The 57,671-nt window shown below is 47.4% G+C and carries 57 protein-coding genes and 1 riboswitch (1 of these 58 running past the window's edge); of the genes, 54 read left to right on the plus strand and 3 right to left on the minus strand.

The window, feature by feature from the left end; translation table 11 throughout:
* Nucleotides 1-301 precede the first annotated feature (301 nt).
* Nucleotides 302-739 (plus strand): hypothetical protein, encoded by a 438-nt coding sequence (locus AC4PM4_RS29350; RefSeq protein WP_079697642.1) that lies wholly within the window; start codon nucleotides 302-304, stop codon nucleotides 737-739.
* Nucleotides 740-1,389: 650 nt separating this feature from the next.
* Here AC4PM4_RS29350 and AC4PM4_RS29355 read toward each other — a convergent pair.
* Nucleotides 1,390-1,914, minus strand: coding sequence for a hypothetical protein (locus AC4PM4_RS29355; RefSeq protein WP_063568461.1), 525 nt, complete (start codon nucleotides 1,912-1,914; stop codon nucleotides 1,390-1,392).
* 594 nt (nucleotides 1,915-2,508) lie between these two features.
* Here AC4PM4_RS29355 and AC4PM4_RS29360 point away from each other — a divergent pair.
* From AC4PM4_RS29360 to rsmI, 13 genes are all read left to right on the plus strand, one after another.
* Entirely contained in the window at nucleotides 2,509-2,694 is a 186-nt protein-coding gene (locus AC4PM4_RS29360) for a sigma factor G inhibitor Gin (protein WP_024633689.1), read from the plus strand.
* A gap of 340 nt (nucleotides 2,695-3,034) precedes the next feature.
* Nucleotides 3,035-4,846, plus strand: a complete 1,812-nt coding sequence (locus AC4PM4_RS29365) for an aminotransferase class I/II-fold pyridoxal phosphate-dependent enzyme (protein WP_491615209.1) — start codon at nucleotides 3,035-3,037, stop codon at nucleotides 4,844-4,846.
* A gap of 94 nt (nucleotides 4,847-4,940) precedes the next feature.
* Nucleotides 4,941-5,369: a CidA/LrgA family protein gene (locus tag AC4PM4_RS29370; RefSeq protein WP_090811948.1), complete on the plus strand. Its 429-nt coding sequence runs from the start codon at nucleotides 4,941-4,943 to the stop codon at nucleotides 5,367-5,369.
* Complete coding sequence (locus tag AC4PM4_RS29375; protein WP_063567536.1) at nucleotides 5,339-6,031, plus strand: LrgB family protein; 693 nt, start codon at nucleotides 5,339-5,341, stop codon at nucleotides 6,029-6,031. The genes AC4PM4_RS29370 and AC4PM4_RS29375 overlap by 31 nt, the downstream gene beginning before the upstream one ends.
* A gap of 81 nt (nucleotides 6,032-6,112) precedes the next feature.
* On the plus strand, nucleotides 6,113-6,277 hold the full coding sequence (locus AC4PM4_RS29380) for a hypothetical protein (RefSeq protein WP_491615210.1): 165 nt from the start codon (nucleotides 6,113-6,115) through the stop codon (nucleotides 6,275-6,277).
* A complete protein-coding gene (gene tmk, locus AC4PM4_RS29385; protein ID WP_091001839.1) occupies nucleotides 6,261-6,908 on the plus strand; it encodes a dTMP kinase in 648 nt (215 codons plus the stop codon). Before AC4PM4_RS29380 ends, tmk begins: the two co-directional genes overlap by 17 nt.
* 62 nt (nucleotides 6,909-6,970) lie before the next feature.
* Nucleotides 6,971-7,300: a cyclic di-AMP receptor DarA gene (gene darA / locus AC4PM4_RS29390; RefSeq protein WP_017691391.1), complete on the plus strand. Its 330-nt coding sequence runs from the start codon at nucleotides 6,971-6,973 to the stop codon at nucleotides 7,298-7,300.
* Between the two features lie 263 nt (nucleotides 7,301-7,563).
* A complete protein-coding gene (locus tag AC4PM4_RS29395) occupies nucleotides 7,564-8,007 on the plus strand; it encodes a YaaR family protein (RefSeq protein ID WP_024633694.1) in 444 nt (147 codons plus the stop codon).
* Between the two features lie 9 nt (nucleotides 8,008-8,016).
* The gene (holB, locus tag AC4PM4_RS29400) at nucleotides 8,017-8,988 is read left to right on the plus strand and encodes a DNA polymerase III subunit delta' (RefSeq protein ID WP_063567539.1); all 972 of its coding nucleotides are present in this window, start codon (nucleotides 8,017-8,019) and stop codon (nucleotides 8,986-8,988) included.
* Between the two features lie 117 nt (nucleotides 8,989-9,105).
* Complete coding sequence (locus AC4PM4_RS29405) at nucleotides 9,106-9,906, plus strand: PSP1 domain-containing protein (RefSeq protein WP_024633696.1); 801 nt, start codon at nucleotides 9,106-9,108, stop codon at nucleotides 9,904-9,906.
* Between the two features lie 28 nt (nucleotides 9,907-9,934).
* Nucleotides 9,935-10,303, plus strand: a complete 369-nt coding sequence (yabA, locus tag AC4PM4_RS29410) for a DNA replication initiation control protein YabA (RefSeq protein ID WP_024633697.1) — start codon at nucleotides 9,935-9,937, stop codon at nucleotides 10,301-10,303.
* A gap of 86 nt (nucleotides 10,304-10,389) precedes the next feature.
* Entirely contained in the window at nucleotides 10,390-11,169 is a 780-nt protein-coding gene (locus AC4PM4_RS29415) for a tRNA1(Val) (adenine(37)-N6)-methyltransferase (RefSeq protein WP_491615211.1), read from the plus strand.
* Complete coding sequence (gene rsmI / locus AC4PM4_RS29420) at nucleotides 11,170-12,051, plus strand: 16S rRNA (cytidine(1402)-2'-O)-methyltransferase (protein ID WP_269055094.1); 882 nt, start codon at nucleotides 11,170-11,172, stop codon at nucleotides 12,049-12,051. It abuts the gene before it with no gap.
* 289 nt (nucleotides 12,052-12,340) lie between these two features.
* On the opposite strand, the gene AC4PM4_RS29425 is transcribed toward rsmI, so the two are convergent.
* Complete coding sequence (locus AC4PM4_RS29425) at nucleotides 12,341-12,595, minus strand: AbrB/MazE/SpoVT family DNA-binding domain-containing protein (RefSeq protein ID WP_024633700.1); 255 nt, start codon at nucleotides 12,593-12,595, stop codon at nucleotides 12,341-12,343.
* A 318-nt stretch (nucleotides 12,596-12,913) separates the two neighbouring features.
* On the opposite strand from AC4PM4_RS29425, the gene AC4PM4_RS29430 reads away from it, so the two are divergent.
* From AC4PM4_RS29430 to AC4PM4_RS29490, 13 genes are all read left to right on the plus strand, one after another.
* Nucleotides 12,914-14,194, plus strand: coding sequence for an HD domain-containing protein (locus AC4PM4_RS29430; protein WP_072735822.1), 1,281 nt, complete (start codon nucleotides 12,914-12,916; stop codon nucleotides 14,192-14,194).
* Nucleotides 14,195-14,522: 328 nt separating this feature from the next.
* A complete protein-coding gene (locus AC4PM4_RS29435) occupies nucleotides 14,523-15,293 on the plus strand; it encodes a TatD family hydrolase (RefSeq protein WP_491615213.1) in 771 nt (256 codons plus the stop codon).
* Between the two features lie 241 nt (nucleotides 15,294-15,534).
* Nucleotides 15,535-15,788, plus strand: a riboswitch (cyclic di-AMP (ydaO/yuaA leader).
* Between the two features lie 273 nt (nucleotides 15,789-16,061).
* Nucleotides 16,062-17,246 carry a resuscitation-promoting factor gene (locus AC4PM4_RS29440; RefSeq protein WP_063567543.1) on the plus strand — a complete coding sequence of 395 codons (1,185 nt, stop codon included), beginning with the start codon at nucleotides 16,062-16,064 and terminating at the stop codon, nucleotides 17,244-17,246.
* A 156-nt stretch (nucleotides 17,247-17,402) separates the two neighbouring features.
* Nucleotides 17,403-17,948, plus strand: a complete 546-nt coding sequence (rnmV, locus tag AC4PM4_RS29445) for a ribonuclease M5 (RefSeq protein WP_024633704.1) — start codon at nucleotides 17,403-17,405, stop codon at nucleotides 17,946-17,948.
* Nucleotides 17,949-17,952: 4 nt separating this feature from the next.
* A complete protein-coding gene (gene rsmA / locus AC4PM4_RS29450) occupies nucleotides 17,953-18,855 on the plus strand; it encodes a 16S rRNA (adenine(1518)-N(6)/adenine(1519)-N(6))-dimethyltransferase RsmA (RefSeq protein WP_063567544.1) in 903 nt (300 codons plus the stop codon).
* A 59-nt stretch (nucleotides 18,856-18,914) separates the two neighbouring features.
* A complete protein-coding gene (gene yabG / locus AC4PM4_RS29455) occupies nucleotides 18,915-19,811 on the plus strand; it encodes a sporulation peptidase YabG (protein WP_063567545.1) in 897 nt (298 codons plus the stop codon).
* A gap of 153 nt (nucleotides 19,812-19,964) precedes the next feature.
* Nucleotides 19,965-20,240 (plus strand): biofilm formation stimulator Veg, encoded by a 276-nt coding sequence (veg, locus tag AC4PM4_RS29460; RefSeq protein WP_053778931.1) that lies wholly within the window; start codon nucleotides 19,965-19,967, stop codon nucleotides 20,238-20,240.
* A 223-nt stretch (nucleotides 20,241-20,463) separates the two neighbouring features.
* Complete coding sequence (locus AC4PM4_RS29465) at nucleotides 20,464-20,640, plus strand: small, acid-soluble spore protein, alpha/beta type (RefSeq protein WP_053778930.1); 177 nt, start codon at nucleotides 20,464-20,466, stop codon at nucleotides 20,638-20,640.
* Between the two features lie 149 nt (nucleotides 20,641-20,789).
* Nucleotides 20,790-21,644 carry a 4-(cytidine 5'-diphospho)-2-C-methyl-D-erythritol kinase gene (gene ispE / locus AC4PM4_RS29470; RefSeq protein ID WP_063567568.1) on the plus strand — a complete coding sequence of 285 codons (855 nt, stop codon included), beginning with the start codon at nucleotides 20,790-20,792 and terminating at the stop codon, nucleotides 21,642-21,644.
* 98 nt (nucleotides 21,645-21,742) lie between these two features.
* Nucleotides 21,743-22,570, plus strand: coding sequence for a pur operon repressor (purR, locus tag AC4PM4_RS29475; RefSeq protein ID WP_064641410.1), 828 nt, complete (start codon nucleotides 21,743-21,745; stop codon nucleotides 22,568-22,570).
* A 188-nt stretch (nucleotides 22,571-22,758) separates the two neighbouring features.
* Nucleotides 22,759-23,043 carry a septation regulator SpoVG gene (gene spoVG / locus AC4PM4_RS29480; RefSeq protein WP_017691372.1) on the plus strand — a complete coding sequence of 95 codons (285 nt, stop codon included), beginning with the start codon at nucleotides 22,759-22,761 and terminating at the stop codon, nucleotides 23,041-23,043.
* Between the two features lie 392 nt (nucleotides 23,044-23,435).
* Nucleotides 23,436-24,827, plus strand: coding sequence for a bifunctional UDP-N-acetylglucosamine diphosphorylase/glucosamine-1-phosphate N-acetyltransferase GlmU (glmU, locus tag AC4PM4_RS29485; RefSeq protein ID WP_371121682.1), 1,392 nt, complete (start codon nucleotides 23,436-23,438; stop codon nucleotides 24,825-24,827).
* 101 nt (nucleotides 24,828-24,928) lie between these two features.
* Nucleotides 24,929-25,882, plus strand: a complete 954-nt coding sequence (locus AC4PM4_RS29490; RefSeq protein WP_017691370.1) for a ribose-phosphate diphosphokinase — start codon at nucleotides 24,929-24,931, stop codon at nucleotides 25,880-25,882.
* A 109-nt stretch (nucleotides 25,883-25,991) separates the two neighbouring features.
* Here the strand turns inward: AC4PM4_RS29490 and AC4PM4_RS29495 are convergent, their stop codons facing one another.
* Nucleotides 25,992-26,192 carry a hypothetical protein gene (locus tag AC4PM4_RS29495; RefSeq protein WP_064641977.1) on the minus strand — a complete coding sequence of 67 codons (201 nt, stop codon included), beginning with the start codon at nucleotides 26,190-26,192 and terminating at the stop codon, nucleotides 25,992-25,994.
* Nucleotides 26,193-26,553: 361 nt separating this feature from the next.
* On the opposite strand from AC4PM4_RS29495, the gene pth reads away from it, so the two are divergent.
* The 27 genes from pth to AC4PM4_RS29630 all read left to right on the plus strand — a co-directional run.
* Complete coding sequence (gene pth, locus AC4PM4_RS29500; protein WP_063567548.1) at nucleotides 26,554-27,114, plus strand: aminoacyl-tRNA hydrolase; 561 nt, start codon at nucleotides 26,554-26,556, stop codon at nucleotides 27,112-27,114.
* A 98-nt stretch (nucleotides 27,115-27,212) separates the two neighbouring features.
* The gene (gene fin, locus AC4PM4_RS29505) at nucleotides 27,213-27,443 is read left to right on the plus strand and encodes an anti-sigma-F factor Fin (RefSeq protein WP_024633714.1); all 231 of its coding nucleotides are present in this window, start codon (nucleotides 27,213-27,215) and stop codon (nucleotides 27,441-27,443) included.
* Between the two features lie 278 nt (nucleotides 27,444-27,721).
* Nucleotides 27,722-31,249, plus strand: coding sequence for a transcription-repair coupling factor (gene mfd / locus AC4PM4_RS29510; protein ID WP_063567549.1), 3,528 nt, complete (start codon nucleotides 27,722-27,724; stop codon nucleotides 31,247-31,249).
* Nucleotides 31,233-32,369: a peptidylprolyl isomerase gene (locus AC4PM4_RS29515; protein WP_491615215.1), complete on the plus strand. Its 1,137-nt coding sequence runs from the start codon at nucleotides 31,233-31,235 to the stop codon at nucleotides 32,367-32,369. Before mfd ends, AC4PM4_RS29515 begins: the two co-directional genes overlap by 17 nt.
* 319 nt (nucleotides 32,370-32,688) lie before the next feature.
* Nucleotides 32,689-33,231 (plus strand): stage V sporulation protein T, encoded by a 543-nt coding sequence (gene spoVT, locus AC4PM4_RS29520; RefSeq protein WP_024633717.1) that lies wholly within the window; start codon nucleotides 32,689-32,691, stop codon nucleotides 33,229-33,231.
* 189 nt (nucleotides 33,232-33,420) lie between these two features.
* Nucleotides 33,421-35,121 carry a putative polysaccharide biosynthesis protein gene (locus tag AC4PM4_RS29525; protein ID WP_491615216.1) on the plus strand — a complete coding sequence of 567 codons (1,701 nt, stop codon included), beginning with the start codon at nucleotides 33,421-33,423 and terminating at the stop codon, nucleotides 35,119-35,121.
* Between the two features lie 249 nt (nucleotides 35,122-35,370).
* Nucleotides 35,371-36,864 (plus strand): bifunctional methyltransferase/pyrophosphohydrolase YabN, encoded by a 1,494-nt coding sequence (gene yabN, locus AC4PM4_RS29530; RefSeq protein ID WP_491615218.1) that lies wholly within the window; start codon nucleotides 35,371-35,373, stop codon nucleotides 36,862-36,864.
* Nucleotides 36,865-37,167: 303 nt separating this feature from the next.
* Nucleotides 37,168-37,440 (plus strand): HU family DNA-binding protein, encoded by a 273-nt coding sequence (locus tag AC4PM4_RS29535; protein WP_017691362.1) that lies wholly within the window; start codon nucleotides 37,168-37,170, stop codon nucleotides 37,438-37,440.
* Complete coding sequence (locus AC4PM4_RS29540; RefSeq protein WP_024633720.1) at nucleotides 37,440-37,718, plus strand: RNA-binding S4 domain-containing protein; 279 nt, start codon at nucleotides 37,440-37,442, stop codon at nucleotides 37,716-37,718. Before AC4PM4_RS29535 ends, AC4PM4_RS29540 begins: the two co-directional genes overlap by 1 nt.
* 179 nt (nucleotides 37,719-37,897) lie before the next feature.
* Entirely contained in the window at nucleotides 37,898-38,182 is a 285-nt protein-coding gene (gene yabP / locus AC4PM4_RS29545) for a sporulation protein YabP (RefSeq protein ID WP_053778920.1), read from the plus strand.
* Entirely contained in the window at nucleotides 38,179-38,748 is a 570-nt protein-coding gene (gene yabQ / locus AC4PM4_RS29550) for a spore cortex biosynthesis protein YabQ (RefSeq protein WP_063567553.1), read from the plus strand. Before yabP ends, yabQ begins: the two co-directional genes overlap by 4 nt.
* Nucleotides 38,749-38,760: 12 nt before the next feature.
* Nucleotides 38,761-39,096 carry an FtsB family cell division protein gene (locus AC4PM4_RS29555; protein WP_063567554.1) on the plus strand — a complete coding sequence of 112 codons (336 nt, stop codon included), beginning with the start codon at nucleotides 38,761-38,763 and terminating at the stop codon, nucleotides 39,094-39,096.
* Nucleotides 39,097-39,294: 198 nt separating this feature from the next.
* Nucleotides 39,295-39,828 carry a S1 domain-containing RNA-binding protein gene (locus AC4PM4_RS29560; RefSeq protein ID WP_063567555.1) on the plus strand — a complete coding sequence of 178 codons (534 nt, stop codon included), beginning with the start codon at nucleotides 39,295-39,297 and terminating at the stop codon, nucleotides 39,826-39,828.
* Nucleotides 39,829-40,330: 502 nt separating this feature from the next.
* Nucleotides 40,331-42,838: a stage II sporulation protein E gene (spoIIE, locus tag AC4PM4_RS29565; RefSeq protein ID WP_177031309.1), complete on the plus strand. Its 2,508-nt coding sequence runs from the start codon at nucleotides 40,331-40,333 to the stop codon at nucleotides 42,836-42,838.
* Between the two features lie 85 nt (nucleotides 42,839-42,923).
* Nucleotides 42,924-43,676 (plus strand): vWA domain-containing protein, encoded by a 753-nt coding sequence (locus tag AC4PM4_RS29570; RefSeq protein ID WP_400349375.1) that lies wholly within the window; start codon nucleotides 42,924-42,926, stop codon nucleotides 43,674-43,676.
* Nucleotides 43,660-44,607: a serine/threonine protein kinase gene (locus AC4PM4_RS29575; protein WP_024633727.1), complete on the plus strand. Its 948-nt coding sequence runs from the start codon at nucleotides 43,660-43,662 to the stop codon at nucleotides 44,605-44,607. Before AC4PM4_RS29570 ends, AC4PM4_RS29575 begins: the two co-directional genes overlap by 17 nt.
* Before the next feature lie 44 nt (nucleotides 44,608-44,651).
* The gene (gene tilS, locus AC4PM4_RS29580) at nucleotides 44,652-46,091 is read left to right on the plus strand and encodes a tRNA lysidine(34) synthetase TilS (RefSeq protein WP_400349372.1); all 1,440 of its coding nucleotides are present in this window, start codon (nucleotides 44,652-44,654) and stop codon (nucleotides 46,089-46,091) included.
* Nucleotides 46,092-46,144: 53 nt separating this feature from the next.
* Nucleotides 46,145-46,684, plus strand: a complete 540-nt coding sequence (gene hpt / locus AC4PM4_RS29585; protein ID WP_024633729.1) for a hypoxanthine phosphoribosyltransferase — start codon at nucleotides 46,145-46,147, stop codon at nucleotides 46,682-46,684.
* A 101-nt stretch (nucleotides 46,685-46,785) separates the two neighbouring features.
* Entirely contained in the window at nucleotides 46,786-48,831 is a 2,046-nt protein-coding gene (gene ftsH / locus AC4PM4_RS29590; RefSeq protein ID WP_063567558.1) for an ATP-dependent zinc metalloprotease FtsH, read from the plus strand.
* Between the two features lie 298 nt (nucleotides 48,832-49,129).
* Nucleotides 49,130-50,068 (plus strand): quinolinate synthase NadA, encoded by a 939-nt coding sequence (gene nadA / locus AC4PM4_RS29595; protein WP_024633731.1) that lies wholly within the window; start codon nucleotides 49,130-49,132, stop codon nucleotides 50,066-50,068.
* A gap of 36 nt (nucleotides 50,069-50,104) precedes the next feature.
* Nucleotides 50,105-51,724, plus strand: coding sequence for an L-aspartate oxidase (gene nadB, locus AC4PM4_RS29600; RefSeq protein ID WP_090955697.1), 1,620 nt, complete (start codon nucleotides 50,105-50,107; stop codon nucleotides 51,722-51,724).
* Nucleotides 51,721-52,587: a carboxylating nicotinate-nucleotide diphosphorylase gene (gene nadC, locus AC4PM4_RS29605; protein WP_072735830.1), complete on the plus strand. Its 867-nt coding sequence runs from the start codon at nucleotides 51,721-51,723 to the stop codon at nucleotides 52,585-52,587. The genes nadB and nadC overlap by 4 nt, the downstream gene beginning before the upstream one ends.
* Nucleotides 52,588-52,593: 6 nt before the next feature.
* Nucleotides 52,594-53,364, plus strand: coding sequence for a type III pantothenate kinase (locus tag AC4PM4_RS29610; protein ID WP_072735831.1), 771 nt, complete (start codon nucleotides 52,594-52,596; stop codon nucleotides 53,362-53,364).
* 95 nt (nucleotides 53,365-53,459) lie between these two features.
* Nucleotides 53,460-54,350: an Hsp33 family molecular chaperone HslO gene (gene hslO / locus AC4PM4_RS29615; protein ID WP_072735832.1), complete on the plus strand. Its 891-nt coding sequence runs from the start codon at nucleotides 53,460-53,462 to the stop codon at nucleotides 54,348-54,350.
* Between the two features lie 24 nt (nucleotides 54,351-54,374).
* Nucleotides 54,375-55,325 (plus strand): peptidyl-prolyl cis-trans isomerase, encoded by a 951-nt coding sequence (locus AC4PM4_RS29620; RefSeq protein WP_090811967.1) that lies wholly within the window; start codon nucleotides 54,375-54,377, stop codon nucleotides 55,323-55,325.
* Nucleotides 55,326-55,663: 338 nt separating this feature from the next.
* On the plus strand, nucleotides 55,664-56,602 hold the full coding sequence (gene cysK, locus AC4PM4_RS29625) for a cysteine synthase A (RefSeq protein ID WP_063567563.1): 939 nt from the start codon (nucleotides 55,664-55,666) through the stop codon (nucleotides 56,600-56,602).
* A gap of 141 nt (nucleotides 56,603-56,743) precedes the next feature.
* Nucleotides 56,744-57,671, plus strand: the 5' portion of a protein-coding gene (locus AC4PM4_RS29630) for an anthranilate synthase component I family protein (RefSeq protein ID WP_090811979.1). 644 nt of this gene lie beyond the right edge of the window; the window shows 928 of its 1,572 coding nt (coding positions 1-928); the start codon lies at nucleotides 56,744-56,746; its stop codon lies off the right edge, out of view.

Consider the following 57,671-nt stretch of genomic DNA (forward strand, 5'->3'; position numbering starts at 1 on the left):
GCCGCCAAGCAAAGAACCACTGCCGATGTTATTCGGTGGTGGTTTTTATTTGTTTATAAGCAAAAATGCAGGAATAGCTAGTGGTGGATGGATTGAATTCTTGCTTTGGAAGCCGATATAAATAGAGGGTGGATTGTCTTTCAAAAGAGGGCAAATGAATGACTTAAAAAAGTCTTGAAATGAAGGTAACATTTTTGTTACGGAAAACGCATTCGAAACCAGTATAATAGGACTATGTTAAATATGCTAAAAGTACCTGACCACAGAGCTGGAATGTGCAGCTGTGAAAAGGAGGGTGTGTGTGATAAGTTGGCGAAGACTAGTTCTTCATTCGTTTCTCTTGCTTGGCCTGATAGGTGTGCTTGTAGGATGCGGTGAAGCAGGATCTGCATGGACTTCTTATGAAGGAGCGGTAAACGAGAAGGGTTTCCCGGTTCCTAAAGTGGCGAATAAATCTGACCAGTCTGAAAACAATTCGGATATGGATTATGTTCGATATACGCTATCTGGTATTAGTGAGAGCACTAGTATTCCTGAGGTGTATCTAGACGAGATTAAGAGCTGGGGATGGACAGAAAAGCAAGCCAAGAGTACTTCCAATGACTCAAGTTCCCTACGTGTATTTGCTAAAGAAGGGCATACTGTACATCTAGCTGTACATGATGGTTTCTTCACGGTGATGGTTCCGAAAAGTGAAGCTGCCCAGACGACAGTAAAATCACTTGATGATGATGACTGAATGAGTTGTGTTTTGATGTAATGGTTCGACAATTAACGGTGTAATGGTCCGTATGATAGTAAAGCTCCCGATCTCTGATCGGGGGCTTTTTGTATTTATTTTTGTCTGTCATGAATCATATTAGATGAGCAATGGATCGTTCGGAGGTTTTCTTTTGGCGGTGACTTAACCAGGAGCTGTAGAGAGGCAGGCTTACAGCACTCACACAGTAGACATGAGGCATAGATAGCAAAGATAGTAGGTGCCTGTAGAGGCTGGTATCAGTCGTCTATAGAGCAAGTAAACATAGAAGAGGGGGAAGATATCGAAAGGAGGTCGATTATGAGCCTACTACGTACTCAATATCAGAAAAGGTATTCAACAAGCTAGGACGTGGCAGAACGGAAATGGATGTACTGCGTTGGGGATAACCGTTTTAACTATACCCATGCTGTGGATAAGGGAAAAAGAGAGGTGAAATAAATAAAGGTTATCCACTGTGGATAACCTTTAAGGTTTGGAAGCATGACGCAGTAATCAAGAAAGAGTGTCATAGGAGTGGTTGCGTCAGTTTGAATAGAAGGTATGGATGAGCTTTAGCGTTTTATGTATTACTGGTTTCAACTATACATTGCGTTAGGCAAGGTTATAGGTAAAGGATAGAAGAACAATTATTGCAGGTAGTAGGAGACATCTTGTTCATTTAATTTGATAAGCCCGTCCTTACGTTCGCGTGAAAGAACAAGTACAACATATAGACGTGGTACAAGAAGCCACAGATGCCAGAAAATCAACGATAGGGTGAAGGACAAGGGTGACCATATTAAACAGACGGTAATGATACATAGCCCAATCCAGCTCATATTGAGGTGGACCCGGACGAACATGCGGTAGCTGAAATGTTGGTCTGGAATATAGCCGAACCAAGGCATTTTGAGGTTCCAGCGCCAACGACGTGCATAGGAGGTACGGACCAGCAGTAATATGGTTCTGGCAATGACATAATGAATCCATAGTGTGATCGGTCCTGCCAGAATAAAGTAGAAGAGGCCGGTCCAGGAGAATGCTAACAGATTAAACAAAAGCATAATGACAGGCAAAGACAGATAGCTAAAGATTACGCTGCGGGCAATGGCCTTTTTTTTCAGAAGCCGGTATTGATAAAAGGTTGCTTTATTCTCCGGTTCGGCGATCATACGATTACAAATCCTCCTTCTGGGATCACGTTCATTTGTAATAGGTATTCGTTTTCATAAATAAGGAAATGGATGACGCAGAGTTACATATATGAACCTTGTATGGACTCCAGATTGATGTACAAGATATGGAAGTAGATTAATCATATACAAGTATACCTTTGAACGACCTGGCTGTCAGGTTCTGATGGTGATGTATTATATATCGGCTGAAAATCCAAGTTTTTTTAAGATTATAGTATATAAGTTTTTCAAAGCTGTAGGAGGAGTAGGTAATCACATGAGAAATACAATGAAGTGCGGGGATGTTTCTTGTAATGACTGTCCATTCATGCTTTTCATATAATAGAAGAAATTGCAGGTCTGCGAGGTTTTAGCTACGTTATAAGGTAAGGAGAATGGGCAACAAATGTAGGCTGTCTGGCTGAAGTACAGAACGAATGGCATTTTTCTTTTGTTTGTTTTCGGTACAGACACCCATAGAGGGGTAGGCGAATATATATATTTTATAGAAAGAAAGCACTATGAAAAGGTTTAAAATAATAGAAACTGTGCAATACTGATAGTAATACGTTAAACAAGGTGGGATGGTTGATGGAAGGACACGCCGAACACACATGCATTATCTGCGAACAGACCAAAAGAGAAGGCATTTTTATTGTATCTGAATTTATATGTGACGCTTGCGAAGCAGAAATGGTTCATACGGATGCACAGGATGCCAAGTACAATTATTTTATCCATCAGATGAAGCAGATTTGGGTGCAAAAGAACGCATAAAGAGCGTTAAATCATATTAGTGAAACATCACATTGATTTGTATCAATGTGCATAGAGGCCCTAGGGGCCTTTTTCTGTTTCTATCAGGGAAATAAGAAGGGGAAAATGGACATGGAAAGGACCCATGGGGTAACTGGATATGATGCTGCTGCATCGGTGGAAACGGTGGTTTGCACGGGGGCTGGACAATTCCTGATATAATGAAAGGAGAAGTGCTTTACCTACACGTTTTGAATACAGCAGATCGTAGGATAGAAACATGCTTGGAGAGGTCTGTTGTATAGAGAGAGCATTGGTACGAACAATATCAAAATTTATGAATGTACAGGATGATTATTCAATGGAGCATAAATCAAATACCGCACCTTTATATGAAGCGTTGCTTGCGTATCGTGATTCAGGGCAGCGTTCTTTTCATGTACCTGGGCACAAGAACGGACAAGTCTATCGGAGGTTACTGGAGCAAGCGGACCAGCAGCAGTTAGATGGGGAAGCCGGTGAAATTCACCGTAATGAGGGTGAGGCAAAAGGAAAACAAAGTTTGGGACGGTCAGTAACTGATGGGGAGGATTGCTTCAGACAAGCTGAGGAAGAGAGGTATGGCAATGAAATTTACGGGCTGACGAATCATGTTGGGAATGGAACTGACGCATCTGCAGCAGATGTTGGACCGGTGAGTGCGTTTCTGGAGATGATGCGGCTGGATGTAACGGAAATCTCGGGGACGGACGATTTGCATCATCCAGAAGGGGTTATATTGGAGGCACAGCAGCTGGCAGCGGATTGTTTTGGAGCAGAGGAGAGCTTCTTTCTTGTCGGAGGCAGTACTTCTGGTAATTTGTCTTTGCTGCTGACCGTATGTAATGAACCTAATAGTCTTGTACTGGTACAGCGTAATGTGCACAAGTCCGTCATTCACGGGTTGATGCTGGCAGGCGCAAGGGCTGTATTCCTGGAGCCATGGGTTGATCCAGCGAGTGGACTTGCGGTGATGCCGTCGCTTGAGACGGTGCAGGCCGCTGTCCAGGCATATCCTGAGGCAAAGGGAGTACTTGTGACTTTGCCCAATTATTACGGCATGGGCGCTGATCTGAAGCCCATTGCTGAGGTGTGCCATGAGGCAGGCATGCCGCTGCTCGTGGATGAAGCGCATGGCGCGCATTATGGGCAGCATCCGGAGCTGCCAGCCTCTGCGCTGTCCTGCGGAGCAGACGGTGTGGTGCAGTCGACCCACAAGATGCTGTCTGCTTTCACCATGGGAGCCATGCTACACGTTCAGGGACCACGGTTAAACCGGTCCCTGCTGCGTCAGCGTCTGGCTATGGTGCAAAGCTCAAGCCCATCGTACCCGGTGATGGCTTCGCTTGATCTGGCGCGCCGCCTGCTGCATACGCAGGGCGCGAATGCCTTCACGGCGGGGCTTGCCGCCGTGGACGCCTTTAAGCGCGGCCTTGCGGAGCTGCCGCGCTTTCAGTTGCTGCAGCAAGAGCCGCCAGCCGGGGCGAAGCCGGCAACTGGCGGTAAGTCCGAGGCCGCCGGTGCACCGGGGCGGCCTGAAGCTCTGCCCGCGGCGGCGTTGCCTTCAGCCGCGGGATACACCGCTCAGGACCCGTTCAAGGCCGTCATCTATGACGGCACAGGGGTGCTGAGCGGTTATGGGCTGCAGCAGCAGCTGGAAGCGCGCGGCTGCGTGCCCGAAATGAGCGACGAACGATACGTCGTCTTGCTCTTTAGCCTGGGTTCGACGCTGCGCGATGCCGAGCACCTGTTGCAGGCTTTACGCCAAATCAGCCTTGAACAGGAGCAGAGCCAATCTCTTGGGGAGCAATCACAGCGTTTTACAAAAGATTCTGCAAATTATATTTCCACGTGGAACAATTTTCAAGAAGGAACTCCTTTTTCGGAGCCTATCCCGTTTACGTTGCAGCCGATTATGGAAGAGGATACAACAGAGGTATCCATTGATAAATGTGTAGGTCTTCGCTCTGCGGAGATGGTCATTCCATATCCGCCCGGCCTACCTCTTGTGTACGCTGGTGAGCGAATAAGTGCGGCCATGATATCACGTATTAAGCTACTGAGAGATGAAGGAGCCAGGTTCCATGGTGTATCTGATACTTCGCTGCAATCATTGAAAATCATCAGGGAATAATTGAGTTTAGAAGACACGCTTTGGATTTATGCAAAATGCTCAAACAAGTTAAGACATCATTGTTGTCTGGACATAAGAAAGAAGGGAACAAACTTTGGATATTCCGCTAAAAAAATATACGGGAATAGTCCTGCAAGTCATACTGATGTACGGGTTTTATTGGATAGGAAACCTGATTCAGGCTGTATTGCATCTGCCGTTAACAGGAAGTATTGTCGGGATGCTGCTTCTATTCATCGTCATTCAACTGGGATGGATCAGAATAAGTTGGGGCGAAGAAGGATCATCCTGGCTTCAATCGAATTTGCAATTATTGTTTATCCCTCCCACGGTGGGCATTATCAATCATTTTGATTTTTTTAGAGCCAATACGCTGCTGCTTGTTCTGGGGTTAATCGTTAGTACATTAATTACTTGTCTGTTGTCTGCGAAAATCAGTGAATGGCTCATGGCGTGGAGATCGACGCATCAAGGCAAGAAGGAGGCGATCTCATGCTCGCATTCATCCTCGGAATCGGAATGATTGCCTTGACCGTGGCTATATATATTCCGGCGACTCATTTATATAGAAGGTTGAAGTGGCCGATCCTTATGCCCGTCTTGACGGCAACGACTGTAATTGTACTGATTCTGATCATTTCCGGTATTAAGCTCGATACGTATATGCTTGGTGGCAAATGGATACAGGAGTTATTGGGGCCGGCTGTAGTTTCCCTGGCATTCCCTTTGGCGAAACACCTTGATGTACTGAAACGGAATATTATCCCGATATTAGGGGGGACCTTGGGTGGAAGCATCGTTGGTATGTCCACAGGGGCCGCCATATCGCTGCTGCTCGGTTATCCGCAAGATATCGTTATCGCATTATTGCCCAAATCCATTACGACACCCGTTGCCATTCAACTGGCTGATCAGGTGGGAGGAAATTCATCCTTCACTTCGTTATTTGTGATGATAGCCGGATTTTCGGGGATATTATTGGGACCCATGATTTTAAAATGGGCCAGAGTAAACAGCAAAAATGCGTATGGGATCGGACTCGGCTCGGCTTCCCACGCATTGGGTATGGCAAGATCCTTTGAGTATGGAGAAAATGCGGTAGCGCTGAGTTCCGTATCCATGATTGTCAGTGCTATTGCCGGCTCTGTCATGCTCCCTCTATGGGTATGGTTGATTTACGGCTGATCAGGCTATGTGCCTTATCGGAAATATTGGAGAATAGCTGACCGTTAACGCGGGATCATGTATAGTATTATAATAAGAAGCTTGTACCAAACTCGAAACAATCTACGGATTGATCATGAACATACACCTCTGGGCGGGCTCATTCATAGTCTGGAGTATGAGAGGATCGAGATTGTAGTTATCGCAGCACAATTAGGAGCAATTATCGATATAGAAAGCAGGGAAGCATATGCAGGGCAGAGGTAAATTCATTACGTTGGAAGGGGGAGAAGGGTCCGGCAAAACAACGATGATCAGTAAGCTAGGTTCTTACTTTGAAGAACAGGGTATACCATATGTAGTTACTCGGGAACCTGGCGGGATTGAAATTGCGGAGAAAATACGTGCCATCATTCTCAATCCTCTTCATACGGCAATGGATGCAAGAACCGAAGCGCTGCTCTATGCAGCTGCACGCAGCCAGCATCTGGCAGAGAAAGTGGAGCCTGCATTGAAGGCAGGGAAGACCGTTATCTGTGACCGATTTGTCGACAGCAGTCTGGCCTATCAAGGATACGCTCGTGGTCTTGGTGTAGAGAATGTTTGGGCCATCAATCGGTTTGCAATAGGTGAACTGATGCCGGATGTCACACTCTATCTGGACATTGAGCCTGAAGCAGGACTCGCCCGCATTGATGCCCACGATGGACGTGAAGTTAACCGCCTGGATCTCGAAAGTCTGGAGTTCCACCGCAAAGTGCGTGAAGGCTATTTTTTGCTGAAGGAACAGTTTCCTGACAGGATCAAGGTCATCGATGCCTCTCAAAAGCAAGAAGAGGTATTGGCAGCAATGATTTTGTCGCTTGAGACAGGGATTTTGAAGGATTTTGACGAGTAATTGTCTAATATATAGACAGGGCATTTCACAAGGTGCTTATTATCTGAAGGAGGTTATGCAGGATGAAACTGATTGTTGCGATTATACAGGATAAAGACAGCAACCGATTATCCAGCGCATTGGTCAAAGCAAATTTTCGGGCTACGAAATTGGCCAGTACCGGTGGATTTTTGAAGGCAGGCAACACGACGTTTATGATCGGTGTCGATGATGGTCAGGTCGAATCCGTAATGAACGTCATTCGCAGCAGCTGTAAGGTTCGTGAACAGCTCGTGACTCCAGTCACTCCGATGAGCGGAACAACCGACTCTTACCTGCCGCTACCTGTCGAAGTTCAAGTAGGTGGAGCTACCGTGTTTGTTCTTCCGGTAGATCGATTCGAACACTTTTAATGATGCAATTCCCAAAAATCCTATTGAGAGTCCTTCTTGTAATCAAGAATTGCGTTCTCTGTCCGGATAAACTTTTCGATCAGGGAAGATCTTATTTCGGACAGAGGTTGACTAACAACGAATAAATCCATGTGGTGATATTTAACTACTATTATATATAGAGTATGATCTAGCACATATATAAGGTCTCCTCCACGCACAGGCGCCGCGCGCACTGTGCTGATGGGCGATTGGCCTACTTAAGGTAGAAAGCAGGCGTTTCCATGAAAATCAATCCTGGATTCCGACCGATGCAGAGTGGACTCAGTTCTTCCGATTCCGGCTCCAAACCGGTTCAATCCAAAAATTTCTCTGATATGATGAATCACCAGGGTGAACGGGCATCACAGGCTGAACTTACCCGCCGATTAAGTGAGATCCAGATGCAGGGTGACCGTTTGTCTCGTTCCATGACCATTCGTGAATTGAAAGCATACAAGCAGCTTGTAAAAAGATTTCTGGAGGAAACGGTCCGTCGTGGTGTGTCTATGAAAGAGACGCGAGGATGGGATCGTCGGGGAAGAGGGAAACGTTACAAGTTAATTGATGAGATTGACTCTGCCTTATTATCTATGGCTGATGAGCTTTTGGAAACAGAGGAAGGCAAGATTACGTTATTACAGCAAGTAGGAGAAATTCGGGGAATGCTTATTAATTTAAGCTTCTGAGGAGGAAGTATGTCCTTTCAACAAATTATGGGTCAGCAGGCAGCCAAGCAGATGTTACAGAGCAGTTTGAGACGTCATGCCATAAGTCATGCCTATTTGTTTAGCGGACCATCCGGCAGTGGACAATTGCAGACGGCGATCACATTTGCTAAAGCAATATTTTGTACAGAGCTTGAAGATGATGCCTGCGGACAGTGTCTTGAATGTCGTAAGGTGGAACATGGAAATCATCCGGATCTAACCATGCTTGCACCGGATGGGAATAACATTAAAATTGATCAAATTCGGGATCTGCAGCGTATCTTTTCGTACCGATCAGAGGCGGGGCATCCCAAAGTATATATTATTGAACAGGCCGAGAAAATGACTGTTCAAGCGGCCAACAGTTTGCTGAAGTTTCTGGAAGAACCTCAGGTGCCCGCGGTAGGCATTTTGATTACGGATAATGGACAGGCGATGTTGCCCACCATTCGTTCACGCTCTCAATTGGTTCCTTTCAGTGCTCTGAATCCGGAAGAGATGCTGCAATCGCTGATTGCGGAAGGGCACCCTGCCAATCTGGCTCGCTCTGCCGTCCATTTAGCGTCAGGACTGGAAGCATGTAGAGAAATTCTCCAGCAGAATTGGTTTGCAGAAATTAGAAACGTAATGTTACAATTAGGGAAGGAGTCCCTGGGTAGAGGAAGTACATCATTGATCTCTGCACAGCAGAAGCTTTTTAAAACCGGACTCTCAGAACACCTGGATACAATGCTTAGCCTGTTCCATTTATGGTTCAGGGATATGCTGTATGTCCAGTATGGTAGGCATGAACATATCGTTTTTATAGATCAGTTGGACATGCTGTCTCAGTTGGCCCATACCCGCAGCACCGAGCAGTGGGTTTCCTACATGGATATGGCCGCAGCATGCAGAAAAAAATTGCGTTTCAATGTCAATGGCCAGCTTTGTCTGGAGCAATTTTTGATCGGTTTGGCATAAGACTGGGAGAGGACAGATTTTGTTCCAATCATATGCAAACGGTTATAACTTCGGAGGGTTCCCTAAGAAGACAGGGCTTCAGACGAAGTGGGATTGGCTTACGAGGGGGTTAATTTTTTGTACAGTGTAGTGGGTGTCCGTTTCAAAAAAGCGGGCAAAATTTATTACTTCGATCCCCTGGACCTTCCCATTGAAAAAGAAAACTGCGTTATCGTGGAGACAGCGCGGGGGGTAGAGTACGGTAAGGTTGTCGTTGGCAAGAAAGAAGTAGGCGAGTCTGATGTGGTATTGCCGCTCAAAAAGGTCATCCGGGTGGCGGGCGAGACAGATGCCCGTGTCGTAGATGAGAACAAGCGTGCAGCAAAAGAAGCATTCGGTACTTGTTTAAATAAAATCAAAGACCACGGCCTGAAAATGAAGCTGGTCGATGTGGAATTTACGTTTGATCGCAATAAAATTATTTTTTATTTTACAGCTGAAGGAAGAGTAGATTTCCGGGAGCTGGTCAAGGATCTGGCAAGCATTTTCCGGACACGGATCGAACTGAGACAGATAGGTGTACGTGATGAAGCAAAGATGCTTGGAGGGATCGGACCTTGCGGCCGAGTATTATGTTGTTCTTCCTGGCTGGGAGACTTTGAGCCGGTATCAATCAAGATGGCTAAAGATCAGAGCCTGTCACTGAATCCGACGAAAATTTCCGGGTTGTGCGGAAGACTCATGTGTTGTCTGAAATTTGAGCATGATAACTATGAAAGTGTGAGAGAAGAATTGCCGGCTGTAGGCAAGTTGGTCGTCACCTCTTTGGGTGAAGGAAAAGTTGTCGGCATCAATGCCGGTAATCGCACAGTCCATGTTCAACTGTTCGACATCAGTAAAGTCAAAGAACTTCCGCTGGATGACGTCGTTATCAAGTAAACCATAAAGGTTGCTTCGGGGTGGAAACTTGGAAAAGAAAAATCTGTTTACGCACATTCATGAAATGGAAACCCAATTGGGTCAGTTGCACAGTGATTTAGGAGAGTTAAAAATGATTGTTAAAGAGCTGCTTGAAGATAATCAGCGGCTTACCATCGAGAATGAGCAGTTACGCAAACTGCTGAAGCGTGAGGCCCCGGCAGATTTGCCCATCGCATCGGCGCTCGCTCCGGTAGCAAGGCCTGCGGGTCCAGCTACTGGTGAAGATGTTGTAGGTGAAGGATATGATAATCTGGCTCGGTTGTATCACGAAGGATTCCATATCTGCAATGTCTATTATGGACATTTGCGGACGGAAGGCGATTGTCTGTTCTGCCTGTCTTTTTTGAATAAATGAAGTGGCCGTAGGGATCCCCTACGGTTTTTTTTTCAAGGTTAAGAACCTTGTCTGAGATATAGAGTACCGGAGGATGAGTGTATCATATGACAGAAATATCAGTAAAATTGCAAGATTCGGAGCGAATCGACGATTTGCTCTCTCATGATTTGAAGATTATTCAAAGTGATGAAGTGTTTAGTTTTTCGATGGATGCCGTATTGTTGGCCCGATTTGCTTCAGTACCGAAACGGGGTCGTGTGCTTGATTTGTGTACAGGCAATGGGGTTGTTCCCATTCTGTTGACCACACGAACGCAGGCGAGTCTGGAAGGCATTGAAATTCAGCCGCGATTGGCAGATATGGCACGTCGCAGCGTTCAACTGAATGCATTGGAAGAATCCATTACGATCCATGAAGGTGATTTGCGTGAACTCGTGAAAGAAACGGGCCATGCTGTATACGATGCTATAACGGTTAACCCTCCGTATATGCCCTTGAATGGAAGTGACCTCAAGATGAACACTCATCAGGCAATGGCACGTCATGAAATCGGGTGCACGCTGGAGGAAGTCATTCAGGCCTGCAATCGACTGGTGCGCAATGGCGGTAAAGTATCCATGGTTCATCGTCCGCAGCGTTTAGGAGAGATCCTCTCTCTGATGCGTGAGTACAAACTTGAACCAAAGCGGATTCGGATGGTACATCCCCGTGCTCATTTGGAAGCCAATATGGTGTTGATTGAAGCGCTTAAGGATGGGAAACCGGAGGTACGCATGCTTCCACCACTGATTGTTTACAATGAAGAAGGGAAATACTGCGAAGAAATCATGGACATATATTACGGTGCGCAGCATGCACAACGAACAACGGAAGGAGGGTTATAGATGACATTGCATATTCAGAAGAGCTACGCGGAGCAGTCGAGTGGTGCCGGTAAACTATATTTGGTAGGAACACCAATCGGTAATCTGGACGATATGACATTTCGAGCAATTAAAACATTGCAGAGCTGCGACATCATTGCAGCGGAGGATACACGACAGACCCGAAAGCTGCTTACCCATTTTGAAATTACACCATCGATGTTGTTCAGTTACCATGAGCATAATAAGGGAGCTAGTGGGCCTGAACTAATACGCTATATAATAGAAGGAAAAAATTTGGCACTCGTCAGTGATGCCGGTCTGCCGGCCATTTCCGACCCTGGTTCCGATCTTGTAAAACTTGCGCTTGAAGCTGGAATTACGGTCATTCCCATCCCTGGAGCCAATGCCGCGTTATCAGCTCTGATCGTATCTGGTTTACCGACGGAGCGTTTCACATTCGGCGGCTTTTTGCCGCGGGAGAAAAAAGACATGCGAAAAGTGATGGAAGCTTTTAATGAGTCCAACGGTACGTTGCTATTTTATGAGTCCCCTCACCGTATTCGTAAAACTTTGGCTTATCTCGAAGAGATTCTGGGTGATCGGTCGATCGTACTGGCACGTGAACTGACGAAACGTCATGAGGAGTTCGCAAGAGGCAGTATCCAAGATTGCATAGAATGGCTTGAGGAACACCCGCCACTTGGGGAATATTGTTTGCTTGTAGAAGGTATCAGGGAAGAAGAGCGTAAGGCGGAGCGGGAAGCCTGGTGGCAACTGCTGTCCTTGGAGGATCATGTGAGCCATTATGAGAATGAAGGACTTAGTCGTAAAGATGCGATGAAGAAAACGGCAACGGATCGAGGTTTGACGAAACGAGATGTATATAACGCTTTAATTTAATAACGAATCAACAAAAATATGCTGGAATAGGGAACATAAACTTAAAGGGACCTTAGATCCAACCTTAATGGAATATGAAACAAGCAGAGCGGAGAAAAAATATATTACGAACGTCACCGCTCTTCTTTTTGGAGTTGAACAGACTCGTAGCTCGATTTTTTGGGTAATGAAAACCAATAATAAAGCAAAAAAATACCTTCCAACGGTGGGGTTCACACCGGGAAGGCGATCAAGGAATATAAAAAGGTTAGAAATAACAATTTAATAAGACCATTATACCTGATATTTCTTATTTTGTCACAGGTGCAGGGATTTCGGAAATACATTCGTTACAAACAATTTTACCTTTGAAATAAGTAACGTTCTCTGCATTGCCACAGAAGATACAAGCTGGTTCGTATTTTTTCAACATGATGCGCTCGCCGTCAACATAGATCTCAAGAGCATCTTTTTCACCAATACCGAGCGTACGGCGCAATTCGATTGGAATAACTACCCGTCCCAGTTCATCCACTTTTCTTACAATACCTGTTGATTTCATCATTATAATCAGTGCTCCTCTCAGCTAACGATCATTGTCATTATTCGACATTATTTTATGTTTTATGATACTCATCATACCAACGATTCCCAAAACAGTCAACCTTAAAATTAGCTTAAAATAAAGGCTGTTTTTGATAAGATTACGAGTGGTAAGGGATTGGAAGCCATTTTTCGTATTTAAACATCAATGTCATCTTTGTCGATTTGGAAAACGACAAAACTACCTTATTCGACAAGATTCGTCAAAGCATGTCGAATCCTTGGTGGTATTATACTGAAAAGCGACAAATACAAACGATATTTAAAGGAGTGAATAGACATGGAACAGCGTTTAACGGAAGAAAAGGTGTTTAAAGATCCGGTACATAATTATATCCATGTGCAAGATCCGATTATATGGCAGTTGATCAACACGCCCGAGTTTCAACGTTTACGCCGAATCCGTCAATTGGGAACATCGTTTCTTACTTTCCATGGTGCAGAGCACAGCCGCTTCTCACATTCCTTGGGCGTCTACGAAATTACACGTAAGATTATTTCCCAATTCGAAAGAAGTCACTATTCAGATTGGCCAAAGGAGGAAAAAACAGTAGCCCTTTGTGCAGCATTGCTCCATGATCTTGGACATGGGCCATTCTCTCACTCTATAGAAGAAGCTTTCGATATGAATCATGAGGATTGGACTTGTCGGATCATTACAGGTGATACCGAAGTAGGGGCGATCTTAAGACGGTATGCTCCTGATTTTCCCGAGAAAGTGGCTTCTGTTATTCAAAAAACGTATGAGCAACCTATTGTTGTTAATTTGGTTACCAGTCCGCTCGATGCGGACCGCATGGATTACTTGCTTCGGGATGCCTACTTTACAGGTGTAAACTATGGGACGATTGACCTTGACCGTATCTTGCGTATGCTGCGTCCATATCACGGACGAATTGTGGTCAAGGAGTCGGGCATGCACGCCGTGGAGGATTACTTGATGTCCAGGTACCAGATGTACTGGCAAATTTACTTTCATCCGGTTACCCGAAGTTCGGAAATTATATTGCGGCAAATATTTAAGCGGGCAAAAAGTCTCATACAGCAAGGTTTTCAATTCCGCTTCATGATTGATCCACTACCCCAGTTATTCGCTGGAGATCTATCGGTGGATGAATATTTACAACTGGACGAAGCTTTGATTCAGACGGCATTTATGCAGTGGCGCAAAGAGGACGATGCTGTTCTGAGTGAGTTATGCGAACGATTTATAGATCGCAAATTATATAAGTATGTAGAGATTGAACAGATCGACGTAAACATGATTGAAGAGATTCGGGAAGCCTTCACTGTAGCCGGTCTCAATCCCGAGTATGATCTTGAAATTGATTTTCCAACGGATAATCCGTATGATGTGTTTCGTCCGGATGAATCCACGGACAAGCAGATTCTGCTGCTTGATCGGCAAGACAAGTTACATGAGTTGTCAGAGGTGTCCGACATTGTCCGTTCAATCAGTGGTCTTCATCGTGGAAAGCATCATTTGTATTATCCGCAAAATAAGGTGGATGCGATTGTTCATGAATTACCGTCCCATATACGCCCCTATTTCTCCCATTAAATGATGCGCAATGCTGTTCAAGAATCATGATGTAAAAAAGCTTTCGAAAAGAGCTATTTTTCATGATACAGTAATCTGCTTTAATGGAGAGTACATGTAGATCGACATAATTTTGTAATCAAAGTAATTAGAATACAACCCGATTGCCTAAAAATGAGCACATATAGATATGAAGGAACTTGTTCGTTCTACATGTTGTGCTCAACAAACAATGAAAGAAATATAAAAAAAACATGATCCAATTTAGTAATAGTTATGTTCTGGTTAAGACTGCAGGATGGATTAAATAGAGATAGTCGTTTATTCGACAAGAAGGGAGAAATACAGCATGATGTTGTTCGACACACATACACACCTGGATGCACCACAATTCGACGAGGACCGCGAGGAAATGATTCAGCGTGCTGTGGATGCAGGCGTTGGTCGCATGATTAATGTGGGCTTTAACCGGGAGACCATTCCAACCACGATGAAGCTGGCTGAAACCTATGAATTTATATATGCTGCCGTAGGCTGGCACCCAGTGGATGCAATCACAATGCAAGAGGGTGATCTGGAATGGATTGCATCTTTATGCAAGCATGAAAAAGTGGTAGCCATCGGCGAAATTGGTCTAGACTACTACTGGGACACTTCCCCGAAAGAGGTTCAACATCGCGTATTACGACAACAGATTGGTCTTGCCCGTGAGTTGAATATGCCGATTGTCATTCACAACCGGGATGCGCATGAGGATATTGTAAAGATTTTGCGTGAAGAGAAAGCTGGAGAAGTAGGCGGTGTCATGCATTCCTTCTCTGGCAGCTGGGAAACGGCGAAAATGTGTCTGGATTTAGGCTTTCATCTTTCCTTCGGAGGGCCAATCACGTTCAAAAATGCGAAGCAGCCTAAAGAGGTACTTGAGAAGGTTCCTATGGACCGATTTTTCATCGAAACGGACGCTCCTTATTTGACACCGCACCCTTATCGTGGAAAACGAAATGAGACAGCGCATGTACGTCTGGTTGCAGAAGCAGCTGCGGAAATTAAAGGCATTTCGATAGAGGAAATTGCAGCAATAACGACCAAAAATGCCATGGAACGATTTGGGATTCGTTAAAAGATCGAGCAAAACGGGTGAAAAAGTGAGTTAGGCGGAGTTAATTTGCTTTTTGATCCAAATAAATCAAGAATATTACAATATTTTAACCAAATATTTAGAAAAACGTACTTGAACAACGCTTTACAACATGCATAGAAACAGGATATCATCTTTTCAGTGAATTGTTGTGCGGAAAATTGGACAGATGTTCGGGGGATGAACAAAGGGACACTTTCCGATGAAACAACATTACTTTCATGAATCAGTCTCGCTGAGTCTCCGTTAACGGAGAGCGGGGGAACCAATAGGGCTTAAACATCGGTGATTGCAGCCGATGCGCAACATGCGCTGACCCAAAAGCAGCGTATGAATCTGCGAAGCCGTATTTGATTTCTTCTTTGGGTCTCGGGGTGAATTCAAGGGCGTCCGCCATGAGCGGATGACCGGAGATAGGGCGGCTCTCTTTCGCCCGAACCCGACAGCTAACCTCGCAAGCGGAAAAAGAGAGGCAACCTCGTGCATGAATTTCCGATATTCAGAATCATTCGGAAGCCACGAAAGAGTTCCTCTTAAACTCTTTCTTTGGCTTTTTTGTTTTTGAATAAAAGAAATACTGTCATCATACGGTAAGTATTCAGGAGGATGACATCATGTTGCGAAGATTGATTCATGGTGCAGAACCGGATTATGTTGGTCCGATCTGTGTTCTGTAGAAAATTTGGTATAGTCGCGTCAAAGACATCATGCATTACTTTAGACGGCGAGGCTATGAAGGAGGACGGAGAAGTGGGCACATTCCAACCAGAAGAGACCCATGAGTCACGATCATCCAGTAAGTCTTTCGCGTTGCGGTGGAAGCATGAGAACTTGCGTCAAATGGCATTGATCGCGATTTTCTCAATTGCGCTTACAATCATGATCTTGTTAGTCGTTTACGGTCAGGCCGGGAAACAAATTTCACTGGTTATTGATGGCAAAGCTCAAGCGGTAGAGACTCGTACAGGAATGCTTCAGGAAATGCTGGAGGAGCAGTCAATCACAGTCAGCCCTCACGATCAGGTATCCATGCCCTTGAATGGGGCGATCACAGATGGAGACCGCATCGTTATTGAGCGGGCCGTTCCAGTTAATATTACGGCAGACGGGGACACCAAGACTCTGTATACAACCGATTCATCGGTAAAAGATGCGATTAAAAAATCAGGTATTCAAATTGCAAGTGAAGACAAAGTATATCCGGCGCTTGGAACCACTATTGAAGCGGATATGAAAATCCGTGTAGTGCGGGTAACAAAGCGTACGGTGGAAGTGGAACATCCGATTGCTTATAAAGTGATCAAAACGGCTGACCCTAGCTTGTACAAAGGCGACAATCGTGTCGTTGTGAGCGGTAAAGAAGGCACACTTGTACAGCATATTGAAAAAGTGTTTCAGGATGGAGAATTGGTCTCCAAAAAAATGGTGGGTAAATCGGTCGCAACGAATCGCGTCGATAAAGTGATTGCCATTGGTACCAAAGCCAAACCTGTTGTGAAAGAGCCAGTGATTCAGACGGTATCGGCGCAGACTTCCACGACAAAAACAGCAACAACCACGAACTCGAAGAAAACCGCTGCCTCGGGCAGCAAAGTAATTACCGTCTCAGGCAGTTCTTTTAAATATTCAAAAGTCTTGAAAAATGTATCCATGACGGCATACTCTTCTGAAGAGCCTGGTATCGGCACAAAAACAGCTTCAGGTACTCGGGTAACTGAGGGACGTACCATTGCGGTTGATCCCAAAATCATTCCGATTGGCTGGTGGGTGTATATCGAGGGCCTTGGCTTCCGTCGTGCGGAAGACACAGGTGGTGCCATTAAAGGCAACAAAATTGATGTGTATTATGATAGTGTGAAGCATGCCCTGAACTTCGGACGGAAGAAAGGCAAGACGGTATATGTGATTGGTCCGGTGAAGCCGGAAGCGAACTAAAATCGTTTTACTTTGAAATGGGAATGCTATAAAATATAAGCATGAATGATTCATGCGGAATATGCGGCGGAGGGGTCTGAATTCAGTCTCCCCCGCCGTTTGGCAGAGAAGAGGGATATTCCTCTTCTTTTTGCGTTAGAAAGGAAGAAATGGAACATGATAAAAGAAGTGATCGTGGTAGAAGGCCGTGACGATACCGTAGCCATTCGACGTGCGGTTCAGGCAGATACGATCGAGACTGGTGGGTCCGCCATCAACCAGCGCATTCTAAAGCGGATCGCACTTGCTCAAGAGAGACGTGGTGTCATCGTACTGACAGACCCGGATCATGCTGGTGAACGTATTCGTAAAATCATCGCCAATAAAGTACCTGGTTGCAAGCATGCTTTCATTCCGGAGGCAGATGCTACGCGCAAAGGCGACATCGGAGTGGAGAACGCTTCACCGGAGGCGATTCGTCATGCATTAGCACGTGTACACACGTCATATGAAGGCGCACCCAGTCTGATTGATTGGGAGGATCTGATTGCGGCGGGACTGATTGTGCACCCACAGGCTGCTGCACGTCGTATGGAGATGGGCAATCTGCTGGGCATAGGTTATTGCAATGGCAAGCAGTTCCACAAGCGGTTGAGTGTATTCCAGATTACCCGGGAAGAGTTCTCCGAAGCATTATCGCAAATTGAACGTGAAGGATTGTGAGCGTATGAAAGGCATGGAAGAAACCGTAGAAATTGCAACACCCAAACGAACCAAAGAAATCATTCAAAGACACGGATTTTCATTCAAGAAGAGCTTAGGTCAGAACTTTCTGATCGATCAAAATATATTGAACAAAATTGTAAATGCAGCTGATTTGGACGAGTCCAAGGGCGCACTTGAGATCGGACCAGGGATTGGCGCGCTCACAGAACGTCTGGCTCGGGTAGCCGGTCCTGTAACGGCTGTAGAGATTGATCAGCGATTGATCCCGATTCTGGGTGAAGTGATGCAGCCTTATCCAAACGTTCGTGTGCATCACGGGGATGTGCTGAAGCTGGATCTAGCTGAGTTGTTCCATACCGATTTTGGAACGGTAGATAAAGTGAGTGTTGTAGCCAATCTGCCTTATTATGTAACGACGCCAATCATGATGAAGCTGCTCGAAGAGAAGCTGCCTGTAGACAGCATTGTGGTCATGATCCAGAAGGAAGTGGCTGAACGCATGGCTGCTGCACCAGGATCAAAGGACTATGGCAGTTTGAGCATTGCGGTTCAGTACTACAGTATGCCGGAATTGGTCTGTATTGTTCCGCCCACGGTCTTTATTCCGCAGCCTAATGTGGAATCGGCTGTAATTAAGTTAAAGGTGCGTGAACAACCACCGGTTGAAGTTCCCGACGAGGCACATTACTTCGAAGTGGTACAGGCTTCCTTTGCGCAGCGTAGAAAAACCATCTCCAATAATCTGAAAGCCCGTTTCTTCACGAAGGAGAACAGAGAACAGGCTGATCAGTTGCTGGAGCAGGCCGGTATTCAGCCTTCAAGACGGGGAGAAACATTGAGCCTGCAGGAGTATGCGACACTCAGTACCGTAATGTGGGAAGCTGGGGTACGATCAGCTCTGTAAAATTCGGATGAACCAATCCGGGTTTCTGCCCATACGATGGGGTAGAGGTGATTATGTTGATGAATATCGGAGACTTGGTCGTTCGAAAGTCATACGGTGGAGATGTGACTTTCCGGTTGGAAGGCCTCCAGTCGGACGGTGCCATCATTAAAGGGACCGAGTTCCGGCTGTTAGCCGATTCCCCTGTGGACGATTTGATACAGGTTCCTTATGAACCGCAGAGTGCTAAGACGAGGCAGGCCCATGTGAAGGCACATCAGACGCTCTCACGCCTGCAGCAAAATCGAATGGAACAGGCCGAGCGCAATCGTGAAGGTCTGGTTCAGGAATGGTCTGTTCAACAAGACCCGGCTTATTTCGAGATGCCTGGCAAAGTGCTGCACTTGGATGGCGATCCTAATTATCTAAAAAAAAGCATGAACCTTTATGAGCAGCTTCGTGTTCCCGCAGAGGGTCAATATGTACACGAGTCTGCCATGGCGGACACTTTATATCGTCTGCTGCCCAAAGTGCGTCCGGATATCGTTGTCATTACTGGCCATGACGGGGTACTCAAGACCCGTCAGCCCTATGACTTATATAGTCTGGGAAGCTACAAGAATTCGCAGAACTTTGTATCCGCTATTCAGGTGGCTAGGCAATATGAACGTCATCTCGATGCACTCACGATTGTAGCTGGCGCGTGTCAGTCCCACTTTGAGGCCTTGCTGCGGGCTGGAGCGAACTTTGCCAGTTCACCAGGACGAATTCTCATCCATGCCCTGGACCCGGTCTATGTGGCAGCTAAGGCAGCCTTCACGTCGGTGCGGGAAACGGTGAACATGAATGACATTTTGCATAACACGATTAGTGGTAGCCAGGGTGTGGGTGGCGTAGAGACACGGGGAAGTTATCGGGTAGGTCTGCCCGGATTGAACGATCTATCCACGTTAAAAGTGAATCCATCAGCCGTCTAATGATGGCAGAAGAAAGTCCCATTTAGGGGCTTTTTTTGTTTGCAAAAAAATTCATTGACAACAACTTTTTGATACTGATATAATAATTAGTTTTGATTTGACAATGACTGTAAAATCCGGTATAATGGACAAGAAAAGAGGTGGTCGTCGACAATGGCTAAAAATACGCTATTGGATATCAAACGCAATCTCGATGCACATATCGGTCAGAAAATTATGCTGCGGGCTAATGGTGGCCGCCGTAAGACCATTGAGCGTACGGGTGTATTGGAAGAAACGTACCCTTCTGTTTTTATTGTTAAGCTTGATGAGGAGCAAGAAACTTTCAAGCGAGTATCCTACAGTTATGCTGATATACTTACGGAATCGGTGGAAGTCATGGTATTTGATCCAGGCAGCCAGACGCATAGCTCCTACATGGAGACGTAAGTATCGATTTACGGCGATTCTGCCCCCTTGGGCAGGTCGCTTTTTTTATTTTTGCAATAATCCCGCTCGATTCATCGGAGATGCATAGTTGATCAGGAATGAGTCTGGGGAAGAAGCGGCATACTATTTGGACAGGTTCAAGGCATTTTTCTTGGCCTGGAGGCAAATAGTCCCGGATACAAATGGACTTATCATGAATGAACTATTTCGAGGAGGATGATCCATGAGCCGGAGAAGAAGAAGTGTAATGTCGGATGAACTCAAGAATGAACTGGCAAAAGACCTAGGATTCTATGATACCGTCCAGCAGGAAGGTTGGGGCGGGATCAAAGCGAAGGATGCGGGCAATATGGTGAAACGGGCCATTCAACTTGCGGAAGAAGCGGCACGCAAATCGTAATCCGGTTCAATCGGTTTGGAGAGCGGGGCAATCCGGCAGGAATGACCTCGCTTTTTCCCCATGGATGCGGAATAGAAATGACTTGACAGCCCCATTTTGATATAATATGTTAAGTTGTCTTAGGGAAAAGGTGAGGACGGGTGAACGCCTTGAAAATTTACGAAAAAGCGCCTGCTAAAATCAATTTGATGCTAGACGTTTTACATAAAAGAAGAGATGGATTTCACGAAGTTGAGATGATCATGACGATGGTGGATCTTGCCGATCGACTGGAAATGTCTGAGCTGCCTCGTGACACGATCTTTATCTCTAGTCAGGCGGGATATATCCCCCTGGATGAGAAGAACTTGGCTTTTCAGGCAGCCAGGCTTATCAAAGAGCGTTACGACGTGAAAACCGGAGTTCATATTCATCTGGACAAAAAAATACCGGTGGCCGCCGGACTTGCTGGTGGCAGCAGTGATGCAGCAGCAACGCTGCGTGGATTGAATCGCCTCTGGCGTCTCAACATTCCGGATCAAGAGCTGCAGGAACTTGGAGCAGAACTGGGCTCGGATGTGCCTTTCTGCATTACAGGCGGAACAGCACTCGCCACAGGCCGTGGGGAGAAGCTGACACCGATGCCGAATCCCCCGCAATGTTGGGTGATCTTGGCCAAGCCGCCGATTAATGTGTCAACAGCCGATGTCTATGGGCGTTTCCGTAGCGACAAGATTGTTCGTCATCCGAGTGCTGCCAAAATGGAGCAGGCCATTCGCAACCAATCCTTTGCCGAAGTGTGCGGGCAGATGGGGAATGTGCTTGAGGACGTAACGTTGAAGCTGTATCCGGAAGTTCAGCATCTGAAGGATGCCATGATTCGACTTGGAGCAGACGGAGTATTAATGTCAGGCAGCGGTCCAACTGTGTTTGGACTGGTCTCTAAGGAGTCCAAGGTTGCTCGGATATACAATGGACTACGAGGCTTCTGTAAAGAAGTATATGCCGTACGTATGCTAACTTAAAATTCGCTTTTATAATGTACAAACACGTATAAAGGTGGTATATTTTTAAATAATTATTCGGATTTGGATGTTTTCCGTGATCGTGAGGATGGATCTCTGTGAAGAAATTAAAACGAAGCGCAAGGCTGGTTGAAATGACGCAGTACTTATTGTCTAGACCGCATACGGTTATTCCGTTGACTACATTTGCCGAACGCTATGGAGCTGCGAAGTCGTCGATCAGTGAAGATTTGGCGATTATCAAGGAAGTGTTCGAAGAAGGTGGTTCGGGAGAACTGCATACACTGGCTGGAGCAGCCGGGGGAGTAAAGTGGATTCCAAAGGTGTCCAGAGAACTGGCACTGGCTTTTGCAGAACGACTTTCTACCCAGCTCGCGCAGCCGGACCGGATACTCCCTGGTGAATATCTGTACATGTCCGACCTGCTTGGACAGCCCGCATTGATGAATGAAGCCGGCAAGATTTTTGCAACTGCCTTTGGCAATATGAATATTGATGTGGTGATGACGGTCGAAACCAAAGGGATTCCACTTGCTTATGCGACCGGAGCCCAGCTCAACCTGCCTGTAGTGCTCGTGCGCAGGGACCATCAGGCTACGGAAGGATCGGCCGTAAGTATCAATTATGTATCCGGGTCCCATAAAAGCCTACATACCATGTCCCTATCTCGCAGGGCAATGCGTGAGCACTCCAGAGTGCTCATTGTAGATGATTTTATGAAAGCTGGGGGAACTGTCCAAGGGATGATCGACCTATTGGCCGAGTTTAATGCCACGGTAGCCGGGGTAGGCGTATTAGTAGAATCTGGATCGGTTGATTCGGAGGAACGATTGCTGACGGATTATATATCTCTGGCGAAGCTGACGGCGGTTGATGCAAAGAGCAGACACATTTCCGTCAAGCCTGGCAACTATTTTGACCTGTAGAATCATGACGAATTACATGTCGGGAAAGGTTCTTTTCCATCGACCTGGCACTAACATTGTCGAATTGTGTATTAAATAAAAAAATTCCTGAAATTAGGACATTTTTGTGGTTATAAAAAGAAGGAGTTCGTATGTGCTGTGTGGAATTATACACCAAGTTCTGATGGAAAAAGGTGGTGAACACACACATGCAAATTACGGATGTCAGACTCCGCCGTGTTAACTCTGAGGGGAGAATGAAGGCTATCGCATCCATTACCATCGATAACGAATTCGTCGTTCATGACATTCGCGTCATCGATGGCAATAACGGAATGTTTGTTGCTATGCCGAGCAAGCGGACTCCTGACGGAGAATTCCGTGATATCGCCCACCCGATCTCTTCCGGTACTCGCGAGAAGATTCAAGCAGCTGTTTTGACTGAGTATGATCGCGCAGCAACTGAGGAAGAAGTCATTGAAGAAGGTGCCTGAGAACATTATTGGGGTTCGAAGGAAAAGAGAGCCATGTCTTATGGCTCTCTTTTCTTTTTGACCGGAATAAGATATATTCAGTATTGAGTTTATTCACAGAAGAGCATTTTCGCAGCTTAAATGCTGCAAAATGTTGAAAGAACAAAAAGCGCAGCGTGCGCTTGGTAACAGGGCGGCATCTAGGAATCATGGGAATCGGTTAAGCTCGCAAGTACACGGCGTATACATATAGGTCACGATTTGTTGGTGTCCGCGTTGTTACGCGTGATTACAGAGACAGCAGGCGATGAACAAGACCGGCGCAGGGCCGGCTGAACGTTACTCATCGGATATATACAGGTAAGGTCAGACGATGGGTTTTTCAGAACAGGAGGTCGTAAATTTTGAAAAGAATGGCAATCGTTCTTGCAGCAGGGCAAGGCAAACGGATGAAATCGAAATTGTACAAGGTACTGCATCCCGTATGCGGTAAACCGATGGTGGGTCACGTGCTGGATGCAGCTCTTCGCGCAGGCGTTGAACGCAGTGTCGTTGTGGTCGGTCACGGTGCCGAAGCGGTGCAGTCATTTTTGGGTTCCAGAGCAGAGTACGTGCTTCAGGCTGAACAATTGGGAACAGGACATGCGGTGAAGCAGGTTAAATCTCTGCTCGGCAGTGAAGCAGGGTCAACCATCGTTGTCTGTGGAGATACACCACTTGTGACCAGCGAGACGCTGGAAGGACTGATGAAACTCCATGAGAGCCGCGGAGCAGCAGCAACGGTACTCACAGCTGAACTGGACAATCCCAAAGGGTACGGCCGCGTTATTCGCGGAGAAGATGGTTCTGTACAGCGCATTGTGGAACAGAAGGATTGCACGGAGCAGGAAGATGCTGTGAACGAGATCAACACAGGTACGTACTGCTTCGATAATGCTAAGTTGTTCGCTGCGCTGGAGAAAGTGACGAACCAGAATGCTCAGGGAGAATACTATCTCACTGACGTGGTTGGCATTTTCCGTAATGATGGAGAAGTGGTGGAAGCCTACATGTCAGATGACATCGCGGAATCCATCGGAGTTAATGATCGACTTGCTCTTTCACAAGCAGAAGCGTTCATGCGTGAACGTTTGGCGGTAAAACATATGTTGAACGGTGTTACAATCATCGATCCGGCATCGACATATATCGGGGCGGATGTTACCATTGGATCAGATACAGTATTGTATCCGGGTACCATACTCAAAGGTACAACTACCATTGGTGAAGCATGCCATATTGGTCCTCAGGCAGATGTGGAAGACAGTATCATTCAGGATGGGGTTACAATCAAGCATTCTGTACTGTCACAGGCCGAGGTTGGATCAGAAGCAACTGTAGGTCCATTTGCTTATTTGCGTCCAGGTACCAAACTGGGCCGTAAAGTAAAAATTGGTGACTTTGTTGAAGTGAAAAATGCTACAATTGATGAAGGCTCCAAAGTATCTCATCTCAGTTATATTGGGGATGCTAAAGTAGGGAAAAATGTAAATGTTGGATGCGGGGCAATAACGGTGAATTATGATGGATATAATAAAGCTGTAACGACGATTGAAGACGATGCGTTCGTAGGCAGCAATGTCAATCTGATTGCACCTGTCACGGTAGGAAAAGGCGCATATGTTGTTGCGGGCTCTACCGTTACCCATTCAGTTCCCGACAATGATCTCGCGATTGCCCGCCCACGCCAGGAGAACAAACCTGGATATGCGGAGAAAATCCGTGGTCGTGCCAAAGCCAAGAAACAAAATGCCAAACCCGAATAAGGGGTATTGATATTAAGAATTGCCTCCCGAACATCGGGGGGTGCCGACATGTCGCAGACGCTTATAGATTCCAATGAACCAGCACGGAGGGTTTTTATTTTATGACTTATTTTGATTCGAAATTAAAAATATTTACTTGCAATTCTAACCCCAAGCTTGCCCATCAAATTGCTGATTATATCGGAATTCCTATGGGTGAATCTCACACAACTAGCTTTAGTGATGGTGAGATCCAAGTGAAACTCTCTGAGAGTGTTCGGGGCTGTCACGTTTATATCGTGCAGTCTACTTGCTTGCCGGTTAATGACAACCTGATGGAAATGCTCGTTATGATTGATGCACTTAAACGGGCATCTGCCAAGACGATTAACGTCGTTATTCCGTACTATGGCTATGCTAGACAGGACCGTAAGGCCCGTTCGCGTGACCCGATTACAGCCAAACTGGTTGCCAATCTGATCGAAAAAGCGGGTGCAACCCGTGTAATCGCGATGGACTTGCATGCAATGCAGATTCAAGGATTCTTCGATATTCCGGTTGATCATCTGCTCGGCGTGCCGATTTTGGCTCAATATTTCCGCTCGAAACAGATCGAAAATCCGGTTGTTGTATCGCCTGACCACGGCGGCGTAGTACGCGCTCGGAAACTGGCGGACTTCCTGAATGCACCTCTCGCAATTATCGACAAACGTCGTCCAGAGCCGAACGTCAGCGAAGTGATGAACATTATCGGTAACATCGAAGGTAAAACAGCAATTCTGATCGATGACATCATTGATACGGCGGGAACGATTGTATTGGGAGCGAATGCTCTGATGGAAGGCGGCGTGAAGGAAGTATACGCTTGCTGTACTCACCCAGTATTGTCCGGACCTGCGATGGAACGCTTGGAGAATGCACCACTGAAGGAAGTTATCGTAACGGATACCATTCCGATTACGCATGCTAACCCGACAAGCAAACTTAAAGTGTTGTCTGTAGCACCTTTGCTCGGAGAAGCCATTATCCGGGTTCATGAGGAATTGTCAATCAGCAAGCTGTTTGAAATTGAATAAGGATGTCTGCATAAAGTAGTAGAGGGGTTACGTTTTCCGGATCAATGGAAAATGTAACCCCTGTCGGCGTTCCGTTATATTGGAAGTGAAGCAGTTGCCTGCCGGATTTCTAGTATCCGGGGCGGGAGATAAAACGGAACCGGCGCCGATGAAAAAGAGTGTCGGCAATTTCGACAAATTGATTATCGAAACGTGTGATTAGTCCGATCTCAATATGGGTGTCGCGGTCATATACCTGTACAGGTATATGATATTCCAGATGATAGATAAAATCGCTATGTTGAGTCAGTTGTCCGTTGTCTTCGCGCAAAACCCGCTCACCTTCCTGGGTTGATGAATAAAAGCTGTAAAAATAATATAAGTTGAACTGACGTTTACACCAAAACGGGAGTGCAGAACCAATCTGAAGAAGCGGAGCGTGCGCCTGAAAGCTTTCTGCAAGAATGCTACTTCGGAAGCATAGGCTATCACCGGATTTTTCCCTTGGATCAAGGGAAAAAAGAAAATCTGGGGATAAGAGCGATCGAAAGATGGTACTGCTATCGGAGTGATTAGGTGTAATTATCGTTCAAATTATATAACCAATTCGAATCTCACTTTGTTGATATTATATGAAATATAACATTCGAAGTCTATGCTTCACCTTAGGCTGATCCGAAGGAGGGAACAAGATGAAGTGGATTGTCGGCCTCGGAAATCCAGGCCCAAACTACGCTAAAACCCGTCATAATATCGGCTTTATGGCACTTGATCGACTTGCAGAGCGTCATAATATCTCCATAACGCAGAGCAAATGCAAGGCGCTGATTGGAGAAGGTGTAATTGGAGGCGTCAAAACGGTGCTGATTAAACCAATGACGTTTATGAACCTTTCCGGTGAGTCGGTAAGGGCGTATATGGATTTTTATAAAGTTAGTCTGGAAGACCTGATTGTCGTCTATGACGACATGGACACAGAAACAGGCAAAGTCAGATTGCGTTACCAGGGCAGTGCAGGTGGTCACAATGGAATCAAATCCATTATCCAGCATACCGGTACACAGCAGTTTAACCGGGTACGGATGGGAATATCCCGACCAGAACCGGGACATGCCATTGTAGACTACGTACTGTCGAAGTTTATGAAAAACGAAAAGGAAGCGCTCGATCAAACGATCGAACAGACCTGTGATGCATTGGAGTATAGTCTGGATCATACGTTTGAGCAGACGATGGCCAAGTTCAACGGATGAACCGCTGCAAGTGACACTGGAAAAATGATCAAGATTCGGGTTCGATTCGGTCTTAATGGGCATACTGGACGTATAAACCATGTTCAGGAGGCATAAACATGTCAGTGAATTATGTGTGTAGGCATTGCCGTACTTTTATTGGACGAATCGATTCTGCCCGGATAACGGAAGCGCAATTGGGCTTTCATTTCTTGACCCCCGACGAGCGGAGGGATATAATAGCGTATAATTCCGGTGGCGATATAACCGTTCGGATTACATGTGATTATTGCAAAGAAGCTCTGGAGTTCAATCCTGAGCTGAGCCTGCTTGCGAGTCCGCTTCAATAATTAACTCGCCCGCAGCAAGAACTTATGACAGATGATGGCGGCTGCGGAATATCGCTCCACCTTTATAGCCTTGGCAGCCTGCTGAGGCTTCTTTTCAGTTGGGATGAAACCAGACTATATCCAAATTAGCCCCCAGCCACATCAAACGGATGTGGCAAAGTAGCGATTAATCCTTTATGATGAAACAGGACAAAAAGGAATTTGTATCCAATTTTTAATGTGGTGAACCTGCGCGCATGCGTGAGATACTCAAGTAAGTTATAAGAGAGGTGCCCCTTTTGTTACAAGCACTTATACAGGCTTTTTCCAAAGATCCGGACTTCGGGTCCATTACGGCCGGGATTACATCCGGCATGAAAGAGCAATTGGTTTCGGGCTTATCCGGTTCGGCGCGTCAGATTATGCTGGCTGCTCTACATCAGGAAATGAACAGACCCCTGCTCGTTGTGACACACAATATGTTTTCCGCTCAAAAAATCGCAGAAGATTTACAGGAAGCGCTTTCACCTGATCAGGTGTTGCTCTATCCTGCCAACGAACTTGTTGCCGCTGAAGCTGCTGTTTCCAGTCCGGAAACATTGGGTCAGCGTATTGACGTGTTGGTCCGTTGCGCCCAGGGATTTAGGGGCGTTGTTGTTATCCCGTTTTCCGGGGTACGGCGCTATGTTCCACTTCCAGAAGTGATGGCTAATGCTCAGATTACAATTAAACAAGGCAATACGCTCGAGTTGGATGCATTCCTGCTGGAGATGGTGAAGCTCGGATATGAACGTGTAGAGCGTGTAGAATCACGCGGCGAGATGAGCGTGCGTGGAGGAATTATTGATTTCTATCCAGTCACATCGTCCATTGCGTATCGTGTGGAATTATTCGACGATGAGATCGATTCCATTCGTACATTTGATCCTGCAGATCAGCGTTCCATTGAACGAATTGACGAAGTAACGGTTCTGCCGTGCAAAGAGTTAATTGCAGATCGTGAACGTATGGAGAAGGCTGCGGATGCGGCCGTTATTTTGCTTGACCAACAGTTGGAGAAAATGACGGACCGGCAGGCAAAGCTGCGTCTGCGAGAAGAAATTCATCGCGAGATCGAACTTCTGCGGGAGCATGTGTATTTCTCCGAAATGTATAAATATATTTCACCGCTCTATCCGGAAAACAAGACGATCTACGACTACATGCCAGAAGATACGTTGCTTGTACTCGACGAGCCAGCAAGGCTCGCGGAGACGTCGAAACAGCTTGACCGAGATGAGTCGGAGTGGAATCTGCATTTGATGCAAAACGGGAAGACCCTTCCAGACCTGCATCTGTCGGCCGATGGGGATGATCTGATATATGAACGTCCATTCCAGACGCTGTTTATGTCCATCTTTTTGCGTCAAGTTCCTCATACCCAGCCGCAGAATATCCTCAACTTTATCAGCCGTGGAATGCAGGACTTCCATGGTCAGATGAACGTGCTCAAAGCAGAGATGGAGCGCTGGCAGAAAGCCGGAGTTCAGGTGCTCATGCTGGCTAACGGTGAGGAAAGACTAGATCGCATGCGTCGGGTACTCATGGACTATGATATCCCTGAGCCGGAGATGCTTATTGGCAACTTGCAAACGGGTTTTGAAATGCCTTCTATTCATCTGGCTGTCGTCACCGAAGGCGAGATGTTCTCACAGAAGCAGCGCAAAGTACGCAAACCGATTCGCAATGTGGACAATGCTGAACGAATTAAATCCTATAGTGAGCTGAAAGTGGGCGATTATGTCGTTCACCAGAATCACGGGATTGGTAAGTATCTCGGGATCGGCACACTTGAGGTTGGCGGTATTCACAAGGACTACATGCATATTCTCTATGCAGGTGGAGACAAACTGTCTGTACCGATTGAGCAGATTGATCTAATTCAGAAATATGTCGGTTCGGAAGAGAAAGAGCCGAAAATATATAAGCTGGGCGGCAATGAGTGGACACGGGTTAAAAATAAAGTCCGCACATCTGTACAGGATATTGCTGATGATCTAATCAAGCTTTATGCGGAACGTCAGACGTCAAAAGGTTTTGGCTTCGACAAAGACTCTGCGGAACAGCAGGAGTTCGAGGATATGTTCCCTTATGATGAGACACGTGATCAGGTGCGTGCCATCGAAGAAATCAAGAAGGATATGGAACAAAATCGTCCGATGGACCGTTTATTGTGTGGGGATGTCGGTTACGGCAAAACCGAGGTCGCTATCCGTGCTGCATTTAAAGCTGCCATTGAGGGGAAACAGGTTGCTGTATTAGTCCCTACAACCATTTTGGCGCAGCAGCATTATGAAACGTTCCGTGAGCGTTTCTCCGGTTATCCATTCAACATTCATGTACTTAGCCGATTCCGTTCACGTAAAGAACAGAACGAGACGGCCAAAGGCATTAAGGCAGGCACCGTCGATATCGTCATCGGTACCCATCGGTTGTTGTCACAGGATCTAGTCTTCAAGGATCTTGGCCTGTTAATTGTAGATGAAGAGCAGCGCTTCGGTGTAACGCACAAGGAAAAACTGAAAAAGCTGAAAACAAACGTGGACGTGCTGACACTGACAGCAACGCCGATTCCGCGTACCCTTCACATGTCCATGCTGGGCGTTCGGGATCTGTCGGTTATTGAGACTCCGCCAGAAAACCGTTTTCCGGTACAGACGTATGTCGTTGAACACAGTCAGGCACTTGTTCGTGAAGCGATTGAACGTGAATTGGCTCGTGGCGGTCAGGTCTACTACTTGTATAACCGTGTTCAGGGAATTCAGGAGATGGCTGCGGAAATTTCCGAATTGGTGCCTGAGGCCAAGGTTGGTGTGGGACATGGCCAGATGTCGGAAACGGAGCTAGAGAAGACTATTTTGGACTTCCTGGATGGTGAGTACGACGTACTCGTCAGCACTAGCATCATCGAGACCGGGGTAGATATTCCTAACGTAAATACTCTGATCGTGCATGACGCGGACAAAATGGGGCTCTCCCAGCTGTACCAGCTTCGTGGACGGGTGGGACGTTCCAACCGGATCGCGTATGCCTATTTCACGTACCAACGGGACAAAGTGCTGACCGAAGTTGCTGAGAAACGTCTGCAATCGATTAAGGAATTCACCGAACTGGGTTCGGGATTCAAGATCGCGATGCGTGATTTGTCGATCCGCGGCGCGGGTAATCTGCTCGGAGCTGAACAGCACGGCTTTATTGCGTCTGTCGGATTCGATCTATATTCTCAGATGCTGGCAGAGGAAATTAACAAACGCAAAGTTACGATGCTCGGCGAAGAGCCGGTGCCATCCGATCAGTGGAACACAACACTGGATCTCAGTATCGATGCGTACTTGCCGTCTGATTATATTTATGACAGTATTCAGAAGATTGAAATTTATAAAAAAGTGGCGGTTATTGCCTCCTTCGACGATGCAATGGAACTGGAAGACGAATTGGTTGACCGATTCGGAGATCTGCCGGAAGCCGTGATCAATCTGCTGGCGGTGGCCAGAATGAAAGTCTATGGCAAGATCTACGGTATTGAATCAATCTCCCAACGCGGAGATGATCTTACAGTGAAGTTCTACGAAGGCCGAGAACATGCATTTGAGCTCTCAAAAATCGCACACATTGGAAATCAGTTCGAAAGACGTGTACAATTTGAACAAGGACCCCATATGCTTATTCATGTCAAGGGCAAAGGGCTTGGGGACAAGCAACTGATGGAGCTGGTAGAGAAATTTCTGGAGTCCATGAAAAGTGCTTTTAAATCAAAGGGGGAACTAAAGGATGTTAGCAAAGTATAAAAAAGTAGGGAAAGTACTGTCTGTGAGTATGGTAGCAGTACTGTCCTTATCACTGCTTGCTGCTTGTGGCAAGAAGGAAGAAGCGAAAACAGAACCGAAGGATACAAGTGCTGTAGTCGCTACGTATGATGGCGGTACAATTACAGCCAATGAATTCGACATGGAGCAACGGGTCATGAAATTCCTCTATCCGGAATATGCACAAATGATGGATATGGATGATTTCAAGGAGTACCTGGTAAAACAGGAAGTTGCTTATGAATATTTGAGTGGAAAAGCAAGTGATGCAGCCAAAACCGAGGGTGCCAAAACAGCGACAGAGCAATTCGACAAAATGAAAGCTTCTGTTCAAGCTGACCAATGGACTGAGATGCTGAAAGCTCAGAATCTGACAGACCAGAACATTAAGGATTACATGACTCGCATCATGACGGTAATTAAGGATAAAGAAACGGGCGTTACTGAAGATGCGATTAAAGCTGAATTTGAGAAAAATAAAGATCAGTTCACAACGGCGTCTGTTCGTCATGTACTGATTGGATTTACCGATTCTAAGACTAAAAAAGAGCGTAAAAAAGAAGACGCACTCAAAATCGCAAAAGAAGTGAAAGCCAAACTTGAGGGCGGAGCCGACTTTGCAGAAGTGGTAAAAGAATACTCTGACGATACCAATTCTGTTGCAGATGGTGGACTTTTCAAAGACGCACCAGTAGCTAATTGGGTTGATACATTCAAAGAAGCAACTAAAACGCTACCGCTTAACAAAATCAGTGATCCTGTAGAATCTGAATATGGTTATCACATTATTAAAGTGGAATCCCGTACTGAGGCGGACTACACCAAATTAACGGCTGAACAAAAGGAAAGTTTGAAGAGCCAATTGGCAGCTGCTGAGATCGATACATTCATGACCAGCGAACTGGACAAAATCGTAAAAGAAGTAAAACTGCCGAAAACAGACAAGGCTGAAGAAGGTACGACTGAAGGCACAACCGGTACAGGAACTGGTACTGAGGGTGAAAAAACCGATGCGGGTACCGATACCAAAACGGATCAAGGAACAACTGGAACCGACAAGGATACAACAACAGGTGAAGGTACAGATACAAGCGGTAAGTAAGATAGCGAGTGCACACATTCAGCAAATACGTTTGTCTGGGTGATACACTGAACGCTTCTAATATGGACAACCATACAGAAAAGCAAGGGGGGGACTTAAGGCCTCCCTCTTGCTTTTCCTTGTATCTGTGGAGCAAAGTGGGTACATGGTCTCCTTCTGTGGAAGTTTACACAACTATATTCTCCAAAGTATGTATAAGGAAATGGGAACAGATGAATACTATGGTCAAGATATCACACTAAACGTTCTGGGACTTTCCTCTACCCATTAAGGAACAGTAGTTGAAAAATCTTCTCGAGAAAGTGGGGCAACATGTGAAATGAAAGCTACTGGTATTGTCCGCCGTATAGATGACCTCGGTCGAGTGGTCATTCCGAAAGAAATCCGCCGTACGTTACGTATCCGTGAAGGCGATCCACTTGAGATTTTTGTGGACCGCGATGGAGAGGTTATTCTTAAAAAATACTCGCCGATTGGCGAACTTGGTGATTTTGCCAAAGAATATGCAGAATCGCTGTATGAAAGTACAGGCCATGTAACGATGATCTCTGATCGTGATACGATTATTACCGTGGCAGGTGGCTCCAAGAAAGAGTATCTGGACAAGCAGGTAGGTCCTTTGCTGGAGAGTTGTATGGAAAACCGGAAGACGATTTTGGAGACCAACAATGGTTCTTATGAGCTTAGCAAAGATCATGACGAGACGTTATCGTCTTTTGTTATTGCCCCGATCATTTCAGGTGGTGACCCCATCGGAACGGTTATCCTTTTCAACAAGGATGAATCGGTGAAGATGTCTCAGATGGAAATTAAAATGTCCGAGACAGCTGCCGGGTTCCTTGGCAAACAGATGGAGCAATAAATAGCAGATCAACTCCTGGTGCCCAGAGGGCAACCAGGAGTTTTTGCATTTTAGGGAAGATGTAGACCGTGTGGATGATGTCCTGAAGGGTAGGATGCCTTGAGGGGTTAGTCTGTGCGCCTTGGGACAGGTATAATAGCTAGGTATACTTTGAAGGAATGAATGCACGGACATACGCAGGAGGGACATATGAAACAGTTGTCTACAGGCTCAAGATTGCTTCAGGGCGCATTTGTGCTTGGGCTTGCCGCCATTATATCCAAAATCATTGGTGCTTTTCAGAAGATTCCGCTACAGAATCTGGGGGGAGACGGTGTTTTTGGCATCTACAATACGGTGTACCCGTTCTATATGCTCATCATTACCCTTGCTGCTGCAGGGCTGCCTGTGGCTGTATCCAAATTCGTAGCCGAGCAGAATGCTCTTGGTCGACCGGAGGAGGGCAGACGGGTTATACGTTTGTCCTCGATGCTGCTCGGTGGAATTGGACTGGCACTGGCTTTGTTGATGTATATAGGTGCAGCGCTTATTGGAGATCTGATTGGAAATGGAAGTGTCGTACCGTCCATTCGTACAGCTTCAATGGCATTGTTGTTTGTACCGGTGATGACAGGCTTGCGCGGATATTTCCAGGGGTTGCAGCAAATGGTGCCTACGGCGGTATCCCAGGTGGTAGAGCAAACTGTTCGGGTCACGGTGATGATTGTTCTGTTGTTGTGGCTCATGGGACGGGACGCTTCATTGGAGACCATTGCAGCTGGAGCCATGATTGGTTCAGTGGCAGGAGGGTTTGCCGGGTTAGTTACGATGCTTGGATATGTGTACCATCATCGACGGAAAAATGGGGAAAGGCTCGCTGTTATGAAAAGTACTGAGACAGCTGAGCAAATGGAGAAAACCAAAGAACACCGAAGCGGGGGGAGCAGCCTTCTGTCTGAGGAGCGGCGATCCAACGGTGAGTGGATGCGGACGCTACTGATCTATGCCATTCCGGTTTGTCTCGGATCACTGGCTGTGCCATTGATGAATTTGGTGGATACCTTTACGGTACCCCGACTGCTAAGACGAGAAGGGTTGGATGAGCTCCAATCCATGGTGTCCTTCGGGATTTACAACCGGGGCTTGCCGCTGGTTCAGTTGGTGACGATGCTTGCCACGTCGCTGTCTGTGCTCTTTATTCCGGCGATGGCCGAAGCCCGGCTGAAAGGCGGGCCAGAAGCCGTGAGGCAGCAAGCAGGCCTTGCGCTGCGCTGGTTCTGGTTGATCGGCCTGGCGGCATCCGCAGGTCTAGCGGTGCTGGCAGAGCCGATTAACCGCATGCTGTACGGCGATGCCGCAGGCACCGAAGCTCTGCGGTACATGGCGCTGACGGCTGCGGGCAGCACCGTCAGCATTATCGCGGCGGCGCTGCTGCAAGGCCTCGGCGCCGTGCGCGCACCCGCGTTCAGCATGCTGGCCGCCGCAGGCGTCAAGGCGCTGCTGAACGTCTTGCTTGTGCCGGCGCTGGGCATCAGCGGCGCGGCCCTGGCAGGCGCAGTCGCCTACATGCTGGCGGCTGGCCTGAATGTGGCGCTGCTGGCGCGACTTGTCGCCATGCGCCCGGCCCCGGGCGCCGTTCTGGCGAAGCCGGCGCTGGTGATCGCCGCCATGAGCCTGGCGGCGGCAGGCACGGCCTGGGCCGCCGAAGCAGTGCTCGGCGGCATCGGTATCGCGGCCGATCGTAGGCTGGCCGCGATGGGCGTGAGCCTGCTAGGCATAGCCGCAGGCTCGGCCGTGTTCTTGCTGGCCGCGGCCCGGACGAGGCTGCTGAGCGCCGCAGAGCTGGCGGCCGTGCCCAAGCTGGGGCCGCTGCTGGCGAAGCTGCTGCGCAGACTGCGTGTGCTGCGCTAACCCTCGCGTTGCGCTGCTACAGTTAGCGCTACGTCAGCCATTCAACCCGGCTCCCACATTAAAGCGGAGCAAAAGTGATTGAATGAGTCACACCGTGTCATATGCAAATGCAATTATAGGATAACGTCTAATTCTGGTATAATACGTTTAATTATAGAGCCCTGTTCTGTACTATGTATGACCCATCCAAGATTGGTTGACCAAGGATGGGGAGTCGGAACGGGATAGTTCGGATGGAGGCTTATAAAGATGAGTGCAACTTTGACAGTAGTCGGTCTTGGATCTGGAGATGCAGATCAGCTAACGGTAGGAATCATCAAAAAAATGAAACATGCAGCGACGCTGTATGTACGCACACTGGATCATCCCGTATTGAATGATCTCAAGCAGGAAGGGTTGGAGATGACATCCTTCGATGCCATCTATGAGGCGAAGGATTCTTTTCCGGAAGTGTACGACGAAATTGCAGATCGACTGATTGTGGCCGCACGCAAGGGTGAGCCGGGTACCGAGATCGTTTATGCCGTGCCAGGGCATCCCATGGTCGCTGAAGCGAGCGTACGCCTGTTGAAGGAGCGCTGCCCAGAAATGGGCATTTCGCTGCGCGTTATGGGTGGGGAAAGCTTTCTGGATGAAGCGTTTATTCGTCTTGGATTCGATCCGATTGAAGGTTTTCAGCTTCTCGATGCCAGCAGTCTGAATACGGAACTGGTGCAGCCACAGCTTCATACCTTGATTGGACAAGTATATGATGTGTTTACCGCTTCCGACGTAAAACTGTGCCTGATGGACGTTTACCCTGACGATTATCCGGTATTTGTCGGACATGCCTTGGGTGTACAGGGACAGGAGATCATACACAAGGTGCCGCTGCATGATCTGGATCGGATTGAAGGGTACGGTAATCTCTCATTGATATATGTGCCCAAGAATACGGATGACGCGCTTCGTCGGCGCTCCTTCGCACGACTGCATGAAATCGTGAATATCCTTCGCAGTCCAGGTGGCTGTCCATGGGATCAGGAGCAGACCCACCAGTCGATTCGTAAAAACCTGATTGAGGAAACCTATGAAGTCATTGATACGATTGATGAAGATGACCCTGATCACATGAAGGAAGAGCTGGGCGACCTCCTGTTGCAGATTTTGCTGCACTCCCAGATGGAAGAAGAGGTTGGCACATTTAACGTGTACGACGTTATCGAAGGGTTGAACGACAAGCTAATTTTCCGTCATCCGCACGTATTCGGTGAACAACAGGCAGAGAATGCGAATGAAGCGTTGCAAAACTGGGAACAGATGAAGGCAGAGGAGAAAAAGCGCAAGGGACAGGATCTACAGCAGACTTCTGTGCTAGACGGTATTCCCCGCGACTTGCCTGCCTTGATGAAAGGGTACAAATTACAGAAAAAAGCGGCTAAAGTTGGCTTCGATTGGGATGACGTGGAAGGTGTCTTTGCCAAGATTGAGGAAGAGCTGGCAGAGCTAAAAGAAGCAGTGCAGCATAACCAGTCTGCGGAAGAACGGAAGCTGGAACTGGGCGATTTACTGTTTGCAGCTGCCAATGTAGCGAGATTTATTGATACCGATCCAGAGGAGGCGCTTGCCGCCACCAATCGGAAATTCATTCAGCGTTTCCAGTATATTGAGGAGCGTCTGCGTGAACAGGGAAGAACTCCATCAGACAGCAATGTCGATGAAATGGAGCAATACTGGCAGGCAGCGAAGAAGGCTGGATTGTAAAGGGTTCTGGCATTTTGGGCGCTGATCCGATATCATTAGTTGCATCATGCGTATCGTGTCGTCGAAGCATCTCGGGTGCGGTTGCACGAGAAACCGTGTGATTAATGCAGAGGCGTTTCGGGTACTGGACTTAGACTGTTCTTGGGCAGGACCGACAAAAAGTGAAAAAAGTCGAAGACCGAGGCAGGATTTCAGATGCCAAGCCAGAATACATGTGTAGTAACCTTGCGCGGAGCCAACAGCAGCAGATCTGTTGTCACGGATTCGCAGATACTTTTTTTTCAATTTGGGAGGCTTTTAAAAATGAACAAAACAGATCTGATTAACAACATTTCCACCAAAAGCGGTTTGACTAAAAAAGACGTTGAGTCCGTATTGAACGGCTTTTTGGGAGAAATTACAGATGCACTTGCCAGCGGAGACAAAGTACAACTGATCGGCTTTGGCACTTTTGAGACCCGCAAACGTTCCGGTCGTACCGGACGTAACCCGCAAACAGGGAATGAAATCGTGATTCCTGAGTCCACCGTTCCTGCGTTTAAAGCAGGCAACAAACTTAAAGAAGCCGTAAAATAATGCGTCTTGATAAATTCCTGAAGGTCTCCCGGCTGATCAAACGCCGCACCGTAGCCAAGGACGTTTCCGAACAGGGACGTGTGCTGGTGAACGGACGTGAAGCGAAGCCAAGCGCCGCTGTCAAAGTGGGCGATGAGCTTACGGTTCAGTTCGGTCAAAAGCTGGTCACCGTGAAGGTGGAACGTCTTGCCGAGAGTACCAAGAAGGATGAGGCGAGCAGCCTCTACACCTTGGTTAAGGAAGAGCCGATCGCCAAGGATAACGGTCTGAACTGGTAACAGGGATGCCTGATATACTTTTATACACATTCATTGCAAAATGAAAAGAAACGCCTTTCCCGTATAGGGAAGGGCGTTTTTGTGTTCAACCGTTATCCGGACATTTGCTTTCATCCAACCTTGGTTCTATTCTGCACTTCTGATCCATAAGCTAGGGTTAAGAAGGAGGGGTACATGCCATGGTTGAGCAAAGTAAGACGAAACAGCATCATCTGAGCATGCAGAATCGGAAACTGCTGGATCTGACGGGTGTCTCCAATGTGGAGAGCTTCGACAGTGAGGAATTTTTGCTGCAAACTGAACTTGGGCATCTGACCATCCGGGGGCACAATTTACATATCAAAAACCTGAGCCTGGAGGACGGTTTGTTATCCATCGAGGGCACTGTCAGTTCTCTTCAATATCTGGACCCCGGTTCTCAGTCCAAAAACGGTAAAGGCCTGTTCGGCAAGATGTTCCGATGAGTCCGGATACTCAATGGATCACATTGATGTGGATGCTGATGTCGGGAGCCGTGATGGGGATGGCCTACGACAGTTACCGGGTACTGTCCGGTCAGCTACGGTTCCCGAGATGGAGCGTCCACACGCTAGATCTGTTGTATTGGGTCGCTTCCGCGCTGTTCGTCTTCCGGATGCTGTACGCCGGAAACCACGGACAGCTGCGGTTTTATGTCTTTTTGGGGCTGATTATAGGGGTTTGCTTCTATTTTTGGCTTTTAAGTGTTACAACCCAGCGTTTTGTGGTAATGTTAATTAAACTCGCAAGAACGCTGATTCATTGGTGTGGACATATCCTTAACATCCTGATCGTTATGCCCGCTAAAGGACTTTACAAGCTAGTGCGTGTATTATTTGGTTTCGTACTCGCCATACTGTTATTCCTGGGTAAGCTGGTGCTGCAATGTTTGGTACCTTTCGGCAAGTTGTTCCGCTGGATGTTTAGGCCAATCCTGAAACATTGGGTTACGCCACACTTCCTGATCCGTGCGGGTTCAAGTATCGCAGCGATGTGGAAACGCTGGTTTTAAGGAGGTCCGATAATGGGTAAAACACCTATGAACAAATCAAAAGCTCCAGCAGGCCAAGGAAAATCTGCAGGTGCCAAAAGGCGTCTCATGCTATGGATGACCTTTATGGTTGTGTTTATCATTTGGGCAGGATATACGTTCCTTGTGCAGACTGCGCAAATTTCGGACAAGAGTTCTCATCTGGCTGCCCAGCAATCTTCAAAGGAAGAGACGTTGAAGAAGCTGGATCAATTGAAGTACGAAGTCAGTCGGTTGAAGGATCCCGAATACATAGGACAGCTGGCTCGGAAAAAAGGATACTATCTGCCTGAGGAAACACCAATTCAGGTTGAAGAGTCAGGGAACTGATGTAATTTGGCTCATTATCGAGCAAGGATTGTTATCTATGTGTCTGAAGCCGTTATACCGGAAAAAATAGGCTACCTTAAGGGGTAGTGCTCAGTTGACCTTGGTTTGCGGCATAAGGTATAATTAAATTAGCACAGCATTGATTTTGGCATTCAAAAAATCGGGTTGTATATTTTTAAGGGAGGATCATTTTATTCTATGGCAATTGAAGTGGGCACCAAGTTAGAGGGCAAGGTGACAGGCATCACGCATTTTGGAGCATTTGTGGATCTGTCAGGAGGTGTCACGGGTCTCGTTCACATCTCGGAAATCGCCGACAATTATGTCAAAGATGTCAACGACCACCTGAAGCTTAATGACCTTGTTACCGTTAAGGTCATCAACGTTGACAAGGATGGCAAGATTGGGCTTTCCATTAAGCAAGCTGTTGACAAACCGGTTGAGCAACAAACACAGTCCAGACCCCCAAGAGCTCCTAGACCGGAACGCAGTGGAGGAGATCGCGAACGATTCAGCGGTGGAGGCCCAAGTGGTGGCCAAGGCCGTGGAGGCGGTGGCGGTGGTGGTGGTTTTAACCGTGACCGCGGAGGCCGTTCTTTCAAGCCCGCAGCAGGCAAACCTTCATTTGAGGATAAAATGTCACGCTTCCTGAAAGATAGCGAAGAACGAATCTCTTCGCTGAAGAAGAACACAGAAGGCAAACGTGGTGGCCGTGGAGCCAAACGCGTGTAATCTGGTTCAACCTGATTTAAAATATAAGAAAAACCGTTAGCCTTGGGGCTGACGGTTTTTTTGCGTTTGTTTTTAATTTTGGAGTTTAACCGTTCAGATATAGACAATTAACTGGATTCATAGCCGTTTTTGTAAAGTGAAGCTCCATATCCCCAGTTTTTCTGCACAAGAAAAAAAGTACATAAGAACATTTGTCGCCTACCATTTTTTACCGACAGGTTTCCGTGGCATTCCACAGGTATCCTGCTCAAATCGTGGCGATGACGAAGCGCGTCCGGTTCAAAATCAGACAAGTGCCTTGTCGGCAAGGGTTGTGGCAAATGGATGAAACCACAATAAGGCCGGGGGTTCCGCACCACCGCGCCGCGTCTGTTTCTTTTGTCGTAAAGTTTTTGGACCCTACCCACCAATTGTGACAAACTACGTCTTCTATTCTATCTATAATCAGAACCATCGAGAACGAAACACGAAAATTAAATTAATCGAATGGGGTGCCTTGAGGATGATGGAAAAGTGGAATGTCATTCAATTTCCGGGAATGAAAGCTGGTAAAGGAGGTACAGAAGCTCGGGAGGAGCTGTCGGTACGTCTCAAACAGTGGATTAGCTCCCGCAAGGCCGTCCAGATCGTTGCTGCACGTAAATGGGTGCTGCTTCTTACCTTTATGGGATTTTTGCTAGGTAAGGCCATGATTCTGAATGAATTATCACCCTTTGCGATTGCTTACTTTGCGGTTATCGCCTTCATGCGCAGGGATTACATTATTCCGGTAGGAGCTGCGTTGCTGGCAGGAAGTCTCTTCGCCCCGTTTCCGGTACCTCTAATTGTTGCTTCGGAGCTCGCTATCTTCTATCTGTTGTTCAGAGGACTGGAGTCTTATGACCGCGCTGAATTATCTTATGCGCCAACGATGGTGTTTACGACTACTTTTATGGTCAAGTTATTCGCCGTCGTTATTGGGCCGTCTTTCAGCTGGTACGCCATGCTAATGCTCACGATGGATTCCGTACTCAGCTTTGTGCTTACCTTAGTTTTCATACAGGCCATACCGATCTTCACGTATCGCAAAAAAAAATTCAACTTAAAGAACGAGGAGATCCTCTGTCTGATCATCTTGCTGGCTTCCGTAATGACGGGGGCGGTGGGCTGGACGATCCAGTCCCTGTCTGTAGAGCATATGCTCTCTCGTTATCTCATTCTAATCTTCGCGCTGGTGGGCGGAGCCCCCCTCGGAGCATCGGTTGGGGTCATTACTGGTCTCATTCTGAGTTTGGCCGATATGTCGGCGGTATATCAGATGAGTCTGCTTGCTTTTGCTGGCATGCTGGCGGGTATGCTCCGGGAAGGAAAACGTGCGGCGGTTGCTCTGGGCATGCTGCTCGGTTCCTCTATTCTATCCATATACCTGGGTGGACCGGGAGATGTCATGAACTCCTTATGGGAGACATGCGCAGCCATTGTTCTGTTTATGTTAACGCCAAAAAGTATGCTGACGGCCATCTCCAAATATGTTCCTGGCACTCAGGATCACACGAAATCGCAACATGAATATGCGAAGAGAATTCGGGATGTCACCGCAGAACGGGTTACCCGCTTCTCTCAGGTATTCCGTCAGTTGTCACGCAGCTTCGATCAGATGTCCGGCGCGGGGGAGCCGGTACAGAACGAAGGCGGGATGGAACACTTCATGAATGCCGTAGCCGAAGGCACATGTTCGGGTTGCTTTAAGAAGGATCAATGTTGGGATGCGAAGTTTATTCAAACCTATAAATACATGACGGACGTGATGAGTTCCATTGAAGCCAACCCGGAGATGTCAGGCAAGCAGATTCCGGTGGAATGGAACAGGGTATGTGCGAAACCGGAGGACGTACTTGAAGTGATGCGTGCCCAGTATGGTCTGCATCAACATAACATGCAATGGAAACGTCAGATTATAGATAGTCGACAGCTGGTTGCAGAGCAATTATCAGGGGTATCCCAGGTGATGGAGGACCTGGCGAAAGAAATTCAACGGGAAAGTGAGGAGATGGTACAACAGGAGGAGCAGATTCGGGATGCGCTTGAGTCGTTGGGTCTGTCCATACATTCTATTGAAATCATTAATCTGGAAGCGGGGAATGTGGAAATAGAGATTGTTCATGCCTATACACGCGGATTTGACGAGTGCCGGAAAATGATCGCTCCGCTGATTTCGGATGTACTGGACGAGCATATTGCCGTCTTGAATGAGACCATGCTCGATCCTCGCCAAGGGCTGGCGACAGTCACATTTGGCTCTGCCAAAACGTTTGAGATAACAACCGGTGTTGCTGCTGCCGCCAAAGGGGGAGATGTGATGTCCGGGGACAGTTTCAGCACGGTTGAACTGGGTAATGGGACCTTTGCAGTTGCGCTTAGCGATGGCATGGGCAATGGCGAACGGGCACGCATGGAGAGCAGTGCTGCTCTAAACATACTGGAGCAGTTGTTACAGTCGGGCATGGATGAGAAACTGGCGATCAAATCGGTGAATTCCGTTCTGATGCTGCGTTCTCCTGAAGAAATGTATGCAACAGTGGATATGGCTCTGATCGATGAATATACGGCAGAGACCACGTTTATGAAAATCGGCTCGACTCCAAGTTTTATTAAACGAGGGCAGGAGGTTATTCAGGTTTCGGCAAGCAATCTGCCGATTGGCATTATCAAAGATATTGAGGTGGATCTGGTAACCGTACAGCTTCAGCCAGGGGATGTTTTAATTATGATGACAGATGGTATCTATGATGCACCGGGGTATGCCGTCAATAAAGAACTATGGATGAAGCGGCTCATTCAGGAAATTGATAGTGATGATCCTCAGGAGGTAGCAGACTGTCTGCTTGAAAGTGTTATACGTTATCAGCAACATGAGATCTATGATGATATGACTGTAATTGTAGGCAAAATAGAACATTATCGCCCGGAGTGGGCCACATTGAGAGTACCCGGAATAAGCCGGATGGAGCGTCCGCGCACTGTCAGTTAATTGCATATTCCTCTGTTTGAAGTCTCTTCATTCTGGCAATGCTAGTCATAGAGTTGGAGAGTAACCCAAAACGGAGGGATATCGGATGAAACAAATCTTGTTGATCACCGACGGTTGTTCCAATGTAGGCCCAAGTCCAGTGCTGGCTGCGGCGGAAGCGCGAGAAGAAGGAATTACGGTCAACGTGGTCGGCGTTATTGATTATGGAACCATTGGTGAGTTGGGTAGTCGGGAGATCGAGGATATTGCCAAAGCCGGAGGTGGAATTAGTCAGATCGTAGGCACAAGACAGCTTGCCCATACGATGCAGATGATGACAAGAAAAACGGTGGTTCAGACCATTCAACAGGCGGTTAATAGAGAGTTAACACAAATTCTGGGAGAGCACGAGCCGAAAACGGTAACAGACCTTGAACCGGCAAAACGTGCGCAGGTCGTTGAAGTGATGGATGATATGGCCGAGACAACACCACTTCAGGTCGTGCTTCTCATTGACGTAAGTGCCAGTATGAAGCCGAAGCTTGCTGCGGTGGAGGAAGGGATTCGCGATTTAATGCTTAGCTTGCAGGCACGTATGGGTCAGAGCCATCTTTCCGTCTTTCATTTTCCTGGGCGCCATAGCGGAGAAGAAGCTGTCATGGATATCGACTGGACAGTTGACCCGAGCCGTGTTCGTTCACTATTTGGACGTTTGCAAATGAAGGGAGCGACGCCGACAGGTCCTGCGATTCAAAGGGTGATTGATTTTTACCGTTATGGTACACTGGAGGAACAGCAGGAAATAGAAGGGAACTATCGCATTGAAAGAGAAGGGATGCTCGGTGACAACGTTGTCTGACGCCTCTTTCCCGCCAGGAACAGTCATCACAGGGAAATGGAATCGCAGCCGTTATACGATTCGGAAGCTGCTGGGCAAAGGAGCCAACGGCATCGTTTTTCTTGTCCAGCGGGGTGAGAATGGCAAACATTATGCGCTTAAAATGGGATTTGACCCAGTAGATCTGCAATCGGAAATTAATGTGCTCAAATCTTTTCAATTACAGCGTAATCATGAGGCCCTTCGGCAGAGTGGCATTCCTTCTTATCTGAAAGATGTGGATGACTACGCTATTCGTGGTCGTGATATTCCCTTTTATGTGATGCGTTACGTTCGGGGGGAGTCTTTGCACCACTTCATTCGGCGTCAGGGAACGGACTGGACACTTCTGGTTGGACTCAGACTATTGCAAAAGCTGGCTCAATTGCATCAGGCTGGATGGGTGTTTGGCGATCTCAAACCTCAAAATGTACTGGTATCGGATTATGGGCAGGTAGAACTTATCGACTATGGCGGAGTGACTTCTATCGGCCGGAGCGTCAAGCAGTTCACTGAATGGTATGATCGCGGATTCTGGAATGCAGGCAGTCGAACAGCAGACGGTACCTATGATGTGTTTGCTTTTGCGCTATTATTGATTCATGTACTTGAAGCTGATGCACTCAAAGCGCTAGCTGCAGAGGGATTACCTCAACTGCGAAGTGTAAATCAGCTCACAGCTCTCGTGGAGCGCAGCGAACGTCTCCGCCCTTTTCGAAACTGGACTATTCAGGCATTACGAGGTCAATTTCAGGATGCCGGACACGCGGCTAAGGTCTGGAAAGAGATGATGGCACGCCCTTCTCCTCTTCGTCGCCGTTCCAAGAGTACAACTCCGCGTTGGCTCAAAAATGCATTTGCCGTCTCCGTTATATTACTTATTGGGGTACTCATCTATGCACTGCGATTCTGACCTGTGAGAGTGCATATACATAACGTAAGGAATGAGGAACAGGTATGGAAGCTTTACGCTGGAACAAGCTGGTGAATAACGTGCTGGATGCAGCGGAAGAGCATCAGTTATGGGTTCCCGGGGATCGGATTGTCGTCGCAGTATCGGGCGGACCGGACTCGGTAGCTTTTTTGCATATCATGCATGAGATCAGTACCAGGCATGTCCCGCTGGAATTGATCTGCGCCCATGTACACCATGGTTTTCGGATTGAATCCGATCATGAAGCCGAGATGATGAAGGAACTTGCGCACCGACTTGGCATTGCATTTGAATGGGTGAAGGCCGACGTACCTTCTTATATGAAGCTTACCGGTCAAGGCTCTCAGGAAGCTGCGCGCAACAAGCGATATGAGTTTTTGCATGAAGTGGCTGTCAAATACGATGCGGTGAGCATTGCACTGGCCCATCATGCCGACGATCAGGCAGAGACGGTTATGCTCCATTTGCTGCGAGGAAGTGGTCTTTCCGGACTCGCTGGAATGAAGTTTAAACGGCGAGAAAAAAATGTGGAACTTATTCGTCCATGCCTTCGTATAAACAAGACAGACCTTGTAGAAGCTTGTAATACCCAGGGTTTTCTGTATTTTAATGATGAAAGCAATTCCCTGCGTAAATATCGGCGTAATGCCATTCGCTTGGATGTGCTTCCTTTTTTGGGGCAATATAATGGACAGTTGACGCCGTCTTTGAATCGACTTGCCGAAATTGTAGGTGATGAAGACGATTTCATGGAACAAGGTGCATATGACGCATACAGGTGTCTAGTGCAGGCGAACGGCGGAAGGCAAACCTTTGAGGTGCCTTCCTTTTTGAAGTTACATGTCGCTTTACAACGAAGGTTGATTAAACTAATATTGAATTATCTGCCTTTGGACAGTGATTTTGTCGACTTTACCCGTATTGAGACCATTCGCCGCAAGGTAATTCAGCCTGACGCGACGACCTGGAGCCTGGATATAGGACAGACACTCGCCTGCACCCGGGAGTATGATCTGATCTCTTTCGGCATACGGACTGACGTACAGGATCAATCTTACGAATATCGTCTTGCTCAATGGAGCGGAACTTATGAGCTTTCTCTCGCGGAAATCGACCGGCATGTTCGGATCGTTCCGATGAGTCCCGAGGACTATCATGTACCGGAATCGGCGGATCATGCCGCATTTGATGCGGATCAACTGCTTATGCCGCTGGTTGTGCGTTCAAGGTTACCTGGAGATACCATGAAAGTGATGGGATTAAACGGAAGCAAAAAGGTGAAAAATATTTTCATCGATGAGAAAATTCCCCCATCTGTCCGTTCACGGGTTCCCGTGGTATGTGATGGAGCAGGCAATGTCATCTGGTTACCGGGTGTTCGCCGGTCTAGTGTAGCTCCTGTCAGGGAGGATACTTCCGCAATCCTGTACATGACTGTAGGCGATTCAGCGATTCAGGGGTAGTGGTTATGGTTCAGGTAAGGCTTTCATATGTATAACTTAGGAGGTTCGCACAGTTGCAGAACGACATTCAGGAAGTATTGATCAGTGAAGAAGAAATTCAGAGTAAAATCAAGGAATTAGGCGCAACAATAAGTGCCGAATATGCAAATCGCAATCCTTTGGTCATTTGTGTGCTCAAGGGTGCGTTTATATTTATGGCTGATTTGGTTAAGAACATTACGGTACCTGTTGAGATGGATTTCATGGCAGTATCGAGTTATGGCGCTTCCACCAAATCATCAGGCGTTGTTAAAATCATTAAGGATCTGGATGAATCCGTCGAGGGACGCGAGGTTCTGATTGTAGAGGACATTATTGATAGTGGACTCACGCTCAGTTATCTCATTGAACTCTTGCAGAACCGCGGTGCTGAATCCGTCCGTGTGGTTACGCTATTTGACAAGCCTTCAGGTCGCAAAGTCGAACTTGAAGCTCATTACACCGGCTTTGACATTCCGGACGCATTCATCGTTGGCTATGGTTTGGATTATGCCGAGAAGTACCGGAACCTCCCTTACATCGGGATTCTGAAACCGGAAGTTTACAGCAACTAATGCTTAAGCTAGTTCCAAGCCCATATCTGTTGGTGGCTTCTGTTGAGAAGCCATGTCGGGCTATGTTAAAATAATTAAAGTGTCTCGAGAGGAGGTAGGGGATGAATCGGTTCATCCGGAATTCTGGTTTTTATTTGATTCTTTTTTTAGTTGTGGTGGGGATAGTCCAGTTCGTCAGCAATGGCGGCGAAGCCACCGATAATCCTAGATATGATCAGTTGCGCACGGCAATCAAGGCCAACAACGTCTCTGAATTGACGGTTCAATTCAACGGTCAGACGTACCTCGTGACCGGTCAATACAGAAAGATACCTGACGGGGCCAAATCAGAAAATTTCTCAACGTATATTCCTCCTACGGATGAGGCGATTAGTGAGCTTGTAGCTGCAAGCGAAACGAACAATTTTGAATATCATCAGGAACCTATGAAAGGTGACAGCATCTGGTTGACGTTGCTGACTTCCTTTATTCCTTTGATCATTATGTTCCTGCTGTTCTTCTTCCTGTTTAATCAGGCTCAAGGCGGCGGCGGTAAAGTAATGAACTTTGGTAAAAGCCGTGCTCGTCTCTATAACGAAGAGAAGAAACGGGTTACGTTTGAAGATGTTGCGGGTGCTGACGAAGAGAAACAGGAGCTTGTTGAAGTCGTGGACTTCCTCAAGGACCCTCGTAAATTCGCAGCAGTGGGTGCACGGATTCCTAAAGGCGTATTGCTTGTAGGTCCTCCGGGTACAGGTAAAACTTTGCTCGCTCGTGCTGTTGCCGGTGAAGCGGGTGTACCATTCTTCAGTATTTCCGGTTCTGACTTCGTAGAAATGTTCGTCGGTGTCGGTGCATCTCGTGTACGTGACTTGTTTGAAAATGCGAAGAAAAACGCCCCATGTATCATCTTTATCGATGAGATTGATGCTGTAGGACGTCAGCGTGGTGCTGGTCTTGGTGGTGGTCACGACGAACGTGAACAAACACTCAACCAGTTGCTCGTTGAAATGGATGGATTCGGAGCCAATGAAGGTATTATCATCGTTGCTGCAACGAACCGTGCCGATATTCTGGACCCTGCCTTGCTGCGCCCAGGACGTTTTGACCGTCAAATCACGGTTGATCGCCCTGACGTGAGAGGTCGTGAAGCGGTTCTGAAAGTACACTCACGCAACAAACCACTCACCAAAGATGTGAAGCTGGACATTATTGCGAAGCGTACTACCGGATTCTCCGGTGCAGATTTGGAAAATCTCTTGAATGAAGCGGCATTGCTTGCGGCACGTCGTAATCGCAGAGATATTTCCATGCGTGAGGTAGACGAGGCGATTGACCGTGTTATCGTAGGTACGGAGAAGAAAAGCCGTGTCATCAGTGATCGTGAGAAACGTATCATTGCTTACCACGAAGCAGGTCACACCATTGTAGGTTACTTCCTGGAACATGCCGATATGGTACATAAAGTTACCATTATTCCGCGTGGACGCGCGGGTGGATATGTAATCATGTTGCCAAAAGAAGATCGTATGCTTGTAACCAAGCAGGAGCTGTTGGACAAAATAACGGGACTCCTTGGGGGCCGTGTTGCAGAAGAATTGTTCATTGGTGAAATTGGTACTGGCGCATACAGTGACTTCCAGCAAGCGACAGGTATTGTTCGAAGTATGGTTATGGAGTACGGTATGAGTGAGAAATTGGGTCCTATGCAATTCGGAAGTTCACAGGGACAGGTATTCCTGGGCCGTGATATTGGTCATGAACAGAATTACTCGGATTCCATCGCATATGAGATTGATCAGGAAATGCAACGCTTCATTAACGATTGTTACGAGAAATGTAAGGACTTGCTCGTAAAACATTCGAAAGAGATGCATCTGATCGCACAAACATTGCTCGAAGTGGAGACATTGGAAATGGATCAGATCAAGGAATTGATCGAGACAGGTTCCCTGACTCCAAAAAGTGAGAACAGCAATGATGGAGAAGGCACGCCTAGCGAAAGCGGAGAGGCGATCATCGACAACATCGGTGATGTACGCGTCCGTATCCAAGGCAAAGATGAAACGCCTGAGCCACCAGCCGGAGATATTCCTAACGAAGCTCCGAATCTGGACAAAGGAAACAGCAATGACCCGGATGATGGTGGAACGAAGCCAACGTCTTAATTTATAACAACCATCTGTTTATAGTGGCAGATGAACAAAGAGAGCCTTCGGGCTCTCTTTTTTTATATATTCCTTTAAATTGTATAGATAATGATAACGGGGAGCTATAGGGCGAACCACGTAGGAAATGGGCGGTTATGCCCTTGTTCTGGGGCGTTTTCATTTATTGACAGAGTCGTGAACGTTGTGTACATTAGGTGTTAAACCGCTTGTGATTCGTTTCTCAAGCGAAAATAACGACTTGGATTTGCCATATGAAACAGCGTATAAGGCTGTCCCGATAAGGAGAGGATCACAGGTGGAAGCTCTGGCTTTAGAGCGCAAGGCTGAGATGAACCGGGAGCTGCGCGAGCGGCTGATGGAGTTGAAGAAGGAACGTAATGCCATTATTCTTGCCCATTATTATCAACGTGACGAGGTACAGGAGGTCGCTGATTTCCGGGGAGATTCGTTTTTGCTGGCCCAGAAGGCGGCACAAACCGATGCGGATGTTATCGTTTTCTGCGGGGTTCATTTTATGGGTGAAAGCGCTAAAATTCTTGCCCCTAACAAAACGGTTATCATCCCCGACGAGCGTGCAGGCTGCCCAATGGCAGACATGGTGAACGTTGAAGGCTTACGTAAATTGAAAGCACAGCACCCGAATGCCAAAGTTGTAACGTACATCAATTCTTCAGCTGAGATCAAGGCAGAGACCGACATCTGTTGTACATCGGCCAATGCTGTCAGAGTCATTCAATCTGTTGATTCCGATGAAATCATCTGGGTACCGGATAAAAATCTGGGACATTATGTGCAACAACATACAGACAAGAAAATGATTATCTGGGAAGGTTACTGCAATACCCATGATATGCTGACGGTCAAAGACGTGGTTGAGATGAGAGCGAAGCATCCAAATGCCGAGTTCGTTGTTCACCCGGAATGTCGTCCTGAGGTTGTAGAGATGGGTGACTTCGTAGGTAGCACAACCGCCATTCTGGAATATTGTAAGAATTCGTCCGCTAAAGAATTTATCGTAGGTACCGAGGATGGTACAGGATACCAACTGCGTCTCGATAGCCCGGATAAACAATTCCACTTTGCTACCAAGTTCCTCGTATGCCCGAACATGAAGGTCAACAACTTGAAAAAGCTGGTTAAATGTCTGGAAACGATGAAGCCGCAAATTTACGTACCGCCAGCGGTTGCCGACAAAGCCAGAGAATCACTAGAGCGCATGTTACTGGTGAAGTAGCATGCGCTACTCTTGCTCCAAGACAGGTGAAATAACATGATACCGCAATATTTAGTGGATTTTGATCTGTCCGCGCTGCCGATGGTGGAGACGGATGTGCTGGTTATTGGTTCGGGCATTGCTGGTTTGTTTACTGCGATCAAGGCGAGTGAACAACGCAGTGTGTTGATGATCACGAAGAAGTCGTTACTGGATAGTAACACCCGGTATGCGCAGGGAGGAATCGCTGCGGTTATTGCTGAGGATGATTCACCTGCCTACCATTTGCAGGATACACTTGTTGCAGGAGCGGGATTATGCCGCTCCGAAGCAGTCGAAGCATTGGTGAACGAGGGCCCGGACGGAGTGAAAGAACTGATTCGACTGGGTACTTTGTTTGATCTGGAGAACGGCGAGTTGGCGTTGACGCAGGAAGGTGCGCACAGCCACCGCCGTATTTTGCATGCCAATGGGGATGCAACGGGATATGAGATTGTGCGTGCACTGGCTGCACAGGCGAATGAACATCCGGGGATTGAAGTGTGGGATGAGCATTTTGTCATTGACCTGATTACAGAGCAGGGAGAATGTGTAGGTGCGCTGGTTCAGAAGGCTGACGGCTCACAAGTATTTGTGAAGGCAGAGGCAACCGTACTATGCTCTGGCGGAGCTGGACAATTGTATCGATATACGACTAATCCGGAAGTGGCTACAGCAGATGGTGTGGCGATGGCCTATCGTGCCGGGGCAGTTGTCCGGGACATGGAGTTTATTCAATTTCACCCGACCTCCCTTTGTTATCCGGGAGCACCACGTTTCCTGGTGTCCGAGGCGGTACGTGGCGAAGGAGCCTATTTGCGTAATGTGAAAGGCGAGCGCTTCATGGAACGGTATCATGCACAGCTTGAACTGGCACCACGTGATATCGTCGCGCGGGCAATTGTCAGTGAGATGGAATCGACAAACAGCACCTTTGTATATTTGGATATCACTCATGAACCGGCGGAGATGATTAAGCATCGGTTTCCTACTATTTATGAGACCTGTATGCGATACGGACTGGATATGACCACAGACTGGATTCCGGTTGCTCCTGCTGCACATTACATGATGGGCGGAGTGAAGACGGATCTCAGTGGGGAGAGCAGCATTGGCCGGTTATTTGCCTGCGGTGAGGTATCTTCTACTGGAGTACATGGAGCCAATCGCCTGGCGAGCAACTCTCTGTCTGAAGCAATCGTATTTGGCCGGAGAATCGTGGATCGTATTCAATCCCTTCCTCCGCTTGCTTCACTCCAGACAAATATTCCCACATTAACAACTATTCGCAGGATCATAAAGGAAGAGCAGAAGCCGGTGTCCGAAAGACGCTTGCGTCTGCAAAAAATGATGGTGCGTCAAGTGGGGCTGCGCCGGAATGGCGCTAACCTGCAAGCAGCAATAGAGAAACTGCAACAAGAACTGCAATTTTTTGATCAGAAGTTTACTCACAAAGAAGAGATGGAATATGCCAACCTTTTGACCTGTGCCTGGTTGGTTACCACTGGAGCATTACACCGCGAGGAAAGTCGGGGAGCCCACTACCGTGAGGATTTCCCGCAGCGTGACGATGCCGTATGGCAGAAGCATAGTCTGCAGCAGCGAGAACAAGCGATTGTGGAGGAATTGATGTCATGATACTGAACGGATATAATGAAGGACTCATCGAATCAATCAAAAACTGGCTTCGTGAGGATGTTGGTGCAGGGGATGTCACAACAAATGTGACGATTCCCGCTGGCAGTCAGTCCAAGGCCGTTATACATGCCAAAGACAATGGAATCATTGCAGGAATTACGGTAGCAGAACTCGTGTTTCAGGTAGTGGATCCTGGTCTTGCGTTCACACCAATGGTTAAAGACGGTGATGCAGTTACACATGGTACGATTCTGGCTGAGGTAGAAGGAAGCACACATAGCTTGCTGACAGGAGAGCGTCTGGCTCTTAACCTGCTTCAGCGCATGTCTGGTATCGCTACCCGTACACGTACTTATGTTGACGCGCTGGAAGGCCTTTCTACACGACTGGTCGATACTCGTAAAACAACACCGGGACACCGCTTGCTTGAAAAATATGCAGTGCGGGTTGGTGGCGGAGCAAATCATCGGTTCGGTCTCTATGATGCCGTCATGATTAAGGATAACCACATCAAGGGCGCAGGCGGGATCACTGAAGCGGTACAGCGTGCGCGAGCCGTCATTCCGCATACAATGACCATTGAAGTAGAGACCGAAAACATGGAACAGGTCAGAGAAGCCTTGCAGGCTGGGTCAGATATCATTATGCTGGATAACATGCACCCAGATCGGATGCGTGAGGCCGTCGCTCTTATTCGTGAGCAGGCTCCGCATGTGAAAGTTGAGGCATCGGGCAACGTCTCGCTAAATACCATTCGTGGTATTGCAGAGAGCGGAGTGGATGTAATTTCAGTTGGCAGGTTAACCTACTCTTTTGAGAGCCTGGATATCAGCCTGGATTTAAACGAAAAGAAAGAGGGGTGAACCTCTTTGATTCTTGTGGTAGACGTGGGCAACAGCAATATCGTACTCGGCGTGTATCAAGGCAGGGAGTTGCTCCACCATTTTCGCCTGAGTACATCCCGTCAGTCGACAGTGGATGAATACGGCGTATTGATTTATAATTTATTTCATATGTCGGGGATTTCAACACGCGACATTGAAGGTGTGATCATCTCATCCGTGGTTCCACCACTGGTGAATGTGATTGAAGCCATGTGTGAGAAATACGTAGGCAAAAAACCGCTACTCGTTGGGCCTGGTATTCGAACCGGCCTGAACCTGCGGTATGAGAATCCTCGTGAAGTTGGCGCGGATCGCATTGTTAATGCAGTAGCAGCCGTTGAGAAGTATGGCGGCCCTCTCGTTGTGGTCGATTTTGGTACAGCGACTACATTTGACTGTATTGACGAGAAAGGAAATTATCTGGGTGGGGCTATCGTACCCGGCATCCATATTGCAACCGAAGCACTCTATGAACGAGCGTCCAAGCTACCTCGTATTGAATTGGAGAAGCCCAAGAAAGTCATTGGTCGCAACACCATTCATGCGATGCAGGCCGGCATTATATTTGGTTATGCAGGACAGGTGGACGGCATTGTGGAGCGTATTCGCGAGGAAATGGGTGCCAAGCCTAGAGTCATTGCAACCGGAGGCCTTGCCAAGCTGATTGCAGAAGAAACACGCAGCATCGATGAAGTGGATCCGCTGCTTACGCTTGAAGGGCTGCGTATCGTTTATGAGCGGAACCGGGAAAGGTAAGAACAGAGACGGCAAACAGCGGGCTGAGGTTACAGTCTTATATGTTATGCCGTTTTTTCTATAACTGGCGATTACGCCAAAGGAGGCTGAATGACTTGGAAAACAACAACAAACAAGACCGGTTAATTCGCGGTACAGCAATGAACGGACGGGTTAGGGCCTTTGCTGTTCAAACGACGGAACTGGTTGAGGAATTGCGCAGAAGACATGATACGTTTCCCACGGCTACAGCAGCTATGGGGCGTACGGTTACAGCAGCATCCATTATGGGGGCTATGCTTAAGGGAGAAGAGAAGCTGACAATTCAAGTCAAAGGCGACGGCCCCATTGGACAGATTGTTGCCGATGCTAATGCGAAGGGTGAAGTTCGTGGCTATGTAAGCAATCCGCATGTACATCTGCCGAGCAACAGTATGGGCAAACTGGACGTTGCTGGCGCAGTCGGAACAGAGGGATTCGTGAACGTAACGAAGGATTTGGGGCTGAAAGAGCCTTATCGCGGCAGTGTGCCGATTATTTCAGGGGAACTTGGCGAAGACTTTACGTACTATTTTGCCAAATCGGAGCAGACGCCTTCTGCTGTAGGCGTTGGTGTACTAGTGGATACCGATAATTCGGTTATTGTAGCCGGTGGATTCATTGTACAGTTGCTTCCAGGTTTGATGGATGATGAGATTACGGTGATTGAAAATGCCATTGGTACAATGCCGCCAGTGACGTCTCTGTTGGCTGAGGGGCTTGAACTGGAAGCACTGCTTCGTCGCGTACTGCCTGATGTACAGGTCATGGACGAAATGGATATTCATTTCCACTGTGAGTGTTCACGTGAGCGGGTAGAGAAAACGTTGATCAGTCTGGGTCAATCCGAAATGGAACAATTGATTGAGGAAGAAGGCCAGGCTGAAGTGGTCTGCCAATTCTGCAATGAGGCTTACGATTTCAACAAGGAACAACTTGAAACCATCCTAGAGCAAGCCAAGAACTGATTTTATGCGGGGACGGGACGCGGAATGACAAGACAGGAAAAAGGGTTATGGGCGGCTGTAATTGTCTTGACGCTTGGAATGCTGGTGATGGGTTCGGTTATGGTTGTGCAAGGCTTACGAAATGGACGTGAAGGAGCAGATTCGCCTCAGGATACCAATCAAGAAGAGGGAAATGCGGTAGCAACGATCAATGGGGAGGTCATCACCGACAAGGAATGGACCGAGGCATTGAAACGGCGCTATGGCAGTGAATTGCTGCTCCAGATGCTCAATCGTAAAGCTGTATATGCAGAAGCGCTCGATCGTAATCTGACGGTGACTCCCAAAGAAATTGCGAAGGAACTTGCCGCGGCCATGGATGGATATGATTCGGAGAAGGCATATTTTGACGAGATGCAGTCCCAACTGGGTTTATCCAGGCAAGATCTTGAGTTGGAGGCAGGATACCGACTTCTGCTTGAGAAAATCGCGACGAGCGGTATACAGATCAAGGATGCAGATATTGAGCATTATTGGAACGAACACCATGAAGACTATGTTTCCCCAGAAAAATATGATCTGTCTATCATTGTATTGAAGGAAGAGGAACAGGCTGAATCAGTCCTGGATGCGCTCGACAAGGGAGCAGACTTTGAAGAAACCGCGCGTAATGAATCGACGGACACTTACTCCCGTGATGCGGGTGGTCGTCTGGGATGGGTTGAGCAGAACGATCCGTTTCAGTCCGAAGCGATCCTCAAACTTGCAGCTCAACTGGACGTTGGCGATATTGCAGGGCCGGTGAAGGTGGAAGAAGGATACGCCATCATTAAAATGAATGACAAACAACAGCGTCAGGTGCAACCTGCAGAAGAGGTTCGCGAAGAAATTCGGATGCAGCTTGCTCTCAGCCAGGCTGATCCCCTGCCCCAGGTGGAGGAAAGGCTGCGGAGCAAGTATGAAGCTGTCATCATCGCTGAAATTCCGGCATCCTGATTATCCTGCAAACGAATGTCCTACTGCATCTTGATAAAAATACTCTGTCTACGGCCTTAGGGCCCAGGGCGGAGTATTTTTTTGAGTACTCATATTGACAATAGGGTGTAACGTTGATAAGATAAAAATAATCAAAAACCTACTCATTTACTCGGAATAAAACCATTTATATGAACAAAGAAATCTTCGAAAACCCAGGTTCTGTCCGATTTATTGCAGACGGAATGAACTCAGGCGGATTTCCGAAGTTCTTCTATAACATCTAGAGGCTGCTCGGCCACACATGTATATGGCAACAGGACTTAAGTAGTATTCATCCCACTAAGGAGGGCATTCATATGGCTAAAGTAGTTAATAACGTAACAGAACTTATCGGAGGTACTCCGCTTGTTCGTCTGAACCGTATCGTACCTGAAGGCAGTGCTGAAGTATTCGTGAAACTGGAATACCAGAATCCAGGTTCAAGCGTCAAAGACCGTATCGCGATTAGCATCGTGGAAGAAGCGGAAAAAGAAGGCAAGCTGAAACCGGGTGATACCATTATCGAAGCAACAAGTGGTAACACAGGAATTGGACTGGCTATGGTGGCTGCAGCCAAAGGCTATAAGTCTGTTATTGTTATGCCGGAAACGATGAGCATGGAGCGTCGTAACCTGCTTCGCGCCTATGGAGCTGAGCTTGTGCTCACACCGGGAGCCGAAGGTATGAATGGTGCAGTTAAAAAAGCTGAGGAATTGCTTAAGGAAAATCCATCTTATTTCATGGCTGAGCAATTTAAAAATAAAGCCAACGTGAAGATCCACCGTGAAACGACTGGCCCTGAGATTGTTGAAGCTATTCAATCTGTAGGCGGTACATTGGATGCTTTCGTTGCAGGAATCGGGACAGGCGGAACGATTACAGGTACAGGTGAAGTATTGAAGGAATCATACCCTGGGATTAAAATCGTTGCCGTTGAACCAGCAGCTTCGCCAATCTTGGCAGGTGGCAAACCGGGTCCTCACAAAATTCAAGGGATCGGTGCTAACTTTATTCCTGAGATTCTTGATCAGGAAATCTATGACGAGATCATTCACATCGAGAATGATGATGCGTTCGAGACGGCTCGTCAGGTAGCGAAGGAAGAAGGTATTCTATCCGGTATTTCTTCCGGTGCAGCCATCCGCGCAGGTCTGCAAGTGGCTAAACAGTTGGGTGCAGGCAAACGCGTTGTCGTGATCGTGCCAAGTAACGGCGAACGTTACCTCAGTACACCACTTTACAACTTCGAAGCTTAAGCCTAACAAGTGATGAAACAAATCCTCCTTGCCCGCATGCCGGGTGTGGAGGATTTTTTGCTGAATGCTTTTAAAAGCAGCGGCGCTTTAGTATACTATCAGACAATAGAACTAGTGACAGATGGAGGGCGGCAAACCGCAATGACACACCTGATGACAACATACGCCGACTGGACAGAGTGGGCCGGAAAAGGTTGGACCATGATGCCGTATATGATTAAGTCGGATAAGGGACCGTATCATGGCGGTTTACCGTTAACGTGGGAAGCAGCCTGGCAGCAGGCGTCACCCTATGCAATGGTGTTGGAGAATGGTAAAGGCGGAAGGTATACCTTTCTGGGATTAAACCCGGTATCCGTTATCTCCGGCAAGGGCAACGAAGCTGTTATTCATGATCTTATTCAAGGAGGTACCCGAACGGACGGTGGTAAACCACTTGAAGTATTAAAAAGGTGGGCTGCGCCATACAAGGCACCAAAGGTGAGCGGGGCTCCAGACTTTGGTGGTGGATGTGCAGGCTATCTAAGCTATGACGTAGCCAGATCCCTGGAAAAGCTGCCAACCTTGGCAGAAGACAACCCGGCACTTCCGGATTATTGGTGGATGCGTTTTGAAGAAATATGGGCGTATGATCATGAACAGCAGGCGCTGTTCTGCATGGTTCATCTGACTGTACAGCCGGATCAGGATGAAGCTCAGCTTCGCAAGCTGTACGCAGAAGCAGAAGAGCGAGCAGCAGCCATGCAGCAGCGATGGCTGCATATTCTGGGCTTTGCCCAGGCGGAAGAGCAGCAGCAGGCATTGGAGCATCGCCATAGCCACATTCATCTCACTGCGCAATCAGCGGATTCGGAGCGGGAAACGGAAGGATGGCACACCTCCTTTCCTCAAGAGGACTTTGAGCAGGCGGTACGTACAGTGCAGGAATATATCCGGCAGGGGGATGTGTTTCAAGTGAATCTGTCCTTGCGGCAGGAAAAACGTCTCAAGTCCAGTGCAGAGCACATCTATGAATGGCTTCGTCTAGTAAATCCCTCTCCCTACATGGGATTGCTGCGTAGTCCGGATT

Source organism: Paenibacillus sp. MDV22-iso6, from assembly GCF_058408365.1.

What these genes read in the sequence shown, in the direction of transcription:
- AC4PM4_RS29355 (WP_063568461.1), bottom strand. Translation starts at nt 1,914, where the DNA reads ATGATCGCCGAACCGGAGAATAAAGCAACCTTTTATCAATACCGGCTT.
- AC4PM4_RS29360 (WP_024633689.1), top strand. Translation starts at nt 2,509, where the DNA reads ATGGAAGGACACGCCGAACACACATGCATTATCTGCGAACAGACCAAA.
- AC4PM4_RS29365 (WP_491615209.1), top strand. Translation starts at nt 3,035, where the DNA reads ATGGAGCATAAATCAAATACCGCACCTTTATATGAAGCGTTGCTTGCG.
- AC4PM4_RS29375 (WP_063567536.1), top strand. Translation starts at nt 5,339, where the DNA reads ATGCTCGCATTCATCCTCGGAATCGGAATGATTGCCTTGACCGTGGCT.
- tmk (WP_091001839.1), top strand. Translation starts at nt 6,261, where the DNA reads ATGCAGGGCAGAGGTAAATTCATTACGTTGGAAGGGGGAGAAGGGTCC.
- darA (WP_017691391.1), top strand. Translation starts at nt 6,971, where the DNA reads ATGAAACTGATTGTTGCGATTATACAGGATAAAGACAGCAACCGATTA.
- AC4PM4_RS29395 (WP_024633694.1), top strand. Translation starts at nt 7,564, where the DNA reads ATGAAAATCAATCCTGGATTCCGACCGATGCAGAGTGGACTCAGTTCT.
- holB (WP_063567539.1), top strand. Translation starts at nt 8,017, where the DNA reads ATGTCCTTTCAACAAATTATGGGTCAGCAGGCAGCCAAGCAGATGTTA.
- AC4PM4_RS29415 (WP_491615211.1), top strand. Translation starts at nt 10,390, where the DNA reads ATGACAGAAATATCAGTAAAATTGCAAGATTCGGAGCGAATCGACGAT.
- rsmI (WP_269055094.1), top strand. Translation starts at nt 11,170, where the DNA reads ATGACATTGCATATTCAGAAGAGCTACGCGGAGCAGTCGAGTGGTGCC.
- AC4PM4_RS29425 (WP_024633700.1), bottom strand. Translation starts at nt 12,595, where the DNA reads ATGATGAAATCAACAGGTATTGTAAGAAAAGTGGATGAACTGGGACGG.
- AC4PM4_RS29430 (WP_072735822.1), top strand. Translation starts at nt 12,914, where the DNA reads ATGGAACAGCGTTTAACGGAAGAAAAGGTGTTTAAAGATCCGGTACAT.
- AC4PM4_RS29435 (WP_491615213.1), top strand. Translation starts at nt 14,523, where the DNA reads ATGATGTTGTTCGACACACATACACACCTGGATGCACCACAATTCGAC.
- rnmV (WP_024633704.1), top strand. Translation starts at nt 17,403, where the DNA reads ATGATAAAAGAAGTGATCGTGGTAGAAGGCCGTGACGATACCGTAGCC.
- rsmA (WP_063567544.1), top strand. Translation starts at nt 17,953, where the DNA reads ATGAAAGGCATGGAAGAAACCGTAGAAATTGCAACACCCAAACGAACC.
- yabG (WP_063567545.1), top strand. Translation starts at nt 18,915, where the DNA reads ATGAATATCGGAGACTTGGTCGTTCGAAAGTCATACGGTGGAGATGTG.
- veg (WP_053778931.1), top strand. Translation starts at nt 19,965, where the DNA reads ATGGCTAAAAATACGCTATTGGATATCAAACGCAATCTCGATGCACAT.
- AC4PM4_RS29465 (WP_053778930.1), top strand. Translation starts at nt 20,464, where the DNA reads ATGAGCCGGAGAAGAAGAAGTGTAATGTCGGATGAACTCAAGAATGAA.
- spoVG (WP_017691372.1), top strand. Translation starts at nt 22,759, where the DNA reads ATGCAAATTACGGATGTCAGACTCCGCCGTGTTAACTCTGAGGGGAGA.
- glmU (WP_371121682.1), top strand. Translation starts at nt 23,436, where the DNA reads ATGGCAATCGTTCTTGCAGCAGGGCAAGGCAAACGGATGAAATCGAAA.
- AC4PM4_RS29490 (WP_017691370.1), top strand. Translation starts at nt 24,929, where the DNA reads ATGACTTATTTTGATTCGAAATTAAAAATATTTACTTGCAATTCTAAC.
- pth (WP_063567548.1), top strand. Translation starts at nt 26,554, where the DNA reads ATGAAGTGGATTGTCGGCCTCGGAAATCCAGGCCCAAACTACGCTAAA.
- fin (WP_024633714.1), top strand. Translation starts at nt 27,213, where the DNA reads ATGTCAGTGAATTATGTGTGTAGGCATTGCCGTACTTTTATTGGACGA.
- AC4PM4_RS29515 (WP_491615215.1), top strand. Translation starts at nt 31,233, where the DNA reads ATGTTAGCAAAGTATAAAAAAGTAGGGAAAGTACTGTCTGTGAGTATG.
- spoVT (WP_024633717.1), top strand. Translation starts at nt 32,689, where the DNA reads ATGAAAGCTACTGGTATTGTCCGCCGTATAGATGACCTCGGTCGAGTG.
- AC4PM4_RS29525 (WP_491615216.1), top strand. Translation starts at nt 33,421, where the DNA reads ATGAAACAGTTGTCTACAGGCTCAAGATTGCTTCAGGGCGCATTTGTG.
- yabN (WP_491615218.1), top strand. Translation starts at nt 35,371, where the DNA reads ATGAGTGCAACTTTGACAGTAGTCGGTCTTGGATCTGGAGATGCAGAT.
- AC4PM4_RS29535 (WP_017691362.1), top strand. Translation starts at nt 37,168, where the DNA reads ATGAACAAAACAGATCTGATTAACAACATTTCCACCAAAAGCGGTTTG.
- AC4PM4_RS29540 (WP_024633720.1), top strand. Translation starts at nt 37,440, where the DNA reads ATGCGTCTTGATAAATTCCTGAAGGTCTCCCGGCTGATCAAACGCCGC.
- yabP (WP_053778920.1), top strand. Translation starts at nt 37,898, where the DNA reads ATGGTTGAGCAAAGTAAGACGAAACAGCATCATCTGAGCATGCAGAAT.
- yabQ (WP_063567553.1), top strand. Translation starts at nt 38,179, where the DNA reads ATGAGTCCGGATACTCAATGGATCACATTGATGTGGATGCTGATGTCG.
- AC4PM4_RS29555 (WP_063567554.1), top strand. Translation starts at nt 38,761, where the DNA reads ATGGGTAAAACACCTATGAACAAATCAAAAGCTCCAGCAGGCCAAGGA.
- AC4PM4_RS29560 (WP_063567555.1), top strand. Translation starts at nt 39,295, where the DNA reads ATGGCAATTGAAGTGGGCACCAAGTTAGAGGGCAAGGTGACAGGCATC.
- spoIIE (WP_177031309.1), top strand. Translation starts at nt 40,331, where the DNA reads ATGATGGAAAAGTGGAATGTCATTCAATTTCCGGGAATGAAAGCTGGT.
- AC4PM4_RS29570 (WP_400349375.1), top strand. Translation starts at nt 42,924, where the DNA reads ATGAAACAAATCTTGTTGATCACCGACGGTTGTTCCAATGTAGGCCCA.
- tilS (WP_400349372.1), top strand. Translation starts at nt 44,652, where the DNA reads ATGGAAGCTTTACGCTGGAACAAGCTGGTGAATAACGTGCTGGATGCA.
- ftsH (WP_063567558.1), top strand. Translation starts at nt 46,786, where the DNA reads ATGAATCGGTTCATCCGGAATTCTGGTTTTTATTTGATTCTTTTTTTA.
- nadB (WP_090955697.1), top strand. Translation starts at nt 50,105, where the DNA reads ATGATACCGCAATATTTAGTGGATTTTGATCTGTCCGCGCTGCCGATG.
- nadC (WP_072735830.1), top strand. Translation starts at nt 51,721, where the DNA reads ATGATACTGAACGGATATAATGAAGGACTCATCGAATCAATCAAAAAC.
- AC4PM4_RS29620 (WP_090811967.1), top strand. Translation starts at nt 54,375, where the DNA reads ATGACAAGACAGGAAAAAGGGTTATGGGCGGCTGTAATTGTCTTGACG.
- cysK (WP_063567563.1), top strand. Translation starts at nt 55,664, where the DNA reads ATGGCTAAAGTAGTTAATAACGTAACAGAACTTATCGGAGGTACTCCG.